Origin of the sequence: Pseudomonas agarici (assembly GCF_900109755.1) — a bacterium.
Taxonomy (GTDB): Bacteria; Pseudomonadota; Gammaproteobacteria; order Pseudomonadales; family Pseudomonadaceae; genus Aquipseudomonas; species Aquipseudomonas agarici.
This window is the reverse complement of record NZ_FOAR01000030.1, coordinates 1-57,671: the sequence shown is the minus strand read 5'-3', so window position 1 is coordinate 57,671 and position 57,671 is coordinate 1. Positions and strand designations below refer to the sequence as shown.

At 60.4% G+C, this 57,671-nt stretch carries 52 protein-coding genes; 51 read left to right on the top strand and 1 reads right to left on the bottom strand.

Going from position 1 to position 57,671, the window contains the following annotated elements; translation table 11 throughout:
- The first annotated feature begins 229 nt into the window (after nt 1-229).
- The 51 genes from BMX68_RS21895 to BMX68_RS21645 all read left to right on the top strand — a co-directional run bounded on the left by BMX68_RS21895 (nt 230) and on the right by BMX68_RS21645 (nt 57,199).
- Nucleotides 230-1,801 (top strand): sigma-54-dependent phenylalanine hydroxylase transcriptional regulator PhhR, encoded by a 1,572-nt coding sequence (locus BMX68_RS21895; RefSeq protein ID WP_017130124.1) that lies wholly within the window; start codon nt 230-232, stop codon nt 1,799-1,801.
- A gap of 245 nt (nt 1,802-2,046) precedes the next feature.
- Entirely contained in the window at nt 2,047-2,787 is a 741-nt protein-coding gene (locus BMX68_RS21890) for a flagellar basal body rod protein FlgF (protein WP_026012980.1), read from the top strand.
- Between the two features lie 46 nt (nt 2,788-2,833).
- Nucleotides 2,834-3,619, top strand: a complete 786-nt coding sequence (flgG, locus tag BMX68_RS21885; RefSeq protein WP_017130126.1) for a flagellar basal-body rod protein FlgG — start codon at nt 2,834-2,836, stop codon at nt 3,617-3,619.
- A gap of 52 nt (nt 3,620-3,671) precedes the next feature.
- Nucleotides 3,672-4,367, top strand: coding sequence for a flagellar basal body L-ring protein FlgH (gene flgH, locus BMX68_RS21880; RefSeq protein ID WP_017130127.1), 696 nt, complete (start codon nt 3,672-3,674; stop codon nt 4,365-4,367).
- Nucleotides 4,368-4,379: 12 nt separating this feature from the next.
- Nucleotides 4,380-5,489 (top strand): flagellar basal body P-ring protein FlgI, encoded by a 1,110-nt coding sequence (locus BMX68_RS21875; RefSeq protein WP_026012981.1) that lies wholly within the window; start codon nt 4,380-4,382, stop codon nt 5,487-5,489.
- A gap of 13 nt (nt 5,490-5,502) precedes the next feature.
- A complete protein-coding gene (flgJ, locus tag BMX68_RS21870) occupies nt 5,503-6,765 on the top strand; it encodes a flagellar assembly peptidoglycan hydrolase FlgJ (protein ID WP_026012982.1) in 1,263 nt (420 codons plus the stop codon).
- A gap of 10 nt (nt 6,766-6,775) precedes the next feature.
- The gene (gene flgK, locus BMX68_RS21865; RefSeq protein ID WP_017130130.1) at nt 6,776-8,836 is read left to right on the top strand and encodes a flagellar hook-associated protein FlgK; all 2,061 of its coding nucleotides are present in this window, start codon (nt 6,776-6,778) and stop codon (nt 8,834-8,836) included.
- Nucleotides 8,837-8,849: 13 nt separating this feature from the next.
- Nucleotides 8,850-10,427 carry a flagellar hook-associated protein 3 gene (locus tag BMX68_RS21860; RefSeq protein WP_017130131.1) on the top strand — a complete coding sequence of 526 codons (1,578 nt, stop codon included), beginning with the start codon at nt 8,850-8,852 and terminating at the stop codon, nt 10,425-10,427.
- Nucleotides 10,428-10,546: 119 nt separating this feature from the next.
- Nucleotides 10,547-14,143, top strand: a complete 3,597-nt coding sequence (locus BMX68_RS21855; protein ID WP_026012983.1) for a glycosyltransferase — start codon at nt 10,547-10,549, stop codon at nt 14,141-14,143.
- A gap of 295 nt (nt 14,144-14,438) precedes the next feature.
- The gene (locus BMX68_RS21850; RefSeq protein WP_017130133.1) at nt 14,439-17,369 is read left to right on the top strand and encodes a TIGR00180 family glycosyltransferase; all 2,931 of its coding nucleotides are present in this window, start codon (nt 14,439-14,441) and stop codon (nt 17,367-17,369) included.
- A 298-nt stretch (nt 17,370-17,667) separates the two neighbouring features.
- Nucleotides 17,668-18,594, top strand: a complete 927-nt coding sequence (locus BMX68_RS21845) for a ketoacyl-ACP synthase III (RefSeq protein WP_017130134.1) — start codon at nt 17,668-17,670, stop codon at nt 18,592-18,594.
- A gap of 439 nt (nt 18,595-19,033) precedes the next feature.
- Nucleotides 19,034-19,885, top strand: a complete 852-nt coding sequence (locus BMX68_RS21840) for a flagellin domain-containing protein (RefSeq protein ID WP_017130135.1) — start codon at nt 19,034-19,036, stop codon at nt 19,883-19,885.
- A gap of 73 nt (nt 19,886-19,958) precedes the next feature.
- Nucleotides 19,959-20,321, top strand: a complete 363-nt coding sequence (locus BMX68_RS21835; protein ID WP_026012984.1) for a flagellar protein FlaG — start codon at nt 19,959-19,961, stop codon at nt 20,319-20,321.
- An 81-nt stretch (nt 20,322-20,402) separates the two neighbouring features.
- Nucleotides 20,403-21,863 carry a flagellar filament capping protein FliD gene (fliD, locus tag BMX68_RS21830; protein ID WP_017130137.1) on the top strand — a complete coding sequence of 487 codons (1,461 nt, stop codon included), beginning with the start codon at nt 20,403-20,405 and terminating at the stop codon, nt 21,861-21,863.
- A gap of 292 nt (nt 21,864-22,155) precedes the next feature.
- The gene (gene fliS / locus BMX68_RS21825; protein WP_017130138.1) at nt 22,156-22,551 is read left to right on the top strand and encodes a flagellar export chaperone FliS; all 396 of its coding nucleotides are present in this window, start codon (nt 22,156-22,158) and stop codon (nt 22,549-22,551) included.
- A gap of 13 nt (nt 22,552-22,564) precedes the next feature.
- Nucleotides 22,565-22,861 carry a flagellar protein FliT gene (gene fliT / locus BMX68_RS21820; RefSeq protein ID WP_017130139.1) on the top strand — a complete coding sequence of 99 codons (297 nt, stop codon included), beginning with the start codon at nt 22,565-22,567 and terminating at the stop codon, nt 22,859-22,861.
- A 171-nt stretch (nt 22,862-23,032) separates the two neighbouring features.
- Complete coding sequence (locus BMX68_RS21815) at nt 23,033-24,508, top strand: sigma-54-dependent transcriptional regulator (RefSeq protein WP_017130140.1); 1,476 nt, start codon at nt 23,033-23,035, stop codon at nt 24,506-24,508.
- Nucleotides 24,509-24,636: 128 nt separating this feature from the next.
- Nucleotides 24,637-25,830 (top strand): sensor histidine kinase, encoded by a 1,194-nt coding sequence (locus BMX68_RS21810; protein WP_248672765.1) that lies wholly within the window; start codon nt 24,637-24,639, stop codon nt 25,828-25,830.
- A gap of 8 nt (nt 25,831-25,838) precedes the next feature.
- Nucleotides 25,839-27,230 carry a sigma-54-dependent transcriptional regulator gene (locus tag BMX68_RS21805; protein ID WP_176987704.1) on the top strand — a complete coding sequence of 464 codons (1,392 nt, stop codon included), beginning with the start codon at nt 25,839-25,841 and terminating at the stop codon, nt 27,228-27,230.
- A 134-nt stretch (nt 27,231-27,364) separates the two neighbouring features.
- Nucleotides 27,365-27,694, top strand: coding sequence for a flagellar hook-basal body complex protein FliE (gene fliE, locus BMX68_RS21800; protein WP_017130143.1), 330 nt, complete (start codon nt 27,365-27,367; stop codon nt 27,692-27,694).
- 15 nt (nt 27,695-27,709) lie between these two features.
- A complete protein-coding gene (fliF, locus tag BMX68_RS21795; RefSeq protein WP_017130144.1) occupies nt 27,710-29,494 on the top strand; it encodes a flagellar basal-body MS-ring/collar protein FliF in 1,785 nt (594 codons plus the stop codon).
- A complete protein-coding gene (fliG, locus tag BMX68_RS21790; protein WP_017130145.1) occupies nt 29,487-30,506 on the top strand; it encodes a flagellar motor switch protein FliG in 1,020 nt (339 codons plus the stop codon). Before fliF ends, fliG begins: the two co-directional genes overlap by 8 nt.
- 10 nt (nt 30,507-30,516) lie before the next feature.
- Nucleotides 30,517-31,299 carry a flagellar assembly protein FliH gene (gene fliH, locus BMX68_RS21785; protein ID WP_017130146.1) on the top strand — a complete coding sequence of 261 codons (783 nt, stop codon included), beginning with the start codon at nt 30,517-30,519 and terminating at the stop codon, nt 31,297-31,299.
- Nucleotides 31,289-32,647 carry a flagellar protein export ATPase FliI gene (gene fliI / locus BMX68_RS21780; RefSeq protein WP_074862621.1) on the top strand — a complete coding sequence of 453 codons (1,359 nt, stop codon included), beginning with the start codon at nt 31,289-31,291 and terminating at the stop codon, nt 32,645-32,647. The genes fliH and fliI overlap by 11 nt, the downstream gene beginning before the upstream one ends.
- Before the next feature lie 6 nt (nt 32,648-32,653).
- A complete protein-coding gene (gene fliJ, locus BMX68_RS21775) occupies nt 32,654-33,103 on the top strand; it encodes a flagellar export protein FliJ (RefSeq protein WP_017130147.1) in 450 nt (149 codons plus the stop codon).
- An 85-nt stretch (nt 33,104-33,188) separates the two neighbouring features.
- On the top strand, nt 33,189-33,494 hold the full coding sequence (locus BMX68_RS21770; protein WP_017130148.1) for an STAS domain-containing protein: 306 nt from the start codon (nt 33,189-33,191) through the stop codon (nt 33,492-33,494).
- A 5-nt stretch (nt 33,495-33,499) separates the two neighbouring features.
- Complete coding sequence (locus tag BMX68_RS21765) at nt 33,500-35,206, top strand: ATP-binding SpoIIE family protein phosphatase (protein WP_017130149.1); 1,707 nt, start codon at nt 33,500-33,502, stop codon at nt 35,204-35,206.
- An 89-nt stretch (nt 35,207-35,295) separates the two neighbouring features.
- Nucleotides 35,296-35,595, top strand: a complete 300-nt coding sequence (locus BMX68_RS21760) for an Hpt domain-containing protein (RefSeq protein ID WP_051000584.1) — start codon at nt 35,296-35,298, stop codon at nt 35,593-35,595.
- 88 nt (nt 35,596-35,683) lie between these two features.
- Complete coding sequence (locus BMX68_RS21755; protein WP_017130151.1) at nt 35,684-37,084, top strand: flagellar hook-length control protein FliK; 1,401 nt, start codon at nt 35,684-35,686, stop codon at nt 37,082-37,084.
- Nucleotides 37,085-37,333: 249 nt separating this feature from the next.
- Nucleotides 37,334-37,840, top strand: a complete 507-nt coding sequence (gene fliL, locus BMX68_RS21750) for a flagellar basal body-associated protein FliL (protein WP_017130152.1) — start codon at nt 37,334-37,336, stop codon at nt 37,838-37,840.
- Between the two features lie 9 nt (nt 37,841-37,849).
- Nucleotides 37,850-38,818, top strand: coding sequence for a flagellar motor switch protein FliM (gene fliM / locus BMX68_RS21745; RefSeq protein WP_017130153.1), 969 nt, complete (start codon nt 37,850-37,852; stop codon nt 38,816-38,818).
- A gap of 57 nt (nt 38,819-38,875) precedes the next feature.
- A complete protein-coding gene (gene fliN / locus BMX68_RS21740) occupies nt 38,876-39,337 on the top strand; it encodes a flagellar motor switch protein FliN (protein ID WP_017130154.1) in 462 nt (153 codons plus the stop codon).
- Entirely contained in the window at nt 39,338-39,769 is a 432-nt protein-coding gene (fliO, locus tag BMX68_RS21735; protein WP_017130155.1) for a flagellar biosynthetic protein FliO, read from the top strand.
- Nucleotides 39,769-40,521 carry a flagellar type III secretion system pore protein FliP gene (gene fliP, locus BMX68_RS21730; protein ID WP_017130156.1) on the top strand — a complete coding sequence of 251 codons (753 nt, stop codon included), beginning with the start codon at nt 39,769-39,771 and terminating at the stop codon, nt 40,519-40,521. The genes fliO and fliP overlap by 1 nt, the downstream gene beginning before the upstream one ends.
- A gap of 21 nt (nt 40,522-40,542) precedes the next feature.
- On the top strand, nt 40,543-40,812 hold the full coding sequence (locus tag BMX68_RS21725; protein WP_017130157.1) for a flagellar biosynthetic protein FliQ: 270 nt from the start codon (nt 40,543-40,545) through the stop codon (nt 40,810-40,812).
- 1 nt (nt 40,813) lies between these two features.
- Nucleotides 40,814-41,596 carry a flagellar biosynthetic protein FliR gene (gene fliR / locus BMX68_RS21720; RefSeq protein WP_060782588.1) on the top strand — a complete coding sequence of 261 codons (783 nt, stop codon included), beginning with the start codon at nt 40,814-40,816 and terminating at the stop codon, nt 41,594-41,596.
- A 3-nt stretch (nt 41,597-41,599) separates the two neighbouring features.
- Nucleotides 41,600-42,739 (top strand): flagellar biosynthesis protein FlhB, encoded by a 1,140-nt coding sequence (gene flhB / locus BMX68_RS21715; RefSeq protein WP_017130158.1) that lies wholly within the window; start codon nt 41,600-41,602, stop codon nt 42,737-42,739.
- A 170-nt stretch (nt 42,740-42,909) separates the two neighbouring features.
- Nucleotides 42,910-45,039 (top strand): flagellar biosynthesis protein FlhA, encoded by a 2,130-nt coding sequence (gene flhA, locus BMX68_RS21710; RefSeq protein WP_017130159.1) that lies wholly within the window; start codon nt 42,910-42,912, stop codon nt 45,037-45,039.
- A gap of 11 nt (nt 45,040-45,050) precedes the next feature.
- Nucleotides 45,051-46,379: a flagellar biosynthesis GTPase FlhF gene (gene flhF / locus BMX68_RS21705; RefSeq protein WP_017130160.1), complete on the top strand. Its 1,329-nt coding sequence runs from the start codon at nt 45,051-45,053 to the stop codon at nt 46,377-46,379.
- A gap of 121 nt (nt 46,380-46,500) precedes the next feature.
- The gene (gene fleN / locus BMX68_RS21700) at nt 46,501-47,334 is read left to right on the top strand and encodes a flagellar synthesis regulator FleN (protein WP_017130161.1); all 834 of its coding nucleotides are present in this window, start codon (nt 46,501-46,503) and stop codon (nt 47,332-47,334) included.
- Nucleotides 47,331-48,071, top strand: coding sequence for an RNA polymerase sigma factor FliA (gene fliA, locus BMX68_RS21695; RefSeq protein WP_074862618.1), 741 nt, complete (start codon nt 47,331-47,333; stop codon nt 48,069-48,071). Before fleN ends, fliA begins: the two co-directional genes overlap by 4 nt.
- A 180-nt stretch (nt 48,072-48,251) precedes the next feature.
- Nucleotides 48,252-48,623: a chemotaxis response regulator CheY gene (locus BMX68_RS21690; protein WP_003183998.1), complete on the top strand. Its 372-nt coding sequence runs from the start codon at nt 48,252-48,254 to the stop codon at nt 48,621-48,623.
- Between the two features lie 22 nt (nt 48,624-48,645).
- Nucleotides 48,646-49,434, top strand: coding sequence for a protein phosphatase CheZ (locus BMX68_RS21685; RefSeq protein ID WP_017130163.1), 789 nt, complete (start codon nt 48,646-48,648; stop codon nt 49,432-49,434).
- Between the two features lie 14 nt (nt 49,435-49,448).
- Nucleotides 49,449-51,683: a chemotaxis protein CheA gene (locus BMX68_RS21680; protein ID WP_074862615.1), complete on the top strand. Its 2,235-nt coding sequence runs from the start codon at nt 49,449-49,451 to the stop codon at nt 51,681-51,683.
- Nucleotides 51,684-51,732: 49 nt separating this feature from the next.
- Nucleotides 51,733-52,854 carry a protein-glutamate methylesterase/protein-glutamine glutaminase gene (locus BMX68_RS21675; RefSeq protein ID WP_074862612.1) on the top strand — a complete coding sequence of 374 codons (1,122 nt, stop codon included), beginning with the start codon at nt 51,733-51,735 and terminating at the stop codon, nt 52,852-52,854.
- Complete coding sequence (locus BMX68_RS21670) at nt 52,854-53,594, top strand: flagellar motor protein (RefSeq protein ID WP_017130166.1); 741 nt, start codon at nt 52,854-52,856, stop codon at nt 53,592-53,594. Before BMX68_RS21675 ends, BMX68_RS21670 begins: the two co-directional genes overlap by 1 nt.
- An 11-nt stretch (nt 53,595-53,605) precedes the next feature.
- Nucleotides 53,606-54,493, top strand: coding sequence for a flagellar motor protein MotD (motD, locus tag BMX68_RS21665; protein ID WP_017130167.1), 888 nt, complete (start codon nt 53,606-53,608; stop codon nt 54,491-54,493).
- 52 nt (nt 54,494-54,545) lie between these two features.
- On the top strand, nt 54,546-55,334 hold the full coding sequence (locus BMX68_RS21660; protein WP_017130168.1) for a ParA family protein: 789 nt from the start codon (nt 54,546-54,548) through the stop codon (nt 55,332-55,334).
- 84 nt (nt 55,335-55,418) lie between these two features.
- The gene (locus BMX68_RS21655; RefSeq protein ID WP_017130169.1) at nt 55,419-56,252 is read left to right on the top strand and encodes a CheW domain-containing protein; all 834 of its coding nucleotides are present in this window, start codon (nt 55,419-55,421) and stop codon (nt 56,250-56,252) included.
- Between the two features lie 71 nt (nt 56,253-56,323).
- On the top strand, nt 56,324-56,806 hold the full coding sequence (locus tag BMX68_RS21650) for a chemotaxis protein CheW (protein WP_017130170.1): 483 nt from the start codon (nt 56,324-56,326) through the stop codon (nt 56,804-56,806).
- Nucleotides 56,807-57,199, top strand: coding sequence for a DUF2802 domain-containing protein (locus BMX68_RS21645; RefSeq protein ID WP_017130171.1), 393 nt, complete (start codon nt 56,807-56,809; stop codon nt 57,197-57,199). It begins immediately after the preceding gene.
- Nucleotides 57,200-57,298: 99 nt separating this feature from the next.
- On the opposite strand, the gene BMX68_RS26025 is transcribed toward BMX68_RS21645, so the two are convergent.
- A partial coding sequence (locus tag BMX68_RS26025; protein WP_218145931.1) for a hypothetical protein occupies nt 57,299-57,671 on the bottom strand: 373 nt, incomplete at its 5' end.

Below are 57,671 nucleotides of genomic sequence, written 5' to 3'. Positions count from 1 at the left end.
GAAATGCATCGGAGCGGGAGGTCGCGATGAAGCGCTTGAGGCGGTTGACCTGTAAAGTATTCGTGACGAGTGTCGGCCGTTGTCGAGAAGACGGGGCTTTTGTGCGATGGCGAAGTTGATATCTGTCACGTAATCTTTACGAAAAATTGCAAGGCAATGGAAAAAATTGCCCAGAGTCGGGCCGAAAAACGCCCACGACACCGTCCCCACCATCTTCCTGGATCTTTCCATGCGTATCAAAGTGCATTGCCAGAACCGCATCGGCATCCTGCGCGACATTCTCAACCTGCTGGTGGACTACGGCATCAACGTGGCCCGTGGCGAGGTCGGTGGCGACCAGGGCAATGCCATCTACTTGCATTGCCCGAACCTGATCAACCTGCAGTTTCAGGCCCTGCGTCCGAAGTTCGAGACCATCGCGGGGGTGTTTGGCGTGAAGCGGGTCGGGTTGATGCCCAGCGAGCGCCGGCACATGGAGCTCAATGCGCTGCTGGGGGCGCTGGAGTTTCCGGTGTTGTCCATCGACATGGGCGGCTCGATTGTCGCGGCGAACCGGGCGGCGGCGCAGTTGCTCGGTGTGCGGGTCGATGAGGTGCCGGGGATCGCTTTGTCCCGCTATGCGGCGGATTTCGACCTGCCGCAACTGGTGCGCACCAGCAAGTCGCGAATCAATGGCCTGCGGGTCAAGATCAAGGGTGACGTCTTTCTGGCGGATATCGCCCCCCTGCGGTCGGAGCATGACGACAGCGAGGCGATGGCTGGCGCGGTGTTGACGCTGCACCGCGCCGATCAGCTCGGTGAACGGATCTATAACGTGCGCAAGCAGGAATTGCGTGGGTTCGACAGTATTTTCCAGAGTTCCCGGGTGATGGCCGCGGTGGTGCGCGAGGCTCGGCGTATGGCCCCGTTGGATGCGCCGCTGTTGATCGAAGGTGAGACCGGTACCGGCAAGGAGCTGTTGGCGCGCGCCTGTCACCTGGCCAGTCCACGTGGCCAGGCGCCGTTGATGGCGCTTAATTGCGCTGGGCTGTCGGAGTCGATGGCCGAAACCGAATTGTTCGGTTATGGCCCCGGCGCTTTTGACGGTGCGCGCGCGGAAGGCAAGCTCGGGTTGTTGGAACTGACGGCCGGCGGCACGCTGTTTCTGGATGGGGTCGCGGAGATGAGCCCGCGCTTGCAGGCCAAGCTGCTGCGCTTTCTGCAGGATGGCGGTTTCCGTCGGGTGGGCAGTGACGAAGAGGTTTATCTCGATGTGCGGGTGATCTGCGCCACCCAGGTCGATCTGTCGGAGTCGTGTGCCCGTGGCGAGTTTCGCCAGGATCTGTATCACCGCCTCAATGTACTGTCGCTGCATATCCCGCCCTTGCGTGAATGCCTGGACGGCCTGGCGCCATTGGTGGAGCACTTCCTCGACCAGGCCAGCCGGCAGATCGGCTGCCCGTTGCCGCAACTGGCGCCGGCGGCCATGGAGCGCCTGAGTCACTACCACTGGCCGGGAAATATCCGGCAACTGGAAAACGTATTGTTTCAGGCGGTTTCGTTATGCGAAGGGGGATGGGTCAAGGGCGAACATATTCGCCTGCCGGATTACGGGGTGCGCCAGCCGCTGGGGGACTTTTCCCTGGAGGGTGGGTTGGACGAGATTGTCGGACGATTCGAGAAGGCGGTGCTGGAGCGCTTGTATTCGGAGCATCCGAGCAGTCGTTTGCTGGGCAAGCGGCTGGGCGTTTCCCATACCACCATTGCCAATAAACTGAAGGAACATAATCTCGGAAAGAGAGACAGCGTATCGGATTCCTAGGGTACATCGGAGCTGGGTCTGCCTGGGCGCCGGCTTTTCTCCCGCATCGCTACCGATACTTGCCGTCAGCGGCATAACTGCGCCGTTTTTTCGTCCCTGCTCACCCTCTTGAAACCCTCGAAATACCATCGAAGTCCCGGCTGGCTTGGGTTTGGCCGTCAAAAAAACAAGTTGGTGCAAAAATTGCTAGGCCTCTCGCTGTACAACGGTGGGCGGCAAACGTCCGTCAGTAAAGAGGAAAGACTGTGGACAAGTACCTTTACGTGGCAATGACCGGCGCCAGCCAGAATGCTCTGGCGCAAAAGGCACATGCCAACAATCTGGCGAACATCTCCACCAGCGGCTTTCAGCGTGACCTGGAGCAGGCCCGTTCGATGCCGGTGTTCGGTGATGTCTTTGCGGCGCGCGCGTTTGCCATGTCCGAGCGGCCGGCAACCGACTTCTCGCCAGGCCCGATGCAGCAAACCGGGCGTGATCTCGACGTAGCCGTGGGCGGCACCGGCTGGGTGGCGGTGCAGGCTCCCGACGGTAGCGAAGGCTATGTGCGTACCGCGAGCATGAATATCGATGCGCTGGGCATATTGCGTGCAGGCAACGGTATGCCGGTGATGGGCAATGCCGGGCCGATTGCCGTGCCGCCCGAGGCGAAGGTCGAAGTGGGCGAGGACGGCACCATCAGTATCCGTGCGATGGGTGAAGGCCCGCGTGTCGTGGCCGTGGTCGATCGCATCAAGCTGGTCAACCCGGACCTGAAGAACATGACCAAGGGCCTGGACGGGATGATCCACACCAAGGACGGCCAGCCAGCGGCGGCGGATGCCAACGTCAAGCTGGTGTCCGGTTTCCTTGAGGCAAGCAACGTCAATGCCGTCGAGGAAATGACCTCGGTGCTGGCCTTGGCCAAGCAGTTCGAGTTGCATATCAAAATGATGAACACCGCCAAAGACGATGACCAGGCAATGGCTCGGGTCTTGCAGATTAGCTAATCACCACAACGTAGCGCCGTAAAACAGGCGCGCGAAGGAGAGCAGAATGCTTCCGGCACTATGGGTTGCAAAAACAGGTTTGGCGGCGCAAGACACCAACCTGACCACCATTTCCAACAACCTGGCCAACGTCTCGACCACCGGCTTCAAACGTGATCGCGCCGAGTTCCAGGACCTGCTGTACCAGATCAAACGCCAACCTGGCGCCCAGTCCACTCAGGACAGCGAACTGCCGTCTGGCTTGCAACTGGGTACGGGTGTGCGCATTGTCGGCACGCAAAAGAACTTCGCCGCCGGCAGCCTGCAGACCACTGATCAACCGCTGGACATGGCGGTCAACGGTCGCGGCTTCTTCCAGATACTGCAACCGGACGGCACCACGGCCTACACCCGTGACGGCACTTTCCATCTGGACAACAACGGCCAGGTCGTCACCGCCAGCGGCTTTGCTCTGGATCCCGCGATCGTGATTCCGAACAACGCCCAGACCTTCACCGTGGGCAAGGACGGCACCGTATCGATCACCGTCGCCGGCAACCCGGCTTCGCAAGTGATCGGCAACCTGCAGACCGCCGACTTCATCAACCCGGCTGGCTTGCAAGCCGTGGGCGGCAACCTGTTCCTGGAAACCGCCGCCAGTGGCGCGCCACAGGTCGGTACGCCGGGGCTCAACGGTTTCGGTACCACCGAGCAGAGCACCCTGGAAACGTCGAACGTCAGCACGGTGGAAGAGATGGTCAACATGATCACCACCCAGCGTGCCTACGAAATGAACTCCAAGGTGATCTCCACCGCCGACCAGATGCTCTCGTTCGTCACGCAGAATCTGTAATCAAGTCTATGGGGCGGTCTGAAGGTCGCCTGCAACACCGTGAGGTAGGGTCATGAATCGGTTGTTTTCAATTCTCGCGCTGAGTGGGGTCGCGGCACTGGCAGGTTGCGTGAATCCGCCACCCAAGCCGAACGACCCTTACTACGCGCCGGTGTTGCCGCGCACGCCGTTGCCCGCAGCGGCAAACAACGGTTCGATCTATCAGGCCGGTTTCGAACAGAACTTGTACAGTGATCGCAAGGCATTCCGGGTCGGCGACATCATCACCATCACCTTGAACGAGGCGACCCAGGCCAGCAAGAACGCCAGCTCCAACCTGTCGAAGAAAAGTGCCACGAACATCGGTCTGAGCTCGTTGTTTGGCAGTACGCCCAATACCAACAACCCACTGGGCGGCGGTGACCTGAGCCTGAGCGCCGGCTACAGCGGCAACCGTGCCACCGACGGCTCGGCCAAGGCCGGCCAGAGCAACAGCCTGACCGGTTCGATCACCGTCACCGTGGCGGATGTATTGCCCAACGGCATCATTGCGGTGCGTGGCGAGAAGTGGATGACCCTCAACACCGGCGATGAGCTGGTGCGGATTGCCGGCCTGGTTCGGGCCGACGATATCTCCACCGATAACACCGTTTCATCGACCCGAGTGGCCGATGCGCGCATCACCTATTCGGGGACCGGCTCCTTTGCCGATACGAGCCAGCCGGGTTGGTTCGACCGTTTCTTCCTCAGCCCGCTCTGGCCTTTCTAGGTGCCGATGACCATGTTCAACTTCAAGCATCTGATGGCGGCTGTGTTGCTGATGTCTATCGCCTTCGATGTCCAGGCCGAGCGGTTGAAGGACATCGCCAGCATTTCCGGCGTGCGCTCCAACCAGTTGATCGGTTATGGCCTGGTGGTCGGCCTCAATGGCACCGGTGACCAGACCACCCAGACGCCGTTTACCCTACAGACGTTCAACAACATGCTGTCGCAGTTCGGTATCAAGGTGCCGCCCAGTTCCGCCAACGTGCAGTTGAAGAACGTCGCGGCGGTGTCGATCAGCGCCGATCTGCCGGCGTTCGCCAAGCCGGGTCAGGTGGTGGATATCACCGTTTCTTCCATCGGTAACTCCAAGAGCCTGCGTGGCGGCACCTTGCTGCTGACGCCGCTGAAGGGGATCGACGGTAACGTCTACGCCATCGCCCAGGGCAACCTGGTGGTGGGCGGTTTTGATGCCGAGGGGCGTGACGGTTCGAAGATCACCGTCAACGTGCCGTCGGCCGGTCGTATTCCCGGTGGTGCTTCGGTCGAGCGCGCGGTGCCCAGTGGTTTCAATCAGGGCAATAGCCTGACCCTGAATCTCAACCGTTCGGACTTCACCACGGCCAAGCGCATCGTCGATAAAATTAACAATATGCTCGGCCCCGGCGTGGCACAAGCCATCGACGGCGGCTCGATTCGGGTCACCGCGCCACTGGATCCGAGCCAACGTGTCGACTACCTGTCGATCCTGGAAAACCTTGAGGTCGATCCGGGGCAGGCGGTGGCTAAGGTCATCATCAACTCGCGTACCGGCACTATCGTGATCGGTCAGAACGTCAAGGTTTCGCCGGCGGCAGTGACCCACGGCAGCCTGACGGTGACCATCACCGAAGACCCGATCGTCAGCCAGCCAGGCCCGCTGTCGAACGGCACCACGGCGGTGGTCCCGCGTTCGCGGGTCAATGCCCAGCAGGAAGCCAAGCCGATGTTCAAGTTCGGTCCAGGCACGACCCTGGACGAGATCGTCCGGGCGGTGAATCAGGTGGGGGCGGCGCCAGGCGACCTGATGGCGATCCTCGAAGCGCTGAAACAGGCCGGCGCGCTGCAAGCCGACCTGATCGTGATTTGAGGCCGTTTCCATGGTGGATATTCATAAGAGTGGGATCGTCAGCGCCAGCGACTCGGGCGCCTATACCGACCTCAATCGCCTGAACAATCTGAAGGTCGGCGACCGCAACAGTGACGGCAATCTGCGCAAGGTCGCGCAGGAATTCGAGTCGCTGTTTCTCAGTCAAATGCTCAAGTCCATGCGTTCGGCCACCGAAGTGCTGGGCCAGGACAATCCGCTCAATACTCCGGCGGCCAAGCAATACCAGGAAATGTATGACCAGCAACTGGCCGTGACCATGTCCCGCCAGGGTGGAGGTATCGGTCTGGCTGACGTGTTGATGCGCCAGATGTCCAAGGAAAAATCCTCCAGGCCGTCGGAAAGTGGGCTCAAGGCCGGACCGCCAGCGGGAGCGCTCGAGAAGCCGGTCCAGACGCCGATTGCCGCAGGTACCGCGACGCCGACGCCGGGTTCGCCGTTCGTGCGCTCTAACGGCCAGCACGCCCTGTGGGCGTCGCGGGTCGCTACGCAGAACAACGCCGACGCCAGCCTGCGCAACGATGTGGCGAAACTCAACTCGCGGCGTCTGGCGTTGCCGAGCAAGCTGGCTGATCGCTTGCTGGCCGGGCTTGTTCCGTCGATTGACGGTGCCCAAGTCGCACCGGCCAGGCACGTCCTGGCGCAACGTGCCGCTGGCGATAGCGTGGTCAATGGCGACTGGCTGGCCGTACCGAATGGGGGCATGCAGATCTACGGTCGCGCCATGGCTCAGCCGCCCTTGGCGCCGGCCAGGCGGGCGTTCAGTTCTCAGGATGAATTTGTCGCCACCCTGCTACCCATGGCGCAACAGGCGGCCCAACGCATTGGTGTCGATCCGCGTTACCTGGTGGCTCAGGCAGCCCTGGAAACCGGTTGGGGCAAATCGGTCATGCGCCAGCAGGACGGCAGCAGCAGTCATAACCTGTTCGGCATCAAGACCGGCGGCAGTTGGCAGGGACCGCAGGCTCGGGCGATCACTAGCGAGTTTCGCAATGGGCAGATGGTCAAGGAAACGGCGGACTTTCGCTCTTACGCTTCCTACCAGGACAGCTTCCACGATTTGATCTCGATGCTGCAAAGCAACAATCGTTATCAAGATGTGCTGAAGTCAGCCGATAACCCAGAGCAGTTTGTCCGTGAGCTACAAAAGGCCGGGTATGCAACCGACCCGGACTACGCCAGCAAGATTTCGCAAATAGCAAAAACCATGAAGAGCTACCAGAACTACGCTGCGGCGGGCGCTTCCACGAATTTATAAGGTCTGAATCATGAGTCTGCTCAATATCGGGATGACGGGGTTGAACGCGGCCAGCTCGGCGCTATCAACCACCGGCAACAACATTGCCAACGTCGATACCGCCGGTTATTCGCGTCAGCAAACCGTGCAGAGCTCCGCGGCCTCGCAAAAGTACGGCAGCGTCTTCATCGGCACCGGCACCACCCTGGCGGATGTGCGCCGAGTCTACAGTTCGTACCTGGAATCGCAGTTGCATACCGCGACCTCGCTCAACAACGACACCTCGTCGTACCTGGCCCAAGTCACGCCGACCGATGCGATGTTGTCCGATACCAACACCGGCATGACGGCCTCCTTGCAGAAGTTCTTCACTTCCCTGCAAGCGGTCTCGGCCTCGCCAACCGACGACCCCTCCCGGCAGAGCGCACTGAGCAGTGCCAAGGCCCTGAGTGATAAGTTCAACGCCATCGCCAAGCAGCTCAACGAGCAGAACACCGGTATCAATACCAATCTGGCGGATATGGCCGACCAGGTGAACAAACTGGCAACCAGCGTCGCTCAATACAACGACCAGATTTCCAGGATTTCCCCATCCGGTGGCGCGCCCAACGACCTGATGGACAAGCGTAACGAGGCTGTTCGTCAGTTGTCCGAACTGGTCGGCACTTCGGTGACCGAGCGCGGCGCCAACTATGATGTCTACCTCGCCAATGGCCAACCGCTGGTCATGGGCAACAGCACGAACACCCTGGCGGCGGTGCCGAGCAAGGACGATCCGAGTCGTTCGGCACTGCAACTGAACCGCGCCTCGAGTACCATCGATATCACCAACACGGTGAGCGGTGGCGAGATCGGCGGTCTGCTGCGTTATCGCAACGAAGTGCTGAACCCGGCGCTGAACGAGCTGGGTCGCGTGGCCTTGGTGGTTGCCGATCAGATGAACCGGCAGAACGCCCAAGGCATCGACAAGAACGGCAACTTCGGTTCGGCGATCTTCAACGATATCAACAGCGCCGCGTTGATCAGCCAGCGCAGTATCGCCAAGTCGACCAACAGTGCCGGTTCCGGCAACCTGAACGTGAATATCAGCGACACCGGCGCCTTGACCACCTACGACTACCAAGTGACCTTCACCAGCGGCACGAACTACTCGGTCAAGCGTTCCGACGGCACCGACATGGGCAGTTTCAGCACGGCTACCACGCCGCCGCCGGTTATCGATGGCTTCACCCTGAACCCCAATAGCGCCACGGCGATGACTGCCGGCGACAGCTTCAAGATCACCCCGACCCGCAGTGGCGCCAGCGATATCCAGACGGTGATGAGCGATTCGAAGAACATCGCCGCCGCTGCGCCGCTGACCGGTGTGACCAGTGCCAACAATGGCGGGACCTATACCCAGCCGACCCTGGTCGACCAATTGGGGGCCTCCACCCCGATCAACAACGCGCAGTTGCGGGACGCCATCAAGTATGGGACGCCGGCCAAGCTCGTCTTCGCTGCCCCCGGCACCGGGGCGGCGGCGGGCACCCAGAACTACACCCTGACCGACGCCAAGGGCAATGTCATGGGCACCGGCACCATCGTGCCAGGCCAGGCCAACACCCTGAACTTGAAGATCAACATGGTGGACGCCTCGGGCAACCCAGTGATGGACACCACCGTCACGCCTAACGTGCAGAAGACCTTCACGGCCCAGACCACGGTGGGCGGCAACCCGAAGGCCGGTGAAAGCTTCACCCTGTCGATGACCGGTGCCGGTTCCTCGGACAACCGCAACAGCACCGTCCTGGTCGGCTTGCAGACCAAGAAGACCGTCGACACCGGCACGCCAAGCCAGGGCATCAGCCTCTCGGATGCCTACGGCAAGCTGGTCTCCAATGTCGGTACCCGGGCATCCACGGCCAAGTCGGACAGCGACGCGACCACCATGGTGCTGACCAACGCCAAGGGCGCGCGCGATTCCCTGTCCGGGGTCAATCTCGACGAGGAAACCGGCAACCTGGTCAAGTACCAGCAGTACTACACCGCCTCGTCACAGATTATCAAAGCGGCCCAGGAAACTTTCAGCATGCTGATCAACAGTCTTTAAGGAGTCGTAATTGATGCGCATTTCCACCGCTCAGTATTACGAAACGACCGCTGCCAATTATCAGCGTGGCTACAATGACACGCTCAAGAGCGCCGCCGAAGCCAGCAGCCTGGTCAAGGTCAATACCGCCGCCGACGACCCGGTTGGCGCGGCGCGGCTGCTGCAACTGGGTCAGCAAAGCGCGGCGCTGACTCAGTACGGCACCAATAGCTCGGCACTCAAGACACAATACACTCAAACCGAAACGGCGCTGGACTCGATCCAGACGGCGATGCAGCGGGCTCGTGAGCTGGCGTTGGCCGCCAACACCGGCAGCAAGACCGATGCCGACCGCAAGGCGGCGGCCCAGGAACTGGGGCAGATCCAGCAGACGATCCTTGGCCTGATGAACAGCCAGGATTCGAACGGCAACTACCTGTTTGGCGGCTCGAAGACCAATGCCGAGCCTTATACCGCCAACGCGGACGGTACCTACCGCTACAACGGCGACCAGTCCACCTTGAGCCTGCAAGTTGGCGAGAATCTGTCGCTGGGCAGTAATATCACCGGTTGGGAAGCCTTCCAGCAGTCCATCAACACCGCGCGAACCCAGGTCACCCTGACCGCGCCGGCGGTGGACGATGGTCGGGTGAGCCTGTCCAACGGCCTGGTCAGCGACAGTGCGACCTACAACGCCGCATTCACTGCCGGCCAACCGTATACCGTGACCTTCCTCAGTAGCACGCAGTTGAGGATTACCGACGGCGCCGGCAACGATGTCACCGCGCAAGCGAGTCAGAACGGCCTGATCAGCAACAGCAACGGTGCCAATCAGACCGTGAACTTCCGTGGCGTCGACCTGGCCCTTAACATCAATCTGAAGGCCGGCGATGTCCCTGACACCGTGATCGCCGGACATAGCTTCACGCTGGCGGCGCAACCGGACTCCTTGAATACCACGCGCAGTCCGGGCAACAGCTCGACAGCGGTGATTACCAGCGCCACCACCACCAACCAGGTTGCCTATACCAGCACCTTCCCTGGCGGTGGGGCAATCATCAAGTTTGGCGCCGGCGGCGCCTATGACCTCTATGCCGCGCCGATCTCGGCGGACAGTAAACCGGTGTCCTCGGGCACCCTGCCGGCGCTGCCGGCGGCGCAGACCATCACCGCCGCTGGCGTCACTTTCACCTTCAATGGCGCGGCCAATGCCGGTGACCAGTTCATCGTTCAGCCCAACGATCATCAGACCCAGAATATCCTCGACACCCTGAACTCGATGATTATTGGCCTGAACACTGCGGTCGACGGCAATCCGCCAGCCCAGCAGAAACTCCTCGCGACCATAAATGCCGGAATCAGCAATATCGACAGTGCGATGAATCAGGCGGGTAGCGCGATTACCACCGTCGGTACGCGGGGTGGGGCACTCGATACTCAGGCGGCCACCAACGAAAGCCTGACCCTGGCCAACGGCAGCAGCCAACAGGCCATCAGGGATTCCGATCCGGCCGAGGTGATGACTCGTCTGACGCTGCAGCAGACCATGTTGCAAGCAGCGCAGTTGGCTTTCAGCAAGATCAGCCAGCTCGGTCTGTTCAACAAGATTTGAAGGCGCTGGGCGCCAAAGCGTCCTCGGCTTCCAATGGTACTGTCGTCTATCAGCCGCTGTCCTCAGCGGCCCTGGGGGTCTCCCGGTCGGGAGAGTCCCTGTCGCTTGAGAGCTTCGTCGTGAACCCTATCCCGCTTGTCAGTGTTGTGATCCCAGCCTTCAATCCACGGTTTTTCGCCGCCGCGCTGAGTACCGCGTTGACTCAGAGTTACGCCAATCTGGAAGTTGTCGTCTGCGACGACAGCCAGGGCGATGAGATCGAGAAGCTGGTGTTGTCGCTCAGCGAGCAGACGGCCAAGCCGGTGCGTTACGTGCGCAATCCTCAGCGAATGGGTTTTGTCGCTAACCTGCTGGCGTGCCTGGAGCAGGCCCAGGGCGACTACATCAAGTTTCTCTGCGACGATGATCGACTGTTTTCCGGGTGTGTCGAGCAGCAGGCACAGGTCTTGATTGGACAGGCGGATGTCAACCTGGTGCTGGGCCAGCGACTGCTGTGGGATGCGGACAATCTTCAGTTGCCCTCGCGCTTGGAGAACAGCGCGCTGTCGCCGGTCTCGGGATTGTTCAAGGGCGAGGATCTGTTGGGGATCTGTGAAAACTTCCCGGTCAATTTCTTCGGTGGTTTTAGCAGTACGTTGTTTCGTCGGGCGGACATGCTCGAGTTGTTGCCCGCGCTGACTCAGCCGGGGCATTGTTTTGCCGCGTCGCTGGACTTGGCCCTGTACATCTGCCTGATGCGCCGCGGCAATATCGTGGTATTGAACACCGTCTTGAGCGTCGAGCGTCTTTATCCTGAACGGCTGAGCAACCAGCAGTCGATGAAGGAGGCAAAAACCATCGAAATGGATTGGCTGATACAGATGCTCAAGGCGCGCAGTGGCGAGCCGGCGCCAGCGCCAGGCTGGGTGCGGTATGTGCCCCTGGTGCGCGCCGATGAAGTGCCACGCCCCTGGGAGGAACTGCCACTCAGTCGGACGCTGGGGACCAAGCAGACCACGCAATCCTGGCGGGTCGGGATTGCCAGCGAGAGCTTTGCACAGATGTATGCCCAGTGGCTGGGCTGCCGCACGCTGACCGACGCCCAGCGCCTGTTGCTGCCCGATACCGTCAGTGGCTGGGCGACGCAGCCGAAGATCGTAGCGGTCGTCATTGACGAGCAGGGCAGCCATGCGGGCCTGCAGGTGACGCTCGACAGTCTCGACGGGCAAGACTATGCGCCGGAGCTGACGCTGGTGCTGTCCAGTGCCTGTACCGAGTCGGTACTGGACGGGCGCGTGTTCCGCCTGCCCTTGCTGGACGACTGGAGGCAGCAACTGAACGAGTTACTGCCGCAGTTGCAGGGTGCTCACTGGTTTTATCTGCTGCGCGCCGGCGACCGGCTGGTGGCGCCGGCCTTGCTGATTCTGGCCGAACGTATTGCGGTCTCGTCGCAGGCCCTGTGTGTCTATAGCGACGAAGGTGGCCTGCATGAAGGGGAGTCCATGGCGCCGGTGTTCAAGCCGGACTTCAACCTGGACCTGATGCGTAGTTATCCCTATGTCGGACGGGCATTGGCGTTCCAGCGCGAGGCCTTTCTGGCCTCGGGTGGCTTTGACGTGAGCCATGGCGAGTTGGCACCGCACGATATGCTGTGGCGCCTGGTCGAACTCGCGGGCACCCAGGCCGTGGAGCATATTGCCGAGATCCTGCTGGAGTCGGGGTTTTCCCTGGCCGACTGGCTTTCGTTGCCTGAACTGGTCGAGCTCAACCCTCTTGTCGTAGGTGCGCATTTGCGGCGTCTGGGTATCGCGCACGAGATCCGTCGCGGCTCCGCGCCGTTGCTCAACCACGTGGAGTACCGGCATGGCGAACGACCGCTGGTGTCGATCATTATTATCAGCAAGGATCAATCGGCGGCTGTGCAGCGTTGCGTCGAGAGTCTGCTGGAGAAGACCGCCTATGCCGAATACGAGTTGCTGCTGGTCGACAATGGCAGTGAAGGCGCCGACGCCAAGGCGTGGTTGGCCGGCATGGCGCAATTGGCCGGCAGCCTGGTGCGGGTGCTGGAATATCCTGGGCAAGGTAATGTCGCCGCAGTGCGTAATTTCGCGGCTCGACAGGCTCGTGGCCAGTACTTGTTGCTGCTTAATCCCTTTGCCGTGATCACCGACGGCCAATGGCTGGAGCAAATGCTCAATCAGGCTCAGCGGCCGGAAGTCGGGGTGGTGGGGGCGAAACTGTTCAGTCCTGATGGTAGTATCCTACACGCGGGCTTGATCCTCGGGTTGCGCGGCCCGGCGGGCTTGCCGTTCTATGGCGAGACCCTGAATGCCTCCGGGTATATGTATCGGTTGCAGGTGACACAGGATCTGAGCGCGGTCGGTGCCGATTGCCTGTTGGTGCGCAAGTCGGTGTTTGATGACGTGGGAGGGCTTGACGAACAACACTTTGCCCACACCCTCAATGAGGTTGATCTTTGCCTGCGCATCGTTCAAAGCAATCACTTGGTGGTGTGGACACCCCACGCACAGTTGGCTATCGGCGTTCAGCCAGCGGTGGCCCAGAATGCAGCCGAGCAGGCGTTGCGAGCCAAGGAAGAAGAGCTGTTTTACCAGCGTTGGTTGCCGTCGATTGCCAGAGACCCGGCGTACAATCCCAACCTGACACTCGACGGCCTCAATGGCTCCAGCTTCAGCCTGGAACCGGGCTTGTGTGCAGGCTGGACACCTTTTTCCAGTCGACATCTGCCTAGGATCATGGCGCTGCCGGTCAATGCCTCGGCTATCGGCCACTATCGGGTGACCCAGCCGCTTATCGAGCTGGAAGCGGCGGGCAGGGCGGTTGGCCGAACCTACTACAACTTGCCGACGATCATTGAGGTAGAACGTCAGTCGCCTGATGTGATTGTCCTGCAAGGCCGTTATGCCGAACAGCCGATCAATGAAATCACGGGTTTGAAAACCTATAGCCATGCCCGGCGCATCTATGAACTGGATGACTATGTCATTAAGGTGCCCCACAAGAACGGGCACATCCGCAACTTGCCGGACCAGATGGAGATGGAGCGGCTGGTGCGTCGTGGCATCGGCATGTGTGACCGGGTCGTCGTGTCGACGCCGGAGCTGGGCAATGCCTTGTCGTCCATGCACAGCGATATCCGGGTGGTCCCGAACATGCTCGCGCCTCACCTCTGGACGGGCCTGCGCAGTCGACGGCGGACATCGAGCAAGCCACGGGTGGGCTGGGGTGGTGGCACCAGCCATGCGGGGGACCTGGCGATTATCGCCGACGTCGTCCGGGAGTTGGCGGACCGGGTCGATTGGGTGTTCTTTGGCATGTGCCCGGAAGAGTTGCGTCCGTATATGCATGAATTCCACGGCGTCATCGACCTGAGCATCTACCCGGCGAAACTGGCCAGCCTCAATCTGGACCTGGCCCTGGCACCGTTGGAGTTTCATATCTTCAACGACTGCAAGAGCAACTTGCGCCTGCTTGAATATGGCGCTTGCGGTTATCCGGTGGTTTGTACCGATACCGCCGCCTATCGAGGTTACTTGCCTTGTACGCGGGTGATGACCAACACCACCGAGGAATGGCTGGAGGCTATTGGCATGCATCTGGCCGATCCCGATGCCAGTTACCGCATGGGTGATCAGCTTCGCGAGGTGGTGCTGCGCGACTACCTGCTGCAGGGCGATAACCTGCGCTACTGGGAGCACGGCTGGTTGGCTGACTGATCGAGAGTGCCCGGTGGTTGTCTTCGGCTGGTGCTCGATAAAGAGCGACTCGGCGTAAGGCCCTGTCGGCTGCCGGCAGCACTGACCTATCCTCCTGTATTCGCGGCCTTTCCTGCCTGTCAGGCCAGTGAACTGGCGCGTTTCCTGCAACGACTGCATCACTTCAAGCCTAAGCCAATTATCTGGCACACCCTGGGCCCTTGGTGAGTCAAACAGCGCGTCATTAGTCTTGTGTCTAAAACAAAGACATCACTATTAAGTTCATCGGGCGATTAGCCGACTGTGGGGAAAAGTTATGCAAGGCAATTTCGGTTCTGAACACGCGTTACCACTGAACGAGCTGTTGACGGTGCTGTTGATCACCCACAACCGACCTGCTTTCCTACGCAGGGCATTGGAGTTCTACAGCCCGCTGCCTTGCCGGATCATTGTTCTCGACTCCTCTGTGCAGACCAGTGAAGGCGTGGCCGATGGCATGTCCAATGTCGATTACCGGCACCTGCCACAATTCGGTTATTGGGATGCCCAGGCCAAAGTCGTCTATGGCATCGATCAAGTCACCACGCCTTATACGGTGTTTGCCGCCGACGATGACTTCCTTATCCATGACTCGGTGGTCGAGTCGGTAAAATTCCTCGAAGCTAATCCCGATTATGGTATGTGCCATGGTTATTGCCTGATGTACCTGGCACTGGCCAACAGCGTGACTTACTACCGGCGCGACAAGAAAGTCTGTGAAGACTATGCGTCCGAGCGGGCACAGGATCGTGTCCTGGATTTCATGAATCAGTTCATTCCGCCGTTTTATGCCGTGCATCGGACCTCGCTGTTTCGCGACTGGTATGCAGCCATGCCGAACGACGCGAAGTTCGAATGGCAGGAGATTGGCCATACGTTCTACATGCTGGCCCAGGCCAAGGCGCGGATTCTTCCGATGGCGTATGTGGTCCGCGAGATCAACTACATACAGTCGGAGCACAAGACCGAGGTTTATCACTCGCTGACGTTCACCGACAGCAAGTCGGTAGCCGAGCGCGAAGCATTTGCCGAGTTTCTGGCGGGTCTGACCGCCGGACAAACCGGCTTGGACCCGCGCGAAGGCAAGGCGTTTGCACTCCAGGCCTTCGAAGCGATGGCCGAAAGCCTGATTTGCGGGCGAGCCCTGGCAGCCGAAATCATTTTCGAGTCCTACTGGAAGAGCGCTACGCAAGCGCCTGAGCGACGTTTCGGCCCTCGCCAGTACGTCGAGATGCCGTTTTACAACCAGGTGTTTTTCGACGAGTTGACTCATATCGAGTTTCTGCTCCACGGCTTGCCGGCGGGGCGTCTGCAGCTCGAAAAACTGGAAGGTGTCTGGGCGCGGCAGCACGACCTGATACGGGCGCGTAATAACGATACGGCGCAAAGCGTGGTTGATCGTTTGTGGCAGGCGCACGATTGCAATATGTTTGATCGGGATCTGGTCAAGCGATTGGCCCGGCAACTGGATCTGCTCGGAGAGCAAGAAGATGCCGAGAAAATGAGCGCCTGGGCGACGCGCCTGGACACCTTGCCGGATCCTCACAATCAGCGGACCTTCGCCGCGACCCGCTCGGGACGTCTGCTGCAGTGGCTGGAGGCCCGCCAACCCGATCACGAGCAAGCCGAGGCGGCGATCCAATACCTGGCGGCTCGCCAGGGCCCGCCTCAGTTCGGGATCATGGTGCTCGATCTGGAGGGTGATATCGATAAACTGCAGGTGACGCTCGATAGCCTGCTGGAGGGGCATTGCAAGTCCTTCCGGATTGTCGTCCTGACCACCGGTGAGCCGTTGGCGGCGACCACCCCACAGAACCTCCTGCACTTTGTCCGGGTGAGCCTGGGCAACTACGTCGACAAACTCAACCAGGTGGCGCGGCAGTCGCCTTGTGAGTGGCTGTTGCTGGTTGAAGCGGGCGACGAGTTTACCGCCAGCGGCCTGTTGCGCGCCGACCTGGAGCTGCTGGATGCAACCTCCTGCCGGGCGGTGATGACCGATGAGATCCAACGTGCGGCGGACGGTGCGCTGATGGATGTATTCCGTCCGGGATTCAACCTCGATCTGCTGCAAAGCGTGCCGGCCTTGATGGCGCGCCATTGGCTGATTCGCCGCGAGGTCCTGGTGGCGGTCGGTGGCTATAGCGCCGACTTCAGCAAGGCACTCGAATTCGACCTGTTGTTGCGGGTGATCGAGCAGGGCGGCATGGCCGGGCTGGCGCATCTGGATGAGCCCCTGCTGATCAGCCGGGCGGTGGAGGTGCAGGAAAACCCTCAAGAGCGCCAGTCTCTGCTTCGCCATCTGGGCACGCGCGGTTACAAGGCCCAGGTGAGTTCGCCGTTGCCGGGTACTTATCTGATCGATTATCGGCATACCGCACGTCCTCTGGTATCGATCATCTTGCAGAGCCAGGACAATCTGCCCGCGCTACAACGCTGCCTGGCCGCTGTCCTGCAGCGCACTCGCTATACCCACTACGAAGTGTTGATTGTCGATAACCATAGCCAATCCGCTGCCGTTGCGGCCTGGCTGGAGGAGCTGGCGCGCCAGGGCGGCAAGGTCAGTGTGATCAGGCTTGAGCAGCGTCTGGAGACATCGGCGTTGCACAACGTTGCCAGCCAACAGGCCCAGGGCGAATACCTGGTACTGTTATCGGCCGAGAGTGAGGTGGTCAACCCGAATTGGATTGAATCGCTGCTCAATCAAGCGCAGCGCCCGGAGGTCGGGATCGTGGGGGCGAAGCTGTTTGATCGGGACACCAAGGTTTTCCAGGCTGGCTTGCTGCTGGGGCTGAACGGCGCCGTGGGCTCGCCTTTCGTGGGTGAAGACAAGGATGCCAAGGGCTACTTGCAGCGTTTGGTAGTAGGACAGAACTACAGCGCGGTTTCCTCCGTGTGTCTGATGATTCGCCATGACCTCTACAATGCCGTCGGTGGTATGGATGAGGAAGTTTTCGTCGATGCCTTGGGGGATGTCGACCTGTGTCTGAAAGTCGGGCAGGCCGGTTACTTGATCGTCTGGACACCGCAAGTGCAGGTTCTTTACTCGGGAGAGGTGGCGCAAGCAGCGTCGGCGATCGAGGCACTCCGCGAGAAGTGGGCAGATGCGTTCGCGCATGATCCGGCCTACAATCGGAACCTGTCGTTGAGCGGAAAAGGCTTCGCTCTGGGCGCCGCCGCCGGTCCGGATTGGGCTCGGTTATTGGTTTGAACGGGTTGAAGCGTTCAGTGCCCACCAGCGCTGATACGCCTCTGGACGGCTTGCTGGTCGAATAAGTTCCTTCATCTGTGGATTCGGGCAAAATAAGCGTGACCTGTGAGTCATAACGCGCATCTTCACTGTATTGTATTTGCCGGGGATGCGGGCACCTGAGCCTTTTGGGTCAGTGATTGCCCCTCGACTCCGCCGTTTCTACTCCATTTTTTGGGAGGGCGGCAAATCCCTGTTGGTCGGCGCCCTCGATTCCTGCGAGCGGCGGTATTCAGCTGTTTATTATTGGGAAGCCATAATGATTGGCATAAAAAGCATTGCCAGTTACGTGCCGACAGCCGGCGTGGATAACTACGCTCAGGGTGCCAAATTCGCCAAGGATGAAGACTTTATCCTGGGTAAGATCGGTTCAGCCTTTCTGCCGCGCAAAGACCCCGGTCAGGAAACCTCGGACCTGTGTGTCGAAGCGGTGAATGCCTTGTTCGCCAGGCATCCCGAACTCCAACGCGAAAGCATCGATGCGCTGATCGTGGTCACCCAGAACGGTGACGAGGAAGGCCTGCCGCACACGGCGGCGATTGTCCAGGACAAACTCGGTCTGGCGACCAGCGTGGCGGCGTTCGATATTTCCCTGGGCTGTTCCGGTTACGTCTATGGCATCTATGCCATGAAAGGTTTCATGGAAGCCGCCGGTCTGAAGAACGGCCTGCTGGTGACCGCCGATCCGTATTCGAAGATCGTCGACCCCGAGGATCGCAATACCACCATGTTGTTCGGCGATGCCGCGACTGCGACCTGGATGGCCGAAGATGCGCCCTGGCAGTTGGGCAAGGCCAAGTTCGGTACCGACGGTGCTGGTGCGCCGCACCTGAAGGTCAGCGACGGGGTGTTCTTCATGAACGGTCGCCAGGTGTTTAACTTCGCCTTGCTGAAGGTGCCGGCGCACTTGCACGAACTGCTCGATGAGTCCGGCCTGCAACCGGCCGACATCGACGCATTCTGTATCCACCAGGGCAGTGCGGCGATTGTCGACGCCGTAGCGCGGCGTTTCGAGGGCGAGCCGGAGAAGTTCATCAAGGACATGGTCGAGACCGGCAATACCGTGTCTTCGAGTATTCCGTTGCTGCTGGAAAAGCATGCCCTGGATTCCACTTGGAAGCGCGTCGCCCTCAGTGGCTTCGGCGTCGGTCTGTCGTGGGGTTCGGCGATTATTCATCGACCTTGACCCCACAAGGTCGCAAAGTAGCGCTGCGGGTAGGTTGACCGTGAGCGCTATTTTTTTGCGCGGATATTGAGCGAAGTACCCGCAGCGCAAGCTTTGCGCTCAATGCACGGATCAGCGGGGCGCACCGGTCAGGTTTGTCGCCCCGGCGTCATACGCAATAGCCCCCGGCTTGCTTTGCGGTTCCTCGCCATAGTCGGGCCATGACTGTTCACAGCGCCTGGGCCATAGGCTTCTGGCCTTCGAACTTGCGCTAACGAACTCCCCGTACAAACCACTAGACCCTCGTTTTTTCAGGGATGGCAGCTTGATGGCAAAATTTTTGAAAAAACCCCTCAAGCAACCTGCTATCGCGACGATAACTATTACGAAGGTTCTCTAGGCCACACCCGGCGGTTGCCAGGGCCGGAAGCCGCAGTACCCAACCCACGAGGATTTCGTCATGGCTTTAACCGTAACCACCAACACCACGTCGTTGAGCGTTCAAAAGAACCTGAATCGTGCTTCCGATGCACTGTCTACCTCCATGCAGCGCCTGTCTTCCGGCCTGAAAATCAACAGCGCCAAAGACGACGCCGCCGGCCTGCAGATCGCCAGCCGCATGACCTCGCAGATCCGTGGCATGGTCCAGGCCACGCAAAACGCCAACGACGGTATCTCCATTGCACAGACCGCTGAAGGCGCGCTGCAAGCTTCGACCGACATCCTGCAACGTATGCGTGAATTGGCGATCAAGGCACGTAACGGCACCAACAGTTCCGCCGATCAGACCGCTACCAACGCTGAATTCGGTCAGATGTCCGACGAACTGACCCGTATCGCCGCTTCGACCAACCTGAACGGCAAAAACCTGATGGATGGCACGGCAGGCACCATGCAACTGCAAGTCGGTGCCAACGTGGGTTCGGCCAACCGCATCGACCTGGTACTGAGCACCTCGTTCGACGCCGTCAGCCTGTCGGTAGGTAGCGGTACCGTTGTGCTGACCGGTGCCACTTCCGCCACTCTGTCTGCGAACATCGACAACGCCATCACCGCGATCGACGCTGCACTGGCAACCATCAACTCCACTCGTGCCAACCTCGGTGCTTCGCAGAACCGCCTGACCAGCACCATCGCCAACCTGCAGAACATCACCGAAAACACCACCGCCGCACAAGGTCGCGTACAAGATACCGACTTCGCCGCAGAAACCGCTAACCTGACCAAGCAGCAGACCCTGCAACAGGCTTCCACTGCTGTTCTGGCCCAGGCTAACCAACTGCCTTCCGCTGTACTGAAGCTGCTTCAGTAATTTCGGAATGAGTTTGAGCGAGAGAGTGTGCCGGTTGCGCTCTCTCGCTTTTTTTCGTTGAGAGGTGATGAAGATGGACATGAGTGTAAAGCTTAATCTGTCTTACCCTGCTGTGACGCCGGCCAGTTCAAGCCCGGTGGCCGATCAGCCGACCGTGGCACCTCAGGTGGATAGAGTGAAAGCCGCTCCTGCTCCGCACAAGGATGAGGGTTCCTCCGAAAGACTCAAGCAGGCTGTGCGGGACATCGAAAAGTTCGTGCAGTCGATCAAGCGAAACCTGGAGTTCTCCATTGATGAGCACTCCGGGAAGGTCATCGTCAAGGTCATCGTCAGCGAGACCGGCGAAGTGGTACGGCAGATCCCGACCGCTGAAGCCTTGAGCCTGGCGGACAATTTAAGTTCGGCGAGCAGCGTGCTGTTCGACGGCGAAGTCTGACAACGGCATGAATAGTGCCTGTATGTTCTTTAGGCGCGGTTAAGGGTCAAAAGACTGGCGGCAAGCTGAAGGGAGAAGTCAATGGCAAGTCCAATTTTACCAGGCGCGGGCTTAGGTTCTGGCCTGGACATCGGTGCGATCGTCACCGCTCTGGTGGATGCCGACAAGTCGGCCAAGCAGACCCAGATCGATAAAGCCACCAAAGCCAACACGCTGAAGATTTCCGGCATTGGTTCCCTGAAAAGTGCGTTGACCGCATTTCAGGCGACGCTGACCAATCTTGGCAATACGACGAGTCCGGCGTTTTCCGGGTATACCGCGACTTCGGGTACTCCGGCGATTTTGACCACCAGTTCCGACAATACCGTGGTTGCCGGTACGTACAGTGTCGTGGTGCAGAGCCTGGCCACGGGTTCGAAAATAGCCAGTGCCGCGTTTGCCGGTGGCGCGAACAGTGCCATTGCCAGCGGTACCCTGAAAATCAACCAGAATGGCATTGATTACGATGTCGCGATCCCGGCCAATGCGACCTTGCAGAGTACTCGCGATGCGATCAACAGCTCGCAGGCGAGCAATGGTTTTTCGGCTAACATCGTCACCGATAGCAGTGGCTCGTCGCGCCTGGTGATCAGTTCGAGCAAGACCGGTGCGGGCTCGGACCTGAAAGTCAGCGGTATTGCGGGGCTTGTCATCGACGGTACGCAGGTTATGGCCAACCCCCCCTTGGCCTCGTCTTCGGGCGCGGTCAGCGGAGTCGCCACCGATGCAAAACTGACCGTCGACGGCCTGCAGGTGACCAGTAAGAGCAACACGGTGACCGGTGCGATCAGTGGTCTGACGTTGAATCTGGTGGCCGTCAGCGCGGGAACGCCGCCAGCGACTCCTGCGGCGATCACCGTTGCGACTAATACCACAGGTTTGCAGACCTCGATCAAGTCGTTCGTCGACGCCTATAACACCTTGCTGACCGCCATCAATGCACTGTCCGATGCGACACCCGACGCTGATGGCAAGCCGGCCGTCGCGGCCGCTTTCACTGGCGACTCCATGCCGCGCTCGTTGATTGCCGATATTCGCAGCGTGCTGACGGCTCCTGGAACCGGCAGCCAGTTGGCGGTCCTGTCGCAGTTGGGAGTGATGACAGACAGGAGCGGCCAGTTGGGATTCGACAGCGTCGCCTTCAACAAGGCGATGTCGACCAGTGGCATGAGCAGTCAAGTGCAACAACTGTTCACGGGGACCGATCCCAGCAACGGTCTACTGTCGCGCATGGGGCATGCGCTCGACGCCTATCTGGGGACGCCGCTCTCGACGGGGTTGCGAACAGGAGGACTGCTCGATCAGCGCAACACCAACCTGCAGGTCCAAAGCAAGCAACTCCAGGAGCAGCAGACGGCCTTGAACGTGCGAGTCACCAACCTGACCGCGACCCTGACCGCCAAGTACAACGCAATGGACATATTGGTCGGGCAGATGAAAGCGACGGCCAACAGTATCACCTCGTTTTTCAACTCTCTGAACGCACAACAGAAGTCCAGTTAGTGGGCTGTACGGTGAGTTCGTTAGCTCAAGTTCGGCTGCCACACGTCCATGACCAAGGCGCTGTGACGAGTCATGGTCGGGCTATGACGAGGAGCGGCAATGCAGGCCAGGGGCGGGTGGCAGCCGAAATTGACTGACAGAACTCACCACACCGGCCACTAGTTTCCAAACTGGCGCCAAAAACCCGGCTACACTTTAGTGCGCGCCGGGTTTTTGCCTTTCGAGCTAAAGTTTTTTGGCGCGAAGGCGATACATTGGGTATACGAACTCTTGAGTTGCGACGAGGTAGAACATGAACCCGATGCTAGCCCTTCGGCAATATCAGAAGGTGGGTGCTCAAGCACAGACTTCCGAGGCCAGCCCTCACCGTCTGGTACAAATGCTGATGGAGGGTGGCCTGGATCGTATCGCCCAGGCCAAGGGCGCCATAGAGCGCAAGGATATCGCCGCCAAAGGCGTGGCGATCGGCAAGGCCATTGGCATTGTCGGTGGCTTGCGCGAAGGCTTGGATCTGGAAAATCAGGCCGACACGCTCGCGGATCTGGACAACCTGTACGCTTACATGATGAAGCGACTGGTCGAGGCCAATATCCATTCCGATCCGCAGATCCTGGATGAAGTCTCAGGCCTGCTCGGCACCGTCAAAGAGGGCTGGGACACAATCGGCGCGCCGGGACCACAGTTTTAAGGAGTAGATCTTCATGAGCTCGGTACTGCAGCGTATCCAGGAGACCCGCGAAGCCCTTGTCGAGGCTTTAGCCGAGCGCGATTGGGCGAGTATTGCCCAGTTGGACCTGGCCTGTCGTGCCTGCATGGAGGAGGTGCTCAACGAGGCATCACTGAATGAGGATGCCTTGCGCAGTCATCTGGAAGAGCTATTACACGTCTACCGGCAGTTGTTGGAAACGGCGATGGCACAAAGACAAGCGATAGTCGACGAGATGCAACAGATCCAGCAAGCGCAGAACGCGACAAAGGTTTACCATCTGTTCGGTTAACGGCGGGTTAATCGAAGCGTATTGCGCCATAAATTTGACTGGGTACGATTTTTTGACTTAACTAGTGCTGTTTTTCAGGTTTAAGTCGTCTTTGAGGATGTTATCGCACCTCGGGCGTCTAACTTGCCCACCCATCTTGGGCATCGAGTTGACTAGGGAAGTTGCTATTGCATGTGGCGTGAAACCAAAATTCTGCTGATCGATGACGATAGCGTTCGCCGCCGCGACCTGGCGGTGATTTTAAATTTTCTTGGCGAAGAAAATCTGTCCTGCGCGAGCCTTGACTGGCGCCAGGCGGTCGACGCTCTGGCTTCCAGTCGTGAGGTGCTTTGTGTCCTGATCGGCACGGTCAATATGCCGTCGGGGCTATCGGGCTTGTTAAAGACACTCGGAACCTGGGATGAGTTCCTTCCGGTTCTGCTTTTGGGTGAAAATACTTCCAGCGACCTATCCGAAGACCTGCGTCGTCGGGTTCTTTCCAGTCTGGAAATGCCGCCCAGCTACAGCAAATTGCTCGACTCCCTGCACCGTGCCCAGGTCTATCGCGAAATGTATGATCAGGCTCGCGAGCGTGGTCGCCAGCGCGAGCCGAACCTGTTTCGCAGTCTGGTCGGCACCAGTCGTGCCATCCAGCATGTGCGCCAGATGATGCAGCAAGTGGCCGATACCGATGCCAGTGTGCTGATCCTCGGCGAATCCGGCACCGGCAAGGAGGTGGTGGCGCGCAACCTGCACTATCACTCCAAGCGCCGTGATGCGCCGTTCGTCCCGGTCAACTGTGGGGCGATTCCTGCGGAGCTGCTGGAAAGCGAACTGTTCGGTCATGAGAAGGGCGCCTTTACGGGAGCCATCACCAGTCGCGCCGGACGTTTCGAACTGGCCAACGGTGGCACCCTGTTCCTTGACGAAATCGGCGACATGCCGCTACCGATGCAGGTCAAGCTGCTGCGCGTGCTGCAGGAGCGTACCTTCGAGCGCGTGGGCAGCAACAAGACCCAGAGCGTGGACGTGCGTATCATTGCCGCGACCCACAAGAACCTCGAAAGCATGATCGAGGTCGGCAGTTTTCGTGAAGACCTCTACTACCGCCTGAACGTTTTCCCGATCGAAATGGCGCCGCTGCGCGAGCGGGTCGAAGATATCCCGTTGCTGATGAACGAGTTGATTTCGCGCATGGAGCACGAAAAACGCGGTTCGATTCGTTTCAACTCGGCGGCGATCATGTCCCTGTGCCGCCACGGCTGGCCAGGCAACGTTCGCGAGCTGGCCAACCTGGTGGAGCGCATGGCGATCATGCATCCGTATGGGGTGATCGGCGTCATCGAGCTGCCAAAGAAATTTCGCTATGTCGACGATGAAGACGAGCAGATGGTCGACGGCCTACGTAGCGATCTGGAAGAACGCGTGGCGATCAATGGCCATACGCCGGGCTTCGGCACTTCGGCGATGCTGCCGCCCGAAGGTCTGGACCTCAAGGATTACCTCGGTAGCCTGGAGCAGGGTCTGATCCAGCAAGCGCTGGACGATGCCAACGGCATTGTGGCGCGAGCAGCCGAGCGCCTGCGCATCCGCCGTACCACCCTGGTGGAGAAGATGCGCAAGTACGGCATGAGTCGTCGTGAGGGCGAGGAACAGGCGGATGATTGACGCCTGTTTTTCAAGTCACTGAAAACCAGTTGGTTTTTTTTAGGCACGGGTATTGCTAAGTCTCCTGCAACGTTCCGTTTAAATGACGGTCAGCCAAGCGAGAGAGCACGATGCCCCAAGCCGCCCAGATGTCTCCTGTCCCCGCAGTGCCGGGACAACCGTCGTCCGTAGAGCGAGCCAACCGGCTGGGTCTTGAGCAGACCTTCGACCTGTTCGATCAGATGTCGACGCAGCTCAGCGACTCCTACAGCTTGCTTGAGGCGCGAGTCACTGCGCTCAAGGGCGAACTGGCCGTGGTCAGCGCCCAGCGTATGAGCGAGCTGGCGGAAAAGGAACGCCTGGTCAATCGCTTGCAGAACCTGCTGGATCTGTTGCCTGGCGGGGTGATCGTGATCGACTCCCATGGTTTTGTCAGCGAGGCCAATCCCGCGGCCCATGAGCTACTGGGCTTGCCGCTGGAAGGTGAGTTGTGGCGTCGGGTGATCGCCCGCAGCTTTGCGCCCCGTGAAGATGACGGTCATGAAGTCTCCCTCAAGGACGGTCGGCGTTTGTCGATTGCCACGCGTGCGCTGGAAGGCGAGCCGGGGCAACTGGTGCTGCTCAATGACCTGACTGAAACCCGTCGCCTGCAGGGCCAGTTGGCTCGCCATGAGCGGCTATCGTCCCTGGGGCGGATGGTGGCCTCGCTGGCCCATCAGATTCGCACCCCGTTGTCGGCGGCGCTGCTGTACGCCAGTCATCTCACCGAGCAGGCCTTGCCGGTGCAAACCCAGCAACGTTTCGCCGCACGCCTGAAAGAGCGCCTGCACGCGCTGGAACATCAAGTGCGCGACATGTTGGTGTTTGCTCGTGGCGAGCTGACGCTGACCGATCGCCTGGCGCCCAAAGTGTTGTTGCAGGCTTTGCAGAGTGCCGCACAGGTCCACGTGCAAGGCGTGGCGATCCGTTGGCAGTGCGATAGCCATGAGGGCGAGCTGCTGTGCAATCGCGATATTCTGGTTGGAGCGCTGCTCAACTTGCTTGAAAATGCCTTACAGGCCGGCGGTCGCGATGTGCGCCTCAAGGTGCACTTGTACAGCCGTGGGAGCACCTTGCGCCTGAGCGTCAGCGATAACGGCAGCGGGATCGAGCCCGAAGTGCTGGCGCAACTTGGCGAACCTTTCTTCACCACCAAGGCTACCGGCACCGGTCTGGGCTTGACTGTGGTCAAGGCCGTTGCCAGGGCGCACCAGGGCGACATGCAACTGCGTTCCCGGCTGGGACGCGGCACCTGTGCAATGTTGTGCCTGCCGCTGATCCCTGGCGCCGTGGAGACACACTAATGGTCGGGATGATCAAAGTCCTGTTGGTCGAGGACGATCGAGCGCTACGCGAAGCACTGGCGGACACCTTGTTGCTGGCGGGCTATGAATGCCTGGCGGTCGCCTGTGCCGAGGAGGCCCTGGAGGCCGCGACGCGAGAGGCGTTCAGCCTGGTGGTCAGCGATGTGAATATGCCGGGCATGGACGGGCACCAGTTGCTCGGCTTGCTGCGCGTGCGCCAGCCACTGTTGCCTGTGCTACTGATAACCGCGCACGGTGCGGTCGAGCGCGCCGTGCAAGCGATGCGCCAAGGGGCCGCCGACTATCTGGTCAAACCGTTCGAACCCAAGGCTTTGCTGGATCTGGTGGCGCGCCATGCGCTTGGTCAGTTGGGTGCGGTGGAGAGCGAAGGGCCGATTGCCGCCGAGCCTGCCAGCGCCCAGTTGCTCGATTTGGCGGCACGGGTGGCACGCAGCGATTCGACTGTGCTGATTTCCGGCGAGTCGGGGACCGGCAAGGAAGTACTGGCGCGGTATATCCACCAGCAGTCCCATCGCGCCTGCCAGCCGTTTGTCGCGATCAACTGTGCGGCAATCCCCGACAATATGCTTGAGGCGACCCTGTTCGGGCATGAAAAGGGCGCGTTTACCGGTGCCATCGCCGCCCAGGCGGGCAAGTTCGAGCAAGCTGATGGCGGGACGATTCTACTCGACGAGATTTCCGAAATGCCCCTCGGTCTGCAAGCCAAGCTGCTGCGAGTGCTGCAGGAGCGCGAGGTCGAGCGGGTCGGGGCCCGTAAACCGATTACCCTGGATATCCGTGTGGTTGCCACCACCAACCGCGACCTGGCCGGCGAAGTCAAGGCAGGGCGGTTTCGTGAAGATCTCTATTACCGGCTGTCGGTATTTCCGTTGGCCTGGCGTCCGTTGCGCGAGCGCACTGGCGATATCCTGCCGCTGGCCGAACGCCTGCTGACCAAGCACAGCGCAAAAATGAAGCATGCCGCCGTTAGATTGTCGCCCCAAGCCCAGGCTTGCCTGGTCGGTTATGCCTGGCCGGGCAATGTCCGGGAACTCGATAATGCGATTCAGCGAGCGTTGATTTTGCAGCAGGGCGGACTGATCCAGGCCGAGGATTTTTGTCTGGCCGGGCCATTGGCTTGCGCACCCTTGCCAATCCTGTCGGCGCCGTTGATCGAGACGGCGGCCCGTGAAGGGGGGGCTGGCGAATCCGCCGGGGCCTTGGGCGACGACCTGCGTCGACGCGAGTTCCAGATGATCATCGACACGTTGCGTGCCGAGCGCGGGCGGCGCAAGGAAGCGGCGCAACGCCTGGGTATCAGCCCACGGACGTTGCGCTACAAGTTGGCACAGATGCGCGATGCCGGCATGGACGTCGAGGCTTATTTATTCGCCACTTGAGGCGATCTATCCCTAATGCAGTGCGGTAGCGGTTTTTGTTCAGAGGCGACAAGGAGCTGGCACCCTTGTTGCTAACACCTCATTAACCGCTGCACGAGTGTCAAAAAATTGCAGGTCGCCGGAGAGAGCAATCCATGAGCCAGGGTATTGAATTTAATCGATTGATGTTGGACATGCGGGCCATGCAAATGGACGCCATGGCTCAACCGAAATCGGCGGTGGCGGCGCCGCAAATGAGTGGTAGCAGCTTTGCCGATCTGCTCGGCAAGGCCGTCGGCAAGGTCAATGACACCCAGCAGGCCGCGAGCCAGTTGGCGAACGCCTTCGAGATCGGCAAAAGCGGTGTGGACTTGACGGACGTGATGATTTCCTCGCAGAAAGCCAGCGTTTCATTCCAGGCCTTGACCCAGGTGCGCAATAAGTTGGTCCAGGCCTACCAAGACATCATGCAGATGCCGGTTTAAGGACGAGATTGAGTCATGGCTGAAGCAGTCGCCGATAACGTACCGGTCAAGACCGGTTCGACAGACGGCAAACCACCGTTGTTTGGTTTGTCCTTTCTGGAAAACCTTTCCGAAATGACCGTGTTGCGTCAGGTCGGCCTGATGGTGGGCCTGGCCGCGAGCGTGGCGATTGGTTTTGCCGTGGTGTTGTGGTCCCAACAACCGGATTACCGGCCCCTGTATGGCAGCCTGGCCGGTATGGACGCTAAGCAGATCATGGAAACTCTGGCAACTGCGGATATTCCTTACACCGTTGAGCCGAATTCCGGCGCCTTGTTGGTCAAGGCCGACGATGTGTCCCGTGCCCGCCTGAAACTGGCAGCTGCTGGTGTGACGGCGAGCGATGGCAATATCGGTTTCGAGATCCTCGACAAGGATCAGGGCCTGGGCACTAGCCAGTTCATGGAAGCGACCCGTTATCGTCGCGGCCTGGAGGGTGAGTTGGCACGGACCATCTCCAGCCTGAACAACGTCAAGGGCGCGCGCGTGCACCTGGCGATTCCAAAGAGTTCGGTGTTCGTGCGCGACGAGCGCAAGCCGAGTGCCTCGGTATTGGTCGAGCTGTATTCCGGTCGCTCACTGGAGCCGGGCCAGGTGGTGGCGATCATCAATCTGGTGGCGACCAGTGTTCCCGAACTGAGCAAGGCGCAGATCACCGTGGTCGACCAGAAGGGCAACCTGCTCTCCGACCAGGCGCAGAACAACGAATTGACCATGGCCGGCAAGCAGTTCGACTACAGTCGCCGCATGGAAAGCATGCTGACCCAACGTGTACACAATATCCTGCAGCCAGTGCTGGGTAACGACCGTTATAAGGCCGAAGTGTCCGCCGATGTGGATTTCAGCGCCGTCGAATCGACGTCCGAGCAGTTCAACCCGGATCAGCCGGCGTTGCGCAGTGAGCAATCGACCACCGAGCAGCGCACTGCCAGCAACGGTCCGCAAGGTGTTCCCGGCGCGTTGAGCAACCAGCCGCCGGCACCGGCCTCGGCACCGCAGACCACCGCTGGCGCCACCGCCTCGACGGGCCCGGTGCAGCCCGGCCAGCCGCTGCTCGATGCCAACGGCCAGCAGATCATGGACCCCGCCACCGGCCAGCCGATGCTGGCGCCGTACCCGGCGGACAAGCGTCAACAATCCACGAAAAACTTCGAGCTGGATCGCTCTATCAGTCACACCAAGCAGCAACTGGGTCGCCTGACCCGTCTGTCAGTGGCGGTAGTGGTCGACGATCAGGTCAAGGTCAACGCCGCCAATGGCGAAACCAGCCGTGCGCCGTGGAGTGCCGAGGAATTGGCGCGCTTCACCCGCCTGGTCCAGGATGCCGTTGGCTTCGACGCCAGCCGTGGCGACAGCGTCAGTGTGATCAATGTGCCGTTCTCCGCTGAACGCGGGGAGGTAATCGCCGATATCCCGTTCTACTCGCAACCCTGGTTTTGGGATGTGGTCAAGCAGGTCGTGGGCGTGCTGTTTATCCTGATGCTGGTGTTCGGCGTGCTGCGTCCGGTGCTCAACAACATCACTGGCGGTGGCAAGAAACAACTGGCGGGCATCGGCGGCGATGTCGAGCTGGGCGGTATGGGCGGTCTGGACGGCGAATTGGCCAATGATCGCGTGAGCCTTGGTGGTCCGCAAAGCATCCTCTTGCCCAGCCCGAGTGAAGGCTATGACGCTCAACTCAATGCCATCAAGAGTCTGGTAGCTGAAGATCCGGGCCGTGTGGCACAGGTCGTCAAAGAATGGATTAACGCCGATGAGTAATAACGCCGCCGTCACCCAGAAGCTGAGCCGGGTCGATAAAGCCGCGATCTTGCTGCTGTCGCTGGGTTCCACCGATGCCGCGCAGGTGTTGCGCCACATGGGACCCAAGGAGGTTCAACGGGTTGGCGTGGCCATGGCGCAGATGCGCAACGTGCATCGCGAGCAGGTCGAGCAGGTCATGAGCGAGTTTGTCGAGATTGTCGGCGACCAGACCAGCCTGGGCGTCGGTTCCGATGACTATGTGCGCAAGATGCTCACCCAGGCCCTCGGCGAAGACAAGGCCAATGGCCTGATCGACCGCATCCTGCTCGGTGGCAATACCAGCGGCCTGGATAGCCTCAAGTGGATGGAACCGCGCGCCGTGGCGGACGTGATCCGTTACGAGCACCCGCAGATCCAGGCAATCGTGGTGGCCTACCTGGACCCCGATCAGGCCGGCGAGGTGCTGAATAACTTCGACCACAAGGTGCGCCTGGACATCATCCTGCGTGTCTCCTCGCTGAACACGGTACAGCCGGCGGCCCTCAAGGAGCTCAACCAGATTTTGGAGCGCCAGTTCTCCGGCAATTCCAACGCCGCGCGTACCACCCTGGGCGGTATCAAGCGTGCCGCGGATATCATGAACTTCCTCGACAGCTCGATCGAAGGCCAGTTGATGGACTCGATCCGCGAAGTGGACGAGGACCTGTCGACTCAGATCGAAGACCTGATGTTCGTCTTCAACAACCTGTCCGACGTCGACGACCGGGGTATCCAGGCGCTGTTGCGCGAGGTCTCCTCCGATGTACTGGTGCTTGCCCTTAAAGGCTCGGATGAGGGCGTCAAGGAAAAGATCTTCAAGAACATGTCCAAGCGCGCCGCGGAGCTGCTGCGCGACGACCTCGAGGCCAAGGGGCCGGTGCGCGTCAGCGACGTCGAAGCCGCCCAAAAGGAAATTCTCACCATCGCCCGCCGTATGGCCGAAGCCGGAGAAATCGTGCTCGGTGGCAAGGGCGGCGAAGAGATGATCTAAGGATCAAGTCATGACTGATCCAACCGATCTGATCCGCGCACGGGACGTAACAGGCTTCGACCTATGGTCGTTGCCCAGCTTCGATCCGCCTGTCGAGGAGCCTGAACCTGCGCCGGTGCAAGAGCCACCGGTCGAGATCGAGGAGGTGCCGCTGGAGGAAGTGCAGCCACTGACCCTCGAAGAACTCGAGAGCATCCGCCAGGAAGCCTACAACGAAGGTTTCGCGGTGGGCGAGCGAGAAGGTTTCCACAGCACTCAAATCAAGGTACGCCAGGAGGCCGAGGTCGCCTTGAGCGCCAAGCTGGTCCACCTGGAAACCCTGATGAGCAACCTGTTCGCCCCCATCGCCGAGCAGGACCGGCAGATCGAGCAAAGCCTGGTAGGGTTGGTTGGACATATGACTCGCCAGGTCATCCAGCGCGAACTCAAGATGGACTCCAGCCAGATCGGGCATGTCCTGCGCGAAACCCTCAAGCTGCTGCCACTGGGCGCCGAGAATGTACGGTTGTACATCAATCCCCAGGACTTCGAGCAGATCAAGGCCTTGCGCGAACGCCATGAGGCGACCTGGCGCATCGTCGAGGATGAGGCTCTGCTGCCCGGTGGTTGTCGGGTCGAGACCGAGCACAGTCGGATCGATGCCAGCGTCGAAACCCGCATCGAGCAGGCGCTGGCGCAACTGTTCGATCAATTGCACGAGCAATCCCTGCATCCAGCCCAGCCCGACCTGGCATTGGCGCTGGGCGAACCTCATGTACCGACCAGTGCTGCGGACCTGTGCGATGCGCCTTGAGCGAACCAGCTTCGGCAGACGCCTGAGCACCTACGCCGATGCCATCGACTTGCCCGGCCAGCCGATTCTCGAAGGTCGCCTGGTGCGCATGGTTGGCCTGACCCTCGAAGCCGAAGGCCTGCGGGCCGCCATGGGCGCTCGCTGCCTGGTCATCAACGACGACAGCTATCACCCGGTGCAGGTCGAAGCCGAGGTCATGGGCTTCTCCGGCAACAAGGTGTTTCTGATGCCGGTGGGCAGTGTGGCCGGTATCGCCCCAGGTGCCAGGGTCGTACCACTGGCCGACACCGGGCGTCTGCCAATGGGCATGAGCATGCTCGGGCGGGTGCTGGACGGGGCAGGGCGAGCACTGGATGGTAAGGGGGCAATGAAGGCCGAGGATTGGGTGCCGATGGACGGCCCAACCATCAACCCGCTCAAGCGTGACCCCATCCATCAGCCACTGGATGTGGGCATCCGCAGTATCAACGGATTACTGACGGTGGGCCGCGGCCAGCGTCTCGGCCTGTTCGCCGGCACAGGGGTGGGCAAGAGTGTGCTGCTGGGTATGATGACCCGCTTTACCGAGGCCGACATCATCGTGGTCGGGCTGATCGGTGAGCGGGGCCGCGAAGTGAAGGAGTTCATCGAGCACATTCTTGGCGAGGAAGGACTCAAGCGTTCGGTGGTGGTCGCGTCGCCCGCCGACGATGCGCCATTGATGCGCCTGCGCGCCGCCATGTATTGCACGCGGATCGCCGAGTATTTCCGTGATAAGGGCAAGAATGTCCTGCTACTCATGGATTCGTTGACCCGTTTCGCCCAAGCCCAGCGAGAAATCGCCCTGGCCATCGGCGAGCCACCGGCGACCAAGGGCTATCCGCCGTCGGTCTTTGCCAAGCTGCCAAAACTGGTGGAACGTGCGGGTAACGCCGAGGCCGGCGGTGGTTCAATCACGGCGTTCTATACCGTGCTGTCCGAGGGCGACGACCAGCAGGACCCGATTGCCGACTCGGCGCGGGGGGTGCTCGATGGGCATATCGTGCTGTCCCGGCGCCTGGCCGAGGAAGGTCACTACCCGGCAATCGATATCGAGGCGTCCATCAGTCGGGTGATGCCGGCGGTGGTCAGTGCCGAACACATGAAGCGTGCGCAATATTTCAAGCAGCTCTGGTCGCGCTACCAGCAAAGCCGTGACCTGATCAGCGTCGGCGCTTATGTGGCTGGCGGCGACCGCGAGACCGACACGGCGATCTCCCTGCAGCCGGCGCTGGTCCAGTACCTGCGCCAGGGGCTGAACGACAATGTCAGCCTGGGCGCGAGTGACGCACACCTGGCGACGGTCTTCGCGCCCGCGGCGGGCGGTTGACCGGCCATGGCCCAGAGTCGTGTCGCGAGGTTGGCGCCGGTGGTCGAGATGGCCCAAAGCACTGAGCGGACCGCTGTCCAGCGTCTGGGGTATTTCCAGGGGCAGGTGCGGCTGGCGCAAAGCAAACTGGCCGACCTCGAAGGATTTCGTCTGCAATACCAGGAGCAATGGATCGAGCGTGGCCGCCAGGGCGTTTCCAGTCAATGGTTGCTGGGCTATCAGCAGTTCCTCAGTCAGCTGGATACCGCCGTTGCCCAGCAACGGCAGAGCCTGGCCTGGCACCAGAACAACCTCGACAAGGGCCGGGTCAGCTGGCAAGAGGCCTATACTCGTGTCGAAGGCTTGCGCAAGTTGGTGCGACGCTACATCGAAGAGGCTCGCCAGTTGGAAGACAAGCGTGAACAGAAACTCCTGGACGAGTTGTCTCAGCGGTTGCCGCGCCAGAGCCCGTATTGAGCAGGTATTTTGACGTTTTCGGTTGCTCTGCTGTCAGTGGGGTGCTACACCTTGTACACATCGCCATTGACAAGGAAGCTGGATCATGGCTGTAGAGTCGGCAGTAACAGGCAACGGCAGAAAGTTGACGATTTCCATCAAAGGGCGGTTTGACTTCGGCAAACATCAGGCATTTCGCAATTCCTACGAACAGCTCGACAGCCTGCCTGAGTCGGTTATCGTCGACTTGAACGAGACCACCTACCTCGACAGTTCGGCCCTGGGCATGCTGTTGTTGCTGCGCGACCATGTCGGTGGCGACGATGCCGATATCCGGGTGATCAACAGCAATTCCGACGTGCGCAAGATCCTCGCCATTTCCAATTTCGACAAACTCTTCGACATCGTTTGAGCACCATGCAGCCTGGAGAAGAGTCGCTGACGGTACTGATCGCCGAGGACGGCGCGGCGGATCGCTTGCTGCTGTCGAACATCGTGCGGCGCCAGGGGCATGCGGTGCTGACTGCAAGCAACGGTGCCGAGGCGGTCGAGGTCTTCAGGGCGCAACGACCGCAGTTGGTACTGATGGATGCCTTGATGCCGGTGATGGATGGCTTCGAAGCGGCGCGAGAGATCAAGGCGCTGGCCGGCGAATCGCTGGTGCCGATCATCTTTCTCACCTCCCTGAGTGAAAGTGACGCCCTGGTGCGCTGCCTGGACGCGGGCGGTGACGATTTTCTGGCAAAACCCTACAACCAAGTCATTCTCGGTGCCAAGATCAAGGCGATGGATCGTCTGCGACGCCTGCAGGCCACCGTGCTGCGCCAGCGCGACTTGATCGCCCGGCACCACGACCACCTGCTCAACGAGCAACGGGTGGCTAAGGCCGTGTTCGACAAGGTGGCGCATTCCGGATGCCTGCGAGCGCCGAATATCCGCTACCTGCAATCGCCCTATGCGTTATTCAACGGCGACCTGCTGCTGGCAGCCCATACCCCGGAGGGGGGCATGCATATCCTGCTCGGCGATTTTACCGGGCATGGCCTGCCCGCCGCCGTCGGCGCGATGCCCCTGGCGGAAGTCTTCTATGGCATGACCGCCAAGGGCTATGGCGTGCCGGAAACCCTGCGGGAGATGAACGCCAAGCTCAAGCGTATCCTGCCGGTGGATATGTTCTGTTGCGCCACTTTTCTGCGCCTGAGTCCGCAGCGCCAGGTGGTCGAGGTCTGGAACGGCGGCATGCCCGACGGCTATCTGCACGATGTCGCCTCGGGCGTGCGGCGTCCGCTGGTGGCGCGGCACCTGCCGTTGGGGGTGCTGGGGGCCGAGGCGTTCGACGATCACACCGATGTCTATCCCATGGCCCAGGGCGACCGGATTTTCCTGCTGTCCGACGGAGTAATCGATACCTGTAATCGCGATGAGCAGTTGTTCGGCGTCGAGCGCCTGCATCGGGTATTCGAGAGCAACCGGGACCCGGATTGCCTGTTCGAGGAAATCCAGTTGGCGTTGATGCGGTTCGGTGGCGAGGCGCGTGACGACATCAGCATGGTCCAGATCAGTCTCCCCGTGCCCGGACAGGCATTGCCTGCAACCATGGTTTACTCCGACAGTGGCGAGTCGTGCCCGCTGGATTGGTCGGTGAGCTTCGAATTCCGTGCGGCGACGCTGCGACGCTTCAATCCGTTGCCCTATCTGCTGCAACTGCTGATGGAGATACACGGCTTGCGTACTCACAGCGGAGCGCTATACAGCGTACTGGCCGAACTCTACTCCAATGCCCTGGAGCACGGCGTCCTGGGCCTGGATTCAAGCCTCAAGCGCGATGTCCGCGGATTTGCGCAATACTATGAGCAGCGCAATCGGCGTTTGCTCGACTTGCGGGAAGGTTTTGTCCGCGTGAGCCTGCGAGTGGTTCCTGAAGGAAAGGGTGGGCGGTTGTGCATCGAAGTCGAGGACAGCGGCGAGGGGTTTGACGTCGAGCAGGTCATGGCGCGTCCATTGGAGGTCGATCGGTTATCGGGAAGAGGTATCGACCTGATTCGGCAACTGAGTCACCGTGCCCGTTGGTCAAACGACGGGCGGCGTGCCCACGTGGAGTTTTCGTGGGGGACTCAGGCATAATTTGCAGGTGTTGATCAAGGAGTGAACCAGTGAATGGCAATCAGGAAAAGCACCTCGACTACGATGTGCTGGGCGCATTGCGGGAAGTCATGGAAGATGAGTATCCACTGTTGCTGGATACTTTTCTCAACGATTCGGAAAAACGCCTGGGGCAGTTACATCAGGCCAGCAACGCGCTGGAGCTTGGGCGGGCAGCCCACAGTTTCAAGGGCAGCAGCAGCAATATGGGGGCTTTGTACTTGGCCGATCTTTGCCGGCAACTGGAAGAGCGGGCCGCACGGTTGCCGCTGACCGGGATCGAAGATCTGGTCGGGCGGATCGACCGTGAGTATGAACAGGTACGCCATTTGTTCGCGCGCGAGCGTGAGCGTTTCCCTGTCAAGCATTAACCCGCGTGGCGATTCAGAAAAACTGGCCCGAACCTTGCTGTCACTCCCTGCATTGACTTTACAATCCCTGTGCAGCGGAGACTGTGTTATGCCCCTTGCTCCCCATTCTCTTCTTCAGGCCACCGCTGCGGTCAAACCCAAGGCGGACCTCGCGAGCAATCCGCTGGCAGCTGTTGCGCAGCCCAAGGACAATGCTTCCAGCTTTGCCCAGGTCTACCAGGAGAACCAGGGCAAGGCGGGAAAGGCAGTTGACAATCCGCTCAAGTCGACCCGGGATAATAGCCCTGCGGTGCCTGCAAAAAAGGAGGCGGTTGCCAGCAACAAAAGCGACGCGGCAAAGTCGGCGATTGCCGATAGCGGCAATTCCTTGCCTGCCGATAAAACCACCGGCAGCGATACCGCGCAGACTGCCGGCGACCAGGGCGCCTCTGACGAAAGCGACAAGGACATCGGCGACGAAAGCCCGGTGGCCGATGCCACGCCGGTGGCTCCAACTCTTGATCTGGCGCTGATCCAGGCTGGCGTTACGCCGGCGACGCCAGTCGCCGAAGCGCCGCAGCCGGTCGTGCCCATGCAACTGCCGGTGGTCGAGGCGCCCCTGACGGCGGTGACCGCTGCGCAGGTGCCGGAAGTGGCGACCGCTGCGACCGCCGGTGGTGATTTCGATCCGAATTCCGATCCGCTGGATAACCTGCCCGCCGTGCGTCTGGCGATGGAGCAGGGTGGGCATGTGTCGACGACCAGTCAGTCGGCCACGAAGACCGCCAGCCTTAACGAAGCGGACCCGAACCTGGCGCTTAATCAGACCGTTGGCGTGGCCATGCAAGGGGAGCCGGATACCGACGCCGGCGCCAGCGAGCAGGGTGGCGAAAAGTCCTTCAAGGGATTGATCGAGGATGGCCTGAAAGATTTGCAGAACGCCTCTGGTGACACTCGGGTCGACGACTTCGCCAATCGCCTGGCCGCACTGACCCAGGCCACGGTGCCCAAAACCGCGAACGCGCTGCCGGTTAACCAACCTCTGGCAATGCATCAGAGTGGCTGGACCGAAGAAGTGGTCAATCGGGTCATGTACCTGTCGAGCAGTAGCATTAAGTCCGCCGATATCCAACTGGAGCCGGCCGAACTAGGGCGACTGGATATCAAGGTCAATATGGCCGCCGATCAGGCGACGCAGGTCAGTTTCATCAGTGGTCATGCCGGCGTGCGTGATGCCTTGGAAAGCAACCTGTTCCGCCTGCGCGACATGCTCCAACAGCAAGGCCTGGGGCAGGCCGATGTCAGCGTTTCGGATCAATCGCGCGGCTGGACCGGCCAGGGTCAGGATCCACAACAGCAGCAACAGCAGGCTCAGAAAGGCCGTAACAACGGTAGCGGTGGTCGTCTGGATAGTGGCGAGGACGATATTGCCATCGTCACCGCGACCGATACGGCAACCACCGGCGCCAGCGTGGTGGTGGGTTCCAGCGCGGTCGACTACTACGCCTGATGGCTTTGTTGTGGGAGCGGTGCTGGTGGGCTGGCGCTTCGCCGTGAAGCGGCTGTTGAGGATGCCAAAAGCCTCATGGGCAAGTCTGCGCCCACAATCAGCACGACTCTGATAGGTTCTCTCGTACTGCCTTATTTGCAGCGCTTGCCCGCACACGCCTTTGCTTCCGATTTCCAGCAACTCTGGCATAACACTTGCTCCAGCCTTGCCCTGCGACTGTGAAAAACCGAATAGTGACGGATTATTGGCATGGCGAAGAGCGAAGCAGCAGCGGTAAAAGAACCTGTCGGGCAAGGCAAACTCAAGCTGATTATCGTGATCATATTGGCTTTGCTGCTGGCAATCGGTCTGTCCGTGGGGGCGACCTGGTACTTTATGCACAATGCCCAGAGCAAAGTCGCGGCGACGCCCGCCGAGGCCAGCACGACCCAGCAGCCGGCGATCTACGAGTCGATGGCGCCGCCCTTTGTCGCCAATTTCAAGGATGCCAATGGCCGCCAGCGCTACCTGCAAGTGAGCATTACCATGATGGCGCGCAACTCCGCTGACCTGGAGGCCCTGAAAGTCCATATGCCAGTAATCCGCAACAACCTGGTGATGTTGTTTTCCGGACAGACCTACGAAACCCTGGCGACCCCGGTCGGCCAGGAGTTGCTGCGCCAGAAAGCCACTGCCAGCGTGCAGGAAGTGGCACAGAAAGAGATCGGCAAGGTAGTGGTCGAACAGTTGCTCTTCACTAACTACGTACTGCAGTAGGATCACGAGATGGCCGTGCAAGACCTGCTGTCCCAGGATGAGATCGATGCCCTCTTGCATGGTGTCGATGATGGTCTGGTACAGACCGAAAACCCTGCCGAACCCGGCAGTGTCAAAAGCTACGACCTGACCAGCCAGGATCGCATCGTCCGTGGACGCATGCCGACCCTGGAGATGATCAACGAGCGTTTTGCCCGTTATACCCGTATCAGTATGTTCAACATGCTGCGCCGTTCCGCCGATGTGGCGGTGGGCGGCGTTCAGGTGATGAAGTTCGGCGAGTATGTGCATTCGTTGTATGTGCCGACCAGTCTCAATCTGGTCAAGATCAAGCCGTTGCGTGGCACGGCCCTGTTTATCCTCGATGCCAAGCTGGTGTTCAAACTGGTGGACAACTTCTTCGGCGGCGACGGTCGTCATGCCAAGATCGAGGGACGTGAATTCACTCCCACCGAACTGCGTGTGGTGCGCATGGTGCTGGAGCAGGCCTTCATCGATTTGAAGGAAGCCTGGCAAGCGATCATGGAAGTCAATTTCGAGTACATTAATTCGGAAGTGAATCCGGCCATGGCCAATATCGTCGGCCCGAGCGAAGCAGTGGTGGTCTCCACCTTCCACATCGAACTCGACGGTGGCGGTGGCGACCTGCACGTGACCATGCCGTACTCGATGATCGAGCCGGTGCGCGAGATGCTCGATGCCGGTTTCCAGTCGGACCTCGACGACCAGGACGAACGTTGGGTCAAGGCCTTGCGCGAAGACGTGCTGGACGTGGCGGTACCGCTCAGCGCCACGGTGGCGCGGCGTCAACTGCGCCTGCGGGACATCCTGCACATGCAGCCAGGGGATGTGATCCCCGTGGAGCTGCCCGAGGATATGGTCATGCGCGCCAACGGCGTGCCGTCGTTCAAGGTCAAGCTCGGTTCCCACAAGGGCAACCTGGCATTGCAAGTGATTGAGCCGATCGAGCGCCGTTGAGCGGGTCGATCAAGAATAGGCTGTGTTAACTGATTTTCTGCCCGCCGAGGACAACTGATGGCTGACGAACACAATTTGACTGACGACCAGGCCCTGGCCGACGAGTGGGCGGCTGCCTTGGAAGAGTCCGGCGAAACCGGCCAGGACGATATCGACGCCCTGCTGGCGGCCGATGCCGCTAGCGCGCCGAGCTCCCATCGGCTGCCGATGGAAGAGTTCGGCAGTGTACCCAAGAGCCATGAGCCGGTGACCCTCGACGGTCCGAACCTGGACGTGATCCTGGATATTCCGGTGTCGATTTCCATGGAAGTCGGCAGTACCGATATCAATATTCGCAACCTGCTGCAACTGAACCAGGGATCGGTGATTGAGCTCGACCGGCTGGCTGGCGAGCCGCTGGACGTGCTGGTCAACGGCACCCTGATTGCCCACGGCGAAGTCGTGGTAGTTAACGAAAAGTTCGGTATCCGGCTGACGGACGTGATCAGCCCGAGCGAACGCATCAAGAAGTTACGCTGAATGAACAGGTTCTTCGGAAGTCTCCTGTTTTTGCCGTTCAGTGTGCTGGCTGCCGAACCCGTGGCCAACGCGGTGGCTGCGCCAGCAGCCAGCGGCGGTATGGCCGGGCAACTGACACAATTGGTGTTGGGCTTGCTGCTGGTATTGGCGATCATCTTTGCCCTGGCCTGGCTGCTGCGTCGTGTGCAGCAGGCGGGACCGACGGGTAAGAAGAATCAGGTGATCGAGCTGATCGGCTCCCGTGCCCTCGGACCGCGTGACCGGCTGGTGCTGGTGCAAGTCGGCAACGAGCAGATCCTGCTTGGGTTGACGCCGGGCTCCATCACGCCGTTGCATGTGCTCAAGGAGCCGGTTGAGGTGCCGAGTGGCGAGCCGGCGAGCGCGGAGTTCGCTCAACGCCTGATGGAGCTGCTGGGTAAGGACAAGAAGTGATGGCGCCGTTGCGGCTTATCCTTGCTCTGACGCTGGTGCTGGTCGCGCCATTGGCGTTCGGCGCCGATCCGCTGTCGATCCCGGCAATCACGCTCGGCACCGGAGCCAACGGGCAGCCGGAGTACTCGGTCAGCCTGCAGATCCTGCTGATCATGACCGCGCTGAGTTTTATTCCGGCGTTCGTCATCCTGATGACCAGCTTTACCCGGATCATCATCGTCTTCTCGATCCTGCGTCAGGCCCTGGGCCTGGCGCAGACACCGTCGAACCAGATTCTGACCGGCATGGCGATGTTCCTCACCCTGTTCATCATGGCGCCGGTCTTCGACAAGGTGAACCAGGATGCGCTGCAGCCCTACCTGGCCGAGAAACTCACGGCCCAGGACGCGGTGCTCAAGGCTCAGGGGCCGATCAAGGACTTTATGCTGGCACAGACCCGCAGCAGCGACCTGGAGCTGTTCATGCGCCTGTCCAAGCGCACCGACATCGCCACACCCGACCAGGCGCCACTGACCATTATTGTGCCGGCCTTCGTCACTTCCGAACTCAAGACTGCGTTCCAGATCGGTTTTATGATCTTCATTCCATTCCTGGTTATCGACCTGGTGGTCGCCAGTGTGTTGATGGCGATGGGGATGATGATGCTGTCGCCGCTGATCATTTCCCTGCCGTTCAAGATCATGCTGTTTGTATTAGTGGATGGCTGGGCGTTGATCATCGGTACTTTGGCGAGCAGTTTTGGTGGTGTCTAAAACCTTCACGAGTAGCGCGCCATGACGCCTGAAGTTGCCATTGACATCTTTCGCGACGCCCTCTGGCTGACCACCCTGATGGTCACGGTGCTGGTGATTCCGACCCTGCTGGTGGGCCTGCTGGTGGCGATGTTCCAGGCCGCCACGCAGATCAACGAACAGACCCTGGGTTTCCTGCCGCGCCTGCTGGTGATGCTGATCACCCTGATTGTCGCGGGTCCGTGGCTGGTGCAGAAATTCATGGAATACATCCTGTCGCTCTACGGCAGCATTCCGCAGGTCATCGGCTGATATGTCGCTGCTGGCCCTGACGGACACGCAGATCAGTACCTGGGTCGCCAGCTTCATGCTGCCGATGTTCCGGGTCGGCGCGGTGATCATGACCATGCCGATCTTCGGGACCACTCTGGTGCCACGGCGCATACGACTGTATTTCATCGTGGCCATCACCGTGGTGATCGCGCCAGGCCTGCCGCCGATGCCGGCGGTACATCCGCTGGATCTCAGCGGGTTGATGTTGATCGCCGAGCAGATCATCTTCGGCGCCTTGCTCGGATTTTCCCTTCAGTTGTTTTTCCAGGCTTTCGTGGTCGCCGGACAGATTGTCGCGGTGCAGATGGGCATGGGTTTCGCCTCCATGGTCGACCCGATCAACGGTGTCTCCAGTGCGGTGATCGGGCAGTTCTTCACCATGCTGGTGACGCTGATGTTCCTGGCGATGAATGGTCATCTGGTGGTGTTCGAGGTCTTGATCGAGAGTTTCACCACCTTCCCGGTCGGCAGCGGGCTGTCGACCACGGATCTGTGGGTGATTGCCGGCAAGCTCGGTTGGGTCCTCGGTGCCGCGCTGATGCTGGTGCTGCCGGCGATCACCGCCTTGTTGGTGGTCAACGTGGCCTTCGGAATCATGACTCGCGCCGCGCCGCAGTTAAACATCTTTTCCATCGGTTTTCCGCTGACCCTGGTGCTGGGGATGTTCATCCTCTGGGTGAGCCTGGGCGATATTCTTAATCAGTATCAGCCGTTGGCCGTCGAGGCCTTGCAGTTTCTACGTCAACTGATACGGGCACCCTGAGCCATGGCGGAGAGCGAGAGCGGTCAGGACAAAACAGAAGACCCCACGGAAAAAAGAAAGAAGGAGTCCCGCGAGAAGGGCGAGACTGCCCGTTCCAAGGAGCTCAACACCCTGGCGGTGATGCTGGCCGGGACGGGTGGCCTGCTGGTCTTTGGTGGGGCGCTGGCCCAGGAGATGGCTGAACTGATGCGCCTGAACTTCACGCTCTCGCGGGAAGTGATACTCGATCAGCGTTACATGGCGACCTTTCTCCTGCAGTCGGGCAAGATGGCGATCTGGGCGGTTCAACCCATCCTCCTGACCTTGCTGTTGGCTGCCTTTATCGGCCCAATCGCCCTGGGCGGCTGGTTGTTCGCGGCGAGCAGCATGGCGCCCAAGTTCAGCCGGATGAATCCGTTGCCCGGACTCAAGCGGATGTTCTCGGCCAAGGCGCTGGTCGAACTGCTCAAGGCGCTGGCGAAATTCATCATCGTGCTGTTGGTAGCGCTGGTCGTGTTATCGTCGGATATCGACGATCTGGTGCGGATCGCCCATGAACCCCTGGAATCGTCGATTATCCACAGCCTGCAGGTGGTGGGCTGGAGCGCCTTATGGATGTCTCTCGGACTGTTGCTGATCGCCCTGGTGGATGTGCCGATACAGCTCTGGGAAAGCCACAAGAAACTGCTGATGACCAAGCAGGAAGTGCGTGACGAATACAAGGACCAGGAAGGCCGGCCAGAGGTCAAGCAACGGATTCGCCAGTTGCAGCGCGAGATGTCCCAGCGGCGCATGATGGCGGCGATCCCCGAGGCGGACGTGGTGATCACCAACCCGACCCACTACGCGGTGGCGCTCAAGTACGACGCCGAGAAGGGCGGAGCGCCGGTGCTGCTGGCCAAGGGCAATGACTTTATCGCCCTGAAGATTCGTGAGATCGCTGTCGAACACCAGATCATGCTGCTCGAATCACCGGCCCTGGCGCGGTCGATCTACTACTCCACCGAACTGGACCAGGAGATTCCGGCGGGCCTCTACCTGGCGGTGGCGCAGGTACTCGCCTATGTCTTCCAGATCCGCCAGTTCCGCGCAGGCAAAGGCAAGCGCCCGGACCCGCTCAAGGACAACCTGCCGATTCCACCAGACCTGCGCCGCGATTCCTGAAGGTTTATTCGCTAGGTGTCACGGCCATCGCCGACCAGCCGGCGCCTCCGGATCTGTTGATCGTCCCTGTATTTTCAATTATTTCACCGGAGTTGGAAGGTTTCTTGCACAAGCAGATTTTGCGACGCTTTCAGCGTCAAAAGTTTGCTTCAAAGTGACGAGGAATACCGGTGGACCGCACTCAATTTATCAACACCGCGCGCAGCAACTTGAGCGACCTCGGCCGGGGCAACCTGGGCGTGCCGCTGTTGTTGTTGGTCATGCTGGCGATGATGATGTTGCCGGTGCCGGCGTTCCTGCTGGACGTTTTCTTTACGTTCAACATCGCCTTGTCGATCGTCGTCCTGCTGGTCTGCGTCTACGCCTTGCGGCCACTGGACTTCGCTGTCTTCCCGACCATCCTGCTGATTGCCACGTTGTTGCGCCTGGCCCTGAACGTGGCTTCTACTCGCGTGGTGATGCTCCACGGTCAGGACGGGCATGCCGCCGCGGGCAAGGTGATCCAGGCCTTCGGCGAAGTGGTGATCGGTGGTAACTACGTGGTCGGTATCGTGGTTTTCGCCATCTTGATGATCATCAACTTTGTCGTGGTGACCAAGGGGGCCGGGCGGATTTCCGAGGTGAGCGCGCGTTTCACCCTCGATGCGATGCCGGGCAAACAGATGGCGATTGACGCCGACCTCAACGCCGGCCTGATCGATCAGCCGCAAGCCAAGCTGCGTCGCCAGGAAGTAGCCCAGGAAGCCGAATTCTACGGTTCCATGGACGGTGCCAGCAAATTCGTGCGCGGTGACGCCATCGCCGGTTTGCTGATCCTGTTCATCAACCTGATCGGTGGCATGGCGGTCGGGATCTTCCAGCACAACATGTCATTTGCCGACGCCAGCAAGGTCTACGCGTTGCTGACTATCGGCGACGGTTTAGTGGCGCAATTGCCATCACTGTTATTATCCACAGCCGCCGCGATTATGGTGACCCGTGCTTCCGGCTCGGAAGACATGGGCAAGCAGATCAACCGGCAGATGTTCGCCTCGCCTAAGGCCCTCGGGGTGGCCGCCGGCCTGATGGCCGTGATGGGACTGGTACCGGGCATGCCGCACTTTTCCTTCCTCAGCCTGGCCCTGGTAGCGGGCGGTGTGGCCTATCTGGTCTGGAAGAAACAGAACGTGGTCAAGGTCCAGGCCCTGGCCGAAGTCCAGCGTCAGCAGGAGCTTCTGCCTTCGCCGGCGCGTGCCATGGAAACCAAGGAACTGGGCTGGGATGACGTCACGCCGATCGACATGATCGGTCTGGAAGTGGGCTATCGCTTGATTCCGTTGGTAGACCGCAACCAGGGCGGGCAATTGCTGGCGCGGATCAAGGGCGTGCGCAAGAAGCTCTCCCAAGACCTCGGCTTCCTGATGCCCACCGTGCATATTCGTGACAACCTCGATCTGGCGCCCAGTGCTTACCGCCTGACCCTGATGGGCGTGACCCTGGCCGAGGCCGAGATTTACCCGGATCGCGAGCTGGCGATCAACCCGGGTCAAGTCTACGGCACTCTCAACGGCATCACCGCCAGGGACCCGGCCTTTGGCCTGGAAGCGGTCTGGATCGAAATCAGTCAGCGTGCCCAGGCGCAGTCGCTGGGCTACACGGTGGTGGATGCCAGCACGGTCGTGGCGACTCACCTCAATCAGATTCTCTACAAGCACTCCAGCGAACTGATCGGCCACGAAGAAGTCCAGCAACTCATGCAACTACTGGCCAAAGGCTCGCCGAAGCTGGCCGAGGAACTGGTACCGGGCATCATTTCTCTGTCGCACCTGCTCAAAGTGTCGCAATGCCTGCTCGCTGAACACGTACCGGTACGCGATATTCGCAGCATTGCCGAGGCTATCGCCAACAATGCCGCCAAGAGTCAAGATACTGCCGCCTTGGTGGCCGCGGTGCGTGTTGGTTTGTCGCGCGCAATCGTCCAAAGCATTATAGGGCTTGACTCCGAGCTGCCTGTGATCACCTTGGAACCCAAGTTGGAACAAATATTGCTCAATAGTCTGCAGAAGGCCGGACAGGGCTCGGAAGAAGGGGTTCTGCTGGAACCGAGCATGGCTGAAAAGCTGCAGCGTTCACTGATCGATGCCGCTCAGCGTCAAGAGATGCAAGGACAGCCGGTGATCCTGCTGGTAGCCGGCCCGGTTCGCGCGATGCTTTCGCGGTTCGGCCGCCTGGCGGTACCCAGCCTGCATGTCTTGGCCTATCAGGAAATTCCGGACAATAAGCAAGTTACCATCGTTGCCACAGTAGGGCCCAACGGCTGAGGTAGTGGGTTATGCAAGTTAAGCGTTTTTTCGCCGCCGATATGCGTCAGGCCATGAAGCTGGTTCGTGATGAGCTGGGCTCGGACGCCGCTATCATCGGCAACCGCCGGATTGCGGGCGGTGTCGAGCTGACGGCTGCCCTGGACTACAAGCTCTCGGCCCTGACGCCACGGGTGCCGAACATGGAGCTCGAAGATGAGCTGCGCAAGACCCAGTCGCGGATTGCCACCGCTCGAGCCGAACTGAGCCTGCGTAGCGAAGGCGACAGCGATGCAACCACCAATCGCCAGTTGTTCGCCGGTTTGCCGCTGACCGCCGCCGAGCCGCTGATTGAACCGACTTTCGACGAGCCACGACGCTCGGCCCCGGCGCCTGTTGCCTCGGCCCCGGCGGTGGACCCACGGGTCTTCGACTCGATGCGTTTCGAACTCAACGGCCTGCGCGAATTGCTGGAAGTCCAGCTCGGCTCCCTGGCGTGGAACCAATTGCAAGGTAGCCAGCCGGCACAGGCCAATCTCTGGCGCCGCCTGCAGCGTATCGGACTGTCCGGTCCGCTGTCGCGCGACCTGCTGGCGCTGATCAACGGCATCGAAGAACCGCGCCAGGCTTGGCGTATGCTGTTGGCGCACCTGGCCCGGATGATCCTCACCCCCGAGATCGAGCCGTTGGAGGAGGGTGGAATTATCGCGATGGTTGGCCCGGCTGGAATGGGCAAGACCACCACGCTGGCCAAGCTGGCGGCGCGCTACGTGCTCAAGTACGGCGCGCAGAACATCGCCCTGGTGAGCATGGACAGCTTCCGGATCGGTGCCCAGGAACAGCTCAAGACACTCGGGCGAATCCTCAATGTGCCGGTGACCCATGTCGATCCGGGCCAGTCTTTGGTGCAAGCCCTCGATCCGCTGCTGCGCAAACGCGTGGTGCTGATCGACACCGCTGGCCTGCAGGCCAGCGACCCGGCCTTGCGCATGCAACTGGAAAGCCTGGCCGGGCGCGGGATCAAGGCCAAGAATTACCTGGTCCTGGCCACGACCAGCCAGAAACAGGTGCTGACCGCTGCCTACCACAGCTACAAGCGTTGTGGGCTGGCCGGCTGCATCCTGACTAAACTGGATGAAACGGCCAGTCTCGGCGAAGTGCTGAGCCTGGCCATCAGCCATGAATTGCCAGTGGCCTATCTGACCGACGGTCCAAGGATTCCGGACGATCTGCATTTGCCGCGCCGCCACCAGTTGGTGAGTCGCGCAGTCAGTGTGCAAATGCAGGACAGACCCAGCGAAGAGGCGATGGCCGATATGTTCGCGGACATCTACCATCAGTCCTCGAAACGAGTGGGTTGAGGTCATTATGAAGACGTTGCCATGCACCTATATCGATAGTCTGCCAGGCAGTAGTTCCGTTCGAGAACGCGTGGCCAGTTATGTGGCCTTCCGTCTAAGCAAGACAAGGTAAGAAGAGAACATGGGCAGCATGCATCCCGTACAGGTGATTGCGGTGACCGGCGGCAAGGGCGGCGTCGGCAAGACTAACGTGTCAGTGAACTTGTCCCTGGCGCTGGCTGAGCTTGGCCGGCGGGTCATGCTGCTGGACGCCGATCTGGGGTTGGCGAATGTCGACGTCCTGCTGGGGTTGACCCCCAAGCGGACCCTGGCCGATGTGGTCGAGGGGCGCTGTGAGCTGCGCGATGTGTTGCTGCAGGGACCGGGCGGGATCCGTATCGTCCCGGCCGCCTCCGGCACCCAGAGCATGGTTCATCTAAGCCCGGCTCAGCATGCCGGCCTGATCAACGCCTTCAGCGATATTGGCGACAACCTCGATGTGTTGGTGATCGATACTGCCGCGGGTATTGGAGACTCGGTCGTCAGTTTCGTCCGCGCGGCCCAGGAAGTACTGTTGGTGGTCTGCGACGAACCGACCTCGATCACCGATGCTTATGCGCTGATCAAGCTGCTCAATCGTGACTACGGTATGAACCGCTTCCGGGTGCTGGCCAACATGGCCCAGAGCCCGCAGGAAGGACGCAACCTGTTCGCCAAGTTGACTAAAGTCACCGATCGCTTCCTTGATGTCGCCCTGCAATACGTCGGTGCGGTTCCTTACGATGAATGCGTGCGCAAGGCTGTGCAGAAGCAGCGTGCCGTCTACGAAGCGTTCCCTCGTTCGAAATGTGCGCTGGCGTTCAAGGCCATCGCCCAGAAGGTCGACACCTGGCCGTTGCCCGCCAACCCACGGGGGCATTTGGAGTTTTTCGTCGAACGTCTGGTGCATCGGACGAGCGCGGGACCGGTGCTATGACCGCCAGTGGCTATCGCATGTATTCCAACTCGTCGCGTGACAGCCAGTATGAGTTGATCGAGCGTTATACGCCGTTGGTCAAGCGAATCGCCTATCACTTGTTGGCGCGGCTGCCGGCCAGTGTCCAGGTCGAGGATCTGATCCAGGCGGGCATGATCGGTCTGTTGGAAGTCTCAACCAAATATGACGCCAGCAAGGGTGCAAGTTTTGAAACCTATGCCGGTATCCGGATTCGCGGTGCAATGCTCGATGAGGTCCGCAAGGGCGACTGGGCACCCCGTTCGGTACACCGCAATACCCGTATGGTCAGTGACGCAATCAGGGTAATTGAAGCGAAAACCGGTCGTGATGCTAAAGATCACGAAGTCGCAGCCGAACTCCAATTGAGCCTCGATGATTATTACGCAATTTTGAACGATACCTTGGGCAGCCGACTGTTCAGTTTCGACGACCTGTTGCAGGACGGCGAACATGAAGGGCTGCATGAGGATGGCGCGAGTGCTCATCTCGAACCGTCACGCGACCTGGAGGATGAACGCTTCCAGACCGCGTTGGCGGATGCGATTGCCAATTTGCCGGAGCGTGAGCGACTGGTGTTGGCGCTGTACTACGACGAGGAGCTGAACCTCAAGGAAATCGGTGAGGTGCTGGGGGTCAGCGAATCACGAGTCAGCCAGTTACACAGCCAGTGCGCGGCCCGTTTGCGGGGGCGTTTGGGGGAATGGCGAGCGCGTTGACAGGCGGTGTGGGGGACACTGCGAACGAGACCGATGCGGCGTTTGACGGTGCCTCGGCGCTCGGTCGGTAGTGATTTCCATGCAGTAGGGGCTGTCGAAAGCTGTGCCGAATTGATTGAACAGCGCGTTCAGGTGCTGAAACGCGTTTAAGACTGCTTGGAGGTCGAATTGAACAAGAACATGAAAATCCTCATTGTTGATGATTTCTCAACGATGCGGCGGATCATCAAAAACCTGTTGCGTGACCTCGGGTTCACCAACACGGTCGAGGCCGATGACGGTACCACCGCCATTCCGGTCCTCAATAGCGGTAGCATCGACTTTCTGGTCACCGATTGGAACATGCCCGGCATGACCGGCATCGACTTGCTGCGCCATGTGCGTGCCGATGAAAAACTCAAGCACCTGCCGGTGCTGATGGTCACGGCCGAAGCCAAGCGCGAGCAGATCATCGAAGCCGCCCAGGCCGGCGTCAACGGCTATGTGGTCAAACCATTCACGGCCCAGGCGCTGAAAGAGAAAATCGAGAAGATCTTCGAACGCATCGGTTGATGAAGTCCGCCACGGGGGCGCTATGGAGCACAACGAATCTTCACTGGGCGATTTTGAATCGACCCTGAAAAAACATGCCCGTGAACTGGTCGACAGCCTTGAAAAGGGCCGCTTCGGCGACGCGGTGCAAATGATCCATGAGCTTAACCAGACCCGTGACCGCGGCCTGTATCTGGAAGTCGGCAAGCTGACTCGCGAACTGCACAGCGCCATCGTCAATTTTCAGATTGATCCGACCATGCCGCAAGCCGAGGAGGTTTCGCAGATCACCGACGCGACCGAACGCTTGTCCTATGTGGTCCGGCTGACCGAGGCGGCGGCCAACCGCACCATGGATCTGGTGGAGAGTGCCACCCCTCGGGTCAACGGGCTGAATGACGAAGCCAAGGCGCTGAGGAACGACTGGGGGCGCTTTATGCGGCGTGAGGTCGGTGCCGAAGAGTTTCGCGTGTTGGCCCGGCGAGTCGATGATTTCCTCTCGCGTAGCGAGCAGGAGACCCGTGCGGTGTCGAACGATCTCAATGACATTCTGCTGGCCCAGGATTACCAGGACCTGACCGGCCAGGTGATCAAGCGCGTCACGCAGATGGTCACCGAAGTCGAAAGCAATCTGCTCAAACTGGTGTTGATGGCCAGCCAGGTCGATCGTTTTGCGGGTATCGAACACGACCGCGAAGCCATCCTCGCGGAAAAAGATCCACAAAAACAGATGGCCAAGGGTGAAGGTCCGCAAATTCATGCCGATAAACGTGAAGACGTCATGTCCGGTCAGGACGATGTCGACGATTTGCTTTCCAGCCTTGGATTCTAGGAGCACCCCTACACATGAGCTTCGGCGCCGATGAAGAGATCCTTCAGGATTTCCTGGTTGAGGCCGGCGAGATTCTTGAGCAACTGTCCGAGCAACTGGTCGAGCTGGAAAGCCGCCCGGATGACGCGGATCTGCTCAATGCTATTTTTCGCGGTTTTCACACTGTAAAAGGAGGCGCCGGCTTCCTCCAGCTCAACGAGTTGGTGGAGTGCTGTCACATCGCCGAGAACGTGTTCGACATCCTGCGCAAGGGTGAGCGACGCGTCGACTCGGAATTGATGGACGTGGTTCTGGAAGCGCTGGACGCGGTCAACGGCATGTTCGGCGAAGTGCGCGAACGCCGCCCGATCACCGCCGCCACCCCGCAACTGTTGGCAGCCCTGGCGCGCCTGGCGGAGCCGGCAGCCGCTGATGAAGCAGCGGCTGCCGTGGAAGCGGTCGTCGTCGAGCCGTCCGCCGATTCCGGCGACATCACCGACAATGAATTCGAGTTGCTCCTCGATTCACTCAATGCGGTCAAGGAACAAGCGCAAGTGCCCGTGGCGCCGACCCCGAGTGCTGCCCAAGCAGGTAGCGACGAGATCACCGATGCCGAGTTCGAGTCGTTGCTCGATCAGTTGCACGGCAAGGGGCAGTTCGCCCCAGCGGTTATTGCTGCCGAGGCCGCCGTCGCGGCGAGCGCCGCACCGGCACCGGACTCGGCGCCGGAAAGCGGCGATATTACCGATGACGAGTTCGAAGCCTTGCTCGATCAGTTGCATGGCAAGGGTTCGTTCAAGGTTGATGCCCTCGACGTGGCTGTGGCCTCTGCACCAGTGGCGAACGCCTCCGACAGTGCTGCGGTCGCGAGCGGCGACCTGATCACCGATCACGAGTTCGAATCGCTGCTCGACGAGCTGCATGGCAAGGGCAAGTTTTCCGAAGTGGCGGGTGGCACCACCGCTGCCGTTGCCCCACCGACGGCAGCCAAGCCGGCTGCGGCACCTGTCGCCAAAGCCGAAGCCAAGGTCGAGCCGGTCAGGCCTGCGGCGGCGCCCGCGCGTGCGTCGGCAGCGACGGCGGAAAAACCGGCCAGCGAAGCCGAAACCACCGTGCGGGTCGATACCGCGCGCCTGGACGAGATCATGAACATGGTCGGCGAGCTGGTGCTGGTGCGTAACCGTCTGGTGCGCCTGGGCCTCAACAGCGGCGACGAAGCCATGTCCAAGGCGGTGTCCAACCTCGACGTGGTGACCGCCGACCTGCAGACTGCGGTGATGAAGACCCGGATGCAGCCGATCAAGAAAGTTTTCGGGCGCTTCCCGCGCCTGGTTCGCGACCTGGCCCGGCAGTTGAAGAAAGAGATCAACCTGGAACTGGTGGGCGAGGAAACCGACCTCGACAAAAACCTCGTCGAGGCCCTGGCCGACCCGTTGGTTCACTTGGTGCGAAATTCGGTCGACCACGGCATCGAAGAGCCGACCGAGCGTGAAGCGATGGGCAAACCCCGCAACGGTCGGGTCGTACTGTCGGCGGAACAGGAAGGCGACCACATTCTGCTGTCGATCTCCGATGACGGCAAGGGTATGGATGCCGACGTGCTGCGCGGCATTGCAGTGAAGAAGGGCCTGATGGACAAGGATGCGGCGGACCGTCTCAGCGAGACCGAGTGCTTCAACCTGATCTTTGCCCCAGGCTTCTCGACCAAGACCGAGATTTCCGATGTGTCCGGTCGTGGCGTTGGCATGGACGTGGTGAAAACCAAGATTGCCCAGCTCAACGGCACCATCAATATCTACTCGACCAAGGGCAAGGGCTCGAAGATCGTCATCAAGGTGCCGTTGACCCTGGCGATCATGCCGACCCTGATGGTGATGCTCGGCAACCAGGCCTTTGCGTTCCCGCTGGTCAATGTCAACGAGATCTTCCACCTCGACCTGTCGCGCACCAACGTGGTCGACGGCCAGGAGGTGGTGATCGTGCGAGACAAGGCCCTGCCGCTGTTCTACCTCAAGCGCTGGCTGATCAGCTCCGCCGCTCACGAAGAACAGCGCGAAGGCCATGTGGTGATCCTGTCGGTGGGCACCCAGCGGATCGGCTTTGTCGTTGATCAACTGGTGGGTCAGGAAGAAGTGGTCATCAAGCCGCTGGGCAAAATGCTCCAGGGCACACCGGGCATGTCAGGCGCCACCATCACCGGCGACGGTCGTATCGCGCTGATTCTCGATGTGCCGAGCATGCTCAAGCATTACGCCGCCCGGCGTATTTGATTATGGTTCGGCGGTGCATGAGTCTGCCGCCGTGCCTAACGGAGTGTTTATGGTAGTCAAGGTCCTGGTGGTGGATGATTCGGGTTTTTTCCGCCGCCGCGTCTCGGAAATCCTTTCGGCGGATCCGAGCATCCAGGTCGTCGGTACGGCGACCAATGGTAAAGAAGCCATCGATCAGGCCCTGGCGCTCAAGCCGGACGTGATCACCATGGACTACGAGATGCCGATGATGGACGGCATCACAGCGGTGCGGCATATCATGCAGCGCTGCCCGACGCCGGTTCTGATGTTCTCGTCGCTGACCCACGAAGGCGCCCGCGTCACTCTCGACGCGTTGGATGCCGGGGCCGTGGACTTCTTGCCGAAGAATTTCGAAGACATCTCGCGGCATCCCGAGAAGGTCAAGCAACTGCTGTGCGAGAAAGTTCACAGCATTTCGCGCAGCAACCGTCGTTTCAGCAGCTACAGTGCACCAACCCCGAGTGTCGCGCCCGCTCCGTCCAACAGTTTTGACCACGGTGCTCCGGCATCGCCCCCTGTGCGCACCGCGCCGCTGGCCAGCCGTGCCCCGGCACCCGCCGCCCCGACCTCGGCCGCCCCGAAACGCAAGGCCTACAAGCTGGTTGCCATTGGCACTTCCACCGGCGGTCCGGTCGCCTTGCAACGCGTCCTGACGCAACTGCCGGCGAACTTTCCGGCGCCGATCGTGTTGATCCAGCATATGCCCGCATCTTTCACCAAGGCCTTTGCCGAGCGCCTGGACAAGTTGTGCCGGATTAGCGTGAAGGAAGCGGAAGATGGTGACCTCTTGCGCCCAGGTTTGGCATTGCTAGCCCCAGGTGGCAAGCAGATGATGGTCGACGGTCGTGGCGCGGTAAAAATCCTGCCGGGCGACGAGCGCCTGAACTACAAGCCGTGCGTAGACATCACCTTCGGTTCCGCCGCTAAGTCCTACGGCGACAAAGTTTTGGCGGTGGTACTGACCGGCATGGGCGCCGACGGTCGCGAAGGCGCGCGCCTGCTCAAACAGGGCGGCAGTGCGATTTGGGCCCAGGACGAGGCGAGCTGCGTGATCTACGGCATGCCGATGGCGATCGTCAAGGCCGAGCTGGCGGATGCCGTGTATTGCCTGGACGACATTGGCAAACACTTGGTCGAGGCCTGTCTCTGATGGATGTGTTGAGCCTTATTGGCATCATTATGGCGTTTGTCGCCATTATTGGCGGCAACTACCTCGAAGGCGGCCACCTCGGCGCCCTGGCCAACGGCCCGGCAGCCTTGATCGTAATCGGCGGGACCATCGGCGCGGCGCTGCTGCAATCGCCGCTGAGCGCGTTCAAGCGAGCCATGCAGACCCTCGTCTGGATCCTGTTGCCACCCCGCGTCGACCTGCCCGGTGGCATCGATCGTGTGGTGAACTGGAGCCTGACCGCGCGCAAGGAAGGCCTGCTGGGCTTGGAAGGCATAGCCGATGCCGAACCAGACACCTACTCGCGCAAGGGCTTGCAATTGTTGGTCGACGGTGCCGAGCCGGAGGCTATTCGCAGTATCCTTGAGGTGGATTTCTATACTCAGGAAAACCGCGATATCGAAGCCGCCAAGGTCTTCGAAAGCATGGGTGGCTACGCGCCGACCATTGGTATCATCGGTGCGGTCATGGGGTTGATCCACGTGATGGGCAACTTGGGCGATCCCTCACAACTGGGCAATGGCATTGCCGTGGCGTTCGTCGCGACCATCTATGGCGTGGCCAGTGCCAATCTGGTGCTGTTGCCGATTGCCAGCAAACTGAAATCGATTGCCCGGCGCCAGTCGCGTTATCGGGAAATGCTCCTCGAAGGCATTCTGTCGATTGCCGAAGGCGAAAACCCACGCTCCATTGAACTGAAGCTCCAGGGCTTCATGGACTGATGGAGTAGGACATGGCCAGACGTCGCCAACACGAAGAGCATGTGAACCACGAGCGCTGGTTGGTTTCCTACGCCGACTTCATCACGCTGCTGTTCGCCTTTTTTGTGGTCATGTACTCGATCTCGTCGATCAACGAAGGTAAGTACAAGATCATCTCCCAAGCCTTGGTTGGCGTCTTCACCGATACCGACCGCAGCCTCAAGCCGATCCCCATCGGCGACGAACGTCCAGTGACCGTCAAACCCGCCGACCCGCTGATCAAGGAGGCCGAACAGACCGACGCCGCCTTCGGCCAGGGTGCGGCGGACCCACTCAAGAGCATTGCCGACGACATCAGCGCGGCGTTCGGCGACCTGATCAGCACCCACCAAATGACCGTGCGCGGCAACGAACTGTGGGTCGAGATCGAACTCAATTCCGGCCTGTTGTTCGGCAGCGGTGACGCCTTGCCCAGCGACCAGGCCTTCGACATCATCGCCAAGGTGGCGAAGATCCTGGAGCCCTTCGACAACCCGATCCATGTCGAAGGGTTTACCGATGATCAGCCGATCCAGACGGCGCAGTACCCGACCAACTGGGAGCTGTCCTCGGCGCGTTCGTCGAGTATCGTGCGGATGATGGCCATGGAAGGGGTCAACCCGCAGCGGATGGCCTCGGTCGGTTATGGCGAATTCCAGCCGGTGGCCAACAACGCTACCGCGCAAGGCCGGGCGCGCAATCGCCGGGTGGTATTGGTGGTGTCGCGCAACCTGGATGTGCGCCGTAGCCTGACCGGCACGGGTACCGCCAACGCGACGCCGGATGCGGCACTCAAGCGCGCTGGCACACAAACTGCACCGCCAGCGGTAAAGCAAGCGGTACGCGAGAGCTCCGTCAAATCTCCGGCACCTACTCTATAACTTAGCGCCATTTCTCGGCGGGCTCGATGCTTTGCCCAGAGGAACACACCGAATGAGAGTCTGGGCAGTAGCTAATCAAAAAGGAGGGGTCGGTAAGACCACTTCTTCCATCGCTTTAGCCGGCTTGCTGGCCGAGGCGGGCAAACGCGTGGTCGTCGTCGATCTCGACCCGCACGGCTCGATGACCAGCTACTTCGGCTACGACCCAGACACCCTGGAGCACAGCAATTTCGACCTGTTTCAGCACCAAGGCCAGGTGCCTGAAGATTTGCCGGGCCAATTGCTGCTGTCCACCAGTGACGCACGTATTTCCCTGCTGCCTTCCAGTACCGCGCTGGCAACCCTCGAACGGCTGTCGCCGGGACAGAGCGGGCTGGGATTGGTGATTGCCAAGAGCCTGGCGCAGTTGTGGCAGGATTTCGACTATGCGGTGATCGACAGTCCGCCATTGCTGGGCGTACTGATGGTCAACGCCCTGGCGGCCAGCCAGCAGTTGGTGATTCCGGTGCAGACCGAACACCTGGCGGTAAAGGGCCTGGAACGCATGGTCAACACCCTGGCGATGATCAATCGCTCGCGCAAACAGGCCTTGCCTTACAGCATTGTGCCCACCCTGTTCGACCGGCGCACCCAGGCGTCCATGGGCACCCTGCGAGTGTTGCGCGACAAGTTCCCGGAGTCGATCTGGCAGGGCTACATTCCCATCGACACGCGCCTGCGCGACGCCAGCCGGTTGGGGGTTACGCCGTCGCAATTCGACGGCAAGAGCCGTGGCGTGCTGGCTTACCGGGCGCTGCTCAAGCATCTGCTGACCCAGCAGCTCGTGCCGCAGGTGGCCTGATATGATGTACGGCTCAAGTTGCCTGCCGGTCCCGCCGATAACCCCTACAGGTCACTGTAACGGTGCATCTCCATGAGCATTCCGATGAACCGTCCTGTCGACATCGCCACCCGTCCGCAACTGGCATTGCAGTCCTATCTGGATGCATTGCTGCAGGAGGCGACCGGCGAGTTGCCGGTGGCGCTTGCCGTAGAGCCGGCGCTTGTCGGCGAACTGGATGACTTTCAGGCGGCGGTACTCGAAGAGCAGGCTCGTGATGCCCTGGCCGCTGAGGTGACTGTCGCGGCCGTTGCGCGTGCGCCAGTGCCCACTCCGGTCCAAGTGATAGCTGAAGCGGCTGTTCGACCGGTCGCCCCGGTGTGGGTAGAACCGGTGGTTGAGGTGCATCTGCCTCCCGCCCGGAACATCCCACCGCCACCGGTCGAAGGCGACGCCCGCCCGCATTGGGCCGCCGAGCCGTTCGAATGTCTGTTGTTCGATGTCGCCGGGCTGACCCTGGCGGTGCCGCTGGTGTGCCTGGGATCGATTTATTCCCTGGCCGGCCATGAACTGACGCCGCTGTTCGGTCAGCCCGATTGGTTCCTTGGCATCCTGACGAGCCAGGCCGGTAATCTTAAGGTACTGGACACGGCCCGCTGGGTGATGCCTGATCGCTATCGCGACGACTTCCGCCAGGGGCTGCAATACGTTATTTCGGTGCAGGGCTACGAATGGGGGCTGGCGGTGCATCAGGTCAGTCGCTCGTTGCGCCTGGACCCCAGTGAAATAAAATGGCGCACCCGTCGTGGACAGCGACCGTGGCTAGCGGGCACGGTCATCGAACACATGTGTGCGTTGCTCGACGTCTCCGAACTGGCCGAGTTGATCGCCAGCGGCGCGGTCAAGCACCTGCAGTTGCACAAGCCAACCAATAATTGAGCCGGGGCGGTTACTGCGTCCGGCGTTAGACAGCACACACACCGTATCAACGGTAATCAAGGGGCAGGGGTATGAACAAGTCAGCGTCTTCACAGGGTTCCGATGATCCAATCCTGCAGTGGGTGACGTTCAAGCTGGACAACGAGTCCTATGGCATCAACGTGATGCGGGTCCAGGAAGTCCTGCGTTATACCGAGATTGCTCCGGTACCGGGCGCGCCGAGCTACGTGCTGGGGATCATCAACCTGCGCGGCAACGTCGTCACCGTGATCGACACCCGCCAGCGTTTCGGCCTGTTGCCGACCGAGGTCAACGACAACACTCGTATCGTCATCATCGAAGCCGACAAGCAAGTGGTCGGGATCATGGTCGACAGCGTGGCGGAAGTGGTGTACCTGCGCCAGTCGGAAGTCGAGACCGCGCCGAACGTCGGTAACGAAGAATCGGCCAAGTTCATCCAGGGCGTGTGCAACAAGAACGGCGAACTGTTGATCCTGGTCGAGCTGGACAAGATGATGAGTGAAGAAGAATGGTCCGAGCTGGAGAGCATCTGATTGATTCTTGAGGTCGCAGTCATCCTCCTGGCCCTGTTGTGGGTCGGGACGCTGGGCATGTGCCTGGCCTATACCCGCCGCCGGCGGCAGATTGCCGCGCAGCAGGCCGAGGGCGATGCGTTGCGTGACCAGCGCATCAAGGAGCTGGCTCGCCGTGTCGATAACTTCCAGAACGGCACGGTGCGCATGGGCGAGGACCTGCACGAGCTGCGCGCAGTGGTCGCGCCCTTGCCAGACAAACTGGCGCGGTTGGAACAGCGCGATCCCTCGACCCTGTCCTTCGCCCAGGCTGCCCGCCTGGTCGGCATGGGCGCCAGCGTCGACGAGCTGACCCAATCCTGCGGCCTGACCCAGGCCGAGGCGGAGTTGATGAGCAAGCTGCATCGGGGTTGAGGGGTTGAGCATCCCTCGCTCTACCCAATCTCGATGGGCACACGCTGTATTTCATAAGGCTTGTGATCTCAATAGCCGTTTCGTGACTGTTCATAAAAATCAGTTTAGCGGCGGCATGCCTTTGGGCAGTGAATCGCGCAGAGCGTCCCGCGCGCGTCGGCGGGCGACTTCGGCGGCTCGGGCCGGCAGCTCGCTGACGCTATCGGTCAGCCGTTCCTTCACGGCACCGACGCTCTCGGTGGCTTGTCGGGTGCGCTCCTGAATCTCGTCGAACAGATGCCCCAAATGCCGCCCCGCTTCATCGATTAGCGACAGCGCCTCATGGTCATGATCGAAGATGCGCCGGTACTGCCCGCAGCCGTTGGCCTCGCGGCGGGTGCCGCTGCCCATGCCGTATTCCACCACCAGCCCGGCAATTCCCAGGTTGTCGCGCAGGTCAGCGGCATCGGCGTCGCTCATCAGCGGAATCACC

Coding starts and splice junctions, on each gene's coding strand:
- BMX68_RS21895 (WP_017130124.1), top strand. CDS start 230: ATGCGTATCAAAGTGCATTGCCAGAACCGCATCGGCATCCTGCGCGAC.
- flgG (WP_017130126.1), top strand. CDS start 2,834: ATGCTTCCGGCACTATGGGTTGCAAAAACAGGTTTGGCGGCGCAAGAC.
- flgH (WP_017130127.1), top strand. CDS start 3,672: ATGAATCGGTTGTTTTCAATTCTCGCGCTGAGTGGGGTCGCGGCACTG.
- BMX68_RS21875 (WP_026012981.1), top strand. CDS start 4,380: ATGTTCAACTTCAAGCATCTGATGGCGGCTGTGTTGCTGATGTCTATC.
- flgK (WP_017130130.1), top strand. CDS start 6,776: ATGAGTCTGCTCAATATCGGGATGACGGGGTTGAACGCGGCCAGCTCG.
- BMX68_RS21860 (WP_017130131.1), top strand. CDS start 8,850: ATGCGCATTTCCACCGCTCAGTATTACGAAACGACCGCTGCCAATTAT.
- BMX68_RS21850 (WP_017130133.1), top strand. CDS start 14,439: ATGCAAGGCAATTTCGGTTCTGAACACGCGTTACCACTGAACGAGCTG.
- BMX68_RS21845 (WP_017130134.1), top strand. CDS start 17,668: ATGATTGGCATAAAAAGCATTGCCAGTTACGTGCCGACAGCCGGCGTG.
- BMX68_RS21840 (WP_017130135.1), top strand. CDS start 19,034: ATGGCTTTAACCGTAACCACCAACACCACGTCGTTGAGCGTTCAAAAG.
- BMX68_RS21835 (WP_026012984.1), top strand. CDS start 19,959: ATGGACATGAGTGTAAAGCTTAATCTGTCTTACCCTGCTGTGACGCCG.
- fliD (WP_017130137.1), top strand. CDS start 20,403: ATGGCAAGTCCAATTTTACCAGGCGCGGGCTTAGGTTCTGGCCTGGAC.
- fliS (WP_017130138.1), top strand. CDS start 22,156: ATGAACCCGATGCTAGCCCTTCGGCAATATCAGAAGGTGGGTGCTCAA.
- fliT (WP_017130139.1), top strand. CDS start 22,565: ATGAGCTCGGTACTGCAGCGTATCCAGGAGACCCGCGAAGCCCTTGTC.
- BMX68_RS21815 (WP_017130140.1), top strand. CDS start 23,033: ATGTGGCGTGAAACCAAAATTCTGCTGATCGATGACGATAGCGTTCGC.
- BMX68_RS21810 (WP_248672765.1), top strand. CDS start 24,637: ATGTCTCCTGTCCCCGCAGTGCCGGGACAACCGTCGTCCGTAGAGCGA.
- BMX68_RS21805 (WP_176987704.1), top strand. CDS start 25,839: ATGATCAAAGTCCTGTTGGTCGAGGACGATCGAGCGCTACGCGAAGCA.
- fliE (WP_017130143.1), top strand. CDS start 27,365: ATGAGCCAGGGTATTGAATTTAATCGATTGATGTTGGACATGCGGGCC.
- fliF (WP_017130144.1), top strand. CDS start 27,710: ATGGCTGAAGCAGTCGCCGATAACGTACCGGTCAAGACCGGTTCGACA.
- fliG (WP_017130145.1), top strand. CDS start 29,487: ATGAGTAATAACGCCGCCGTCACCCAGAAGCTGAGCCGGGTCGATAAA.
- fliH (WP_017130146.1), top strand. CDS start 30,517: ATGACTGATCCAACCGATCTGATCCGCGCACGGGACGTAACAGGCTTC.
- fliI (WP_074862621.1), top strand. CDS start 31,289: ATGCGCCTTGAGCGAACCAGCTTCGGCAGACGCCTGAGCACCTACGCC.
- fliJ (WP_017130147.1), top strand. CDS start 32,654: ATGGCCCAGAGTCGTGTCGCGAGGTTGGCGCCGGTGGTCGAGATGGCC.
- BMX68_RS21770 (WP_017130148.1), top strand. CDS start 33,189: ATGGCTGTAGAGTCGGCAGTAACAGGCAACGGCAGAAAGTTGACGATT.
- BMX68_RS21765 (WP_017130149.1), top strand. CDS start 33,500: ATGCAGCCTGGAGAAGAGTCGCTGACGGTACTGATCGCCGAGGACGGC.
- BMX68_RS21760 (WP_051000584.1), top strand. CDS start 35,296: ATGGAAGATGAGTATCCACTGTTGCTGGATACTTTTCTCAACGATTCG.
- BMX68_RS21755 (WP_017130151.1), top strand. CDS start 35,684: ATGCCCCTTGCTCCCCATTCTCTTCTTCAGGCCACCGCTGCGGTCAAA.
- fliL (WP_017130152.1), top strand. CDS start 37,334: ATGGCGAAGAGCGAAGCAGCAGCGGTAAAAGAACCTGTCGGGCAAGGC.
- fliM (WP_017130153.1), top strand. CDS start 37,850: ATGGCCGTGCAAGACCTGCTGTCCCAGGATGAGATCGATGCCCTCTTG.
- fliN (WP_017130154.1), top strand. CDS start 38,876: ATGGCTGACGAACACAATTTGACTGACGACCAGGCCCTGGCCGACGAG.
- fliO (WP_017130155.1), top strand. CDS start 39,338: ATGAACAGGTTCTTCGGAAGTCTCCTGTTTTTGCCGTTCAGTGTGCTG.
- fliP (WP_017130156.1), top strand. CDS start 39,769: ATGGCGCCGTTGCGGCTTATCCTTGCTCTGACGCTGGTGCTGGTCGCG.
- BMX68_RS21725 (WP_017130157.1), top strand. CDS start 40,543: ATGACGCCTGAAGTTGCCATTGACATCTTTCGCGACGCCCTCTGGCTG.
- fliR (WP_060782588.1), top strand. CDS start 40,814: ATGTCGCTGCTGGCCCTGACGGACACGCAGATCAGTACCTGGGTCGCC.
- flhB (WP_017130158.1), top strand. CDS start 41,600: ATGGCGGAGAGCGAGAGCGGTCAGGACAAAACAGAAGACCCCACGGAA.
- flhF (WP_017130160.1), top strand. CDS start 45,051: ATGCAAGTTAAGCGTTTTTTCGCCGCCGATATGCGTCAGGCCATGAAG.
- fleN (WP_017130161.1), top strand. CDS start 46,501: ATGGGCAGCATGCATCCCGTACAGGTGATTGCGGTGACCGGCGGCAAG.
- fliA (WP_074862618.1), top strand. CDS start 47,331: ATGACCGCCAGTGGCTATCGCATGTATTCCAACTCGTCGCGTGACAGC.
- BMX68_RS21690 (WP_003183998.1), top strand. CDS start 48,252: ATGAAAATCCTCATTGTTGATGATTTCTCAACGATGCGGCGGATCATC.
- BMX68_RS21685 (WP_017130163.1), top strand. CDS start 48,646: ATGGAGCACAACGAATCTTCACTGGGCGATTTTGAATCGACCCTGAAA.
- BMX68_RS21680 (WP_074862615.1), top strand. CDS start 49,449: ATGAGCTTCGGCGCCGATGAAGAGATCCTTCAGGATTTCCTGGTTGAG.
- BMX68_RS21675 (WP_074862612.1), top strand. CDS start 51,733: ATGGTAGTCAAGGTCCTGGTGGTGGATGATTCGGGTTTTTTCCGCCGC.
- BMX68_RS21670 (WP_017130166.1), top strand. CDS start 52,854: ATGGATGTGTTGAGCCTTATTGGCATCATTATGGCGTTTGTCGCCATT.
- motD (WP_017130167.1), top strand. CDS start 53,606: ATGGCCAGACGTCGCCAACACGAAGAGCATGTGAACCACGAGCGCTGG.
- BMX68_RS21660 (WP_017130168.1), top strand. CDS start 54,546: ATGAGAGTCTGGGCAGTAGCTAATCAAAAAGGAGGGGTCGGTAAGACC.
- BMX68_RS21655 (WP_017130169.1), top strand. CDS start 55,419: ATGAACCGTCCTGTCGACATCGCCACCCGTCCGCAACTGGCATTGCAG.
- BMX68_RS21650 (WP_017130170.1), top strand. CDS start 56,324: ATGAACAAGTCAGCGTCTTCACAGGGTTCCGATGATCCAATCCTGCAG.